Annotated in this window: 35 protein-coding genes (2 of these 35 cut by a window edge); 13 read left to right on the forward strand and 22 right to left on the reverse strand. The window is 66.5% G+C overall.

Annotated features, from left to right (window positions below; genetic code table 11):
• The 5 genes from VT03_RS23105 to VT03_RS23125 all read right to left on the reverse strand — a co-directional run.
• Window positions 1-16, reverse strand: partial view of a Gfo/Idh/MocA family protein gene (locus VT03_RS23105; protein ID WP_075095188.1) — the 5' portion only. It extends 1,013 nt beyond the left edge of the window; only the first 16 of its 1,029 coding nucleotides appear in the window; its start codon is at window positions 14-16; its stop codon lies off the left edge, out of view.
• Window positions 13-837: an HpcH/HpaI aldolase family protein gene (locus VT03_RS23110; RefSeq protein WP_075095189.1), complete on the reverse strand. Its 825-nt coding sequence runs from the start codon at window positions 835-837 to the stop codon at window positions 13-15. The genes VT03_RS23105 and VT03_RS23110 overlap by 4 nt, the downstream gene beginning before the upstream one ends.
• Window positions 838-936: 99 nt before the next feature.
• Window positions 937-3,243 (reverse strand): exo-alpha-sialidase, encoded by a 2,307-nt coding sequence (locus VT03_RS34355; protein WP_197489057.1) that lies wholly within the window; start codon window positions 3,241-3,243, stop codon window positions 937-939.
• A gap of 150 nt (window positions 3,244-3,393) precedes the next feature.
• Window positions 3,394-4,344, reverse strand: a complete 951-nt coding sequence (locus VT03_RS23120; protein ID WP_075095190.1) for a 3-hydroxyacyl-CoA dehydrogenase family protein — start codon at window positions 4,342-4,344, stop codon at window positions 3,394-3,396.
• Window positions 4,341-5,912 (reverse strand): sodium:solute symporter family transporter, encoded by a 1,572-nt coding sequence (locus tag VT03_RS23125; RefSeq protein ID WP_075095191.1) that lies wholly within the window; start codon window positions 5,910-5,912, stop codon window positions 4,341-4,343. Before VT03_RS23125 ends, VT03_RS23120 begins: the two co-directional genes overlap by 4 nt.
• A 118-nt stretch (window positions 5,913-6,030) precedes the next feature.
• Between VT03_RS23125 and VT03_RS23130 the strand changes: the two genes are divergently transcribed.
• Window positions 6,031-6,750 (forward strand): FadR/GntR family transcriptional regulator, encoded by a 720-nt coding sequence (locus VT03_RS23130; protein WP_075095192.1) that lies wholly within the window; start codon window positions 6,031-6,033, stop codon window positions 6,748-6,750.
• 548 nt (window positions 6,751-7,298) lie between these two features.
• Entirely contained in the window at window positions 7,299-8,876 is a 1,578-nt protein-coding gene (locus VT03_RS23135; protein ID WP_082846457.1) for a PQQ-binding-like beta-propeller repeat protein, read from the forward strand.
• 484 nt (window positions 8,877-9,360) lie between these two features.
• On the opposite strand, the gene VT03_RS23140 is transcribed toward VT03_RS23135, so the two are convergent.
• Window positions 9,361-10,596, reverse strand: a complete 1,236-nt coding sequence (locus tag VT03_RS23140) for a mandelate racemase/muconate lactonizing enzyme family protein (RefSeq protein ID WP_075095193.1) — start codon at window positions 10,594-10,596, stop codon at window positions 9,361-9,363.
• A gap of 360 nt (window positions 10,597-10,956) precedes the next feature.
• Here VT03_RS23140 and VT03_RS23145 point away from each other — a divergent pair, with 360 nt between their 5' ends.
• The 3 genes from VT03_RS23145 (at window position 10,957) to VT03_RS23155 (ending at window position 13,778) form a co-directional block, all read left to right on the forward strand.
• A complete protein-coding gene (locus VT03_RS23145; protein WP_075095194.1) occupies window positions 10,957-12,096 on the forward strand; it encodes a GntR family transcriptional regulator in 1,140 nt (379 codons plus the stop codon).
• Window positions 12,097-12,253: 157 nt separating this feature from the next.
• Complete coding sequence (locus VT03_RS23150) at window positions 12,254-13,210, forward strand: DUF1559 domain-containing protein (RefSeq protein WP_075095195.1); 957 nt, start codon at window positions 12,254-12,256, stop codon at window positions 13,208-13,210.
• Window positions 13,211-13,349: 139 nt separating this feature from the next.
• Window positions 13,350-13,778, forward strand: coding sequence for a hypothetical protein (locus VT03_RS23155; RefSeq protein WP_156514707.1), 429 nt, complete (start codon window positions 13,350-13,352; stop codon window positions 13,776-13,778).
• Window positions 13,779-14,115: 337 nt separating this feature from the next.
• On the opposite strand, the gene VT03_RS23160 is transcribed toward VT03_RS23155, so the two are convergent.
• From VT03_RS23160 to VT03_RS23180, 5 genes are all read right to left on the reverse strand, one after another.
• Entirely contained in the window at window positions 14,116-15,468 is a 1,353-nt protein-coding gene (locus VT03_RS23160; RefSeq protein WP_075095197.1) for a DUF1501 domain-containing protein, read from the reverse strand.
• A 119-nt stretch (window positions 15,469-15,587) separates the two neighbouring features.
• The gene (locus tag VT03_RS23165) at window positions 15,588-17,189 is read right to left on the reverse strand and encodes a DUF1549 domain-containing protein (RefSeq protein WP_075095198.1); all 1,602 of its coding nucleotides are present in this window, start codon (window positions 17,187-17,189) and stop codon (window positions 15,588-15,590) included.
• Entirely contained in the window at window positions 17,186-18,766 is a 1,581-nt protein-coding gene (locus VT03_RS23170) for a hypothetical protein (protein ID WP_075095199.1), read from the reverse strand. The genes VT03_RS23165 and VT03_RS23170 overlap by 4 nt, the downstream gene beginning before the upstream one ends.
• Window positions 18,767-19,039: 273 nt before the next feature.
• The gene (locus tag VT03_RS23175; protein WP_075095200.1) at window positions 19,040-21,322 is read right to left on the reverse strand and encodes a M56 family metallopeptidase; all 2,283 of its coding nucleotides are present in this window, start codon (window positions 21,320-21,322) and stop codon (window positions 19,040-19,042) included.
• Window positions 21,323-21,327: 5 nt separating this feature from the next.
• Complete coding sequence (locus VT03_RS23180) at window positions 21,328-21,726, reverse strand: BlaI/MecI/CopY family transcriptional regulator (protein WP_075095201.1); 399 nt, start codon at window positions 21,724-21,726, stop codon at window positions 21,328-21,330.
• A 135-nt stretch (window positions 21,727-21,861) separates the two neighbouring features.
• On the opposite strand from VT03_RS23180, the gene VT03_RS23185 reads away from it, so the two are divergent.
• Complete coding sequence (locus VT03_RS23185) at window positions 21,862-23,409, forward strand: sulfatase-like hydrolase/transferase (RefSeq protein ID WP_075095202.1); 1,548 nt, start codon at window positions 21,862-21,864, stop codon at window positions 23,407-23,409.
• Between the two features lie 473 nt (window positions 23,410-23,882).
• On the opposite strand, the gene VT03_RS23190 is transcribed toward VT03_RS23185, so the two are convergent.
• The 4 genes from VT03_RS23190 to VT03_RS23205 all read right to left on the reverse strand — a co-directional run bounded on the left by VT03_RS23190 (window position 23,883) and on the right by VT03_RS23205 (window position 28,644).
• Window positions 23,883-25,043: a prenyltransferase/squalene oxidase repeat-containing protein gene (locus tag VT03_RS23190; protein ID WP_231870496.1), complete on the reverse strand. Its 1,161-nt coding sequence runs from the start codon at window positions 25,041-25,043 to the stop codon at window positions 23,883-23,885.
• 356 nt (window positions 25,044-25,399) lie between these two features.
• The gene (locus VT03_RS23195) at window positions 25,400-26,593 is read right to left on the reverse strand and encodes a hypothetical protein (protein WP_075095203.1); all 1,194 of its coding nucleotides are present in this window, start codon (window positions 26,591-26,593) and stop codon (window positions 25,400-25,402) included.
• Window positions 26,594-26,621: 28 nt separating this feature from the next.
• Window positions 26,622-27,803 carry a hypothetical protein gene (locus VT03_RS23200; protein ID WP_075095204.1) on the reverse strand — a complete coding sequence of 394 codons (1,182 nt, stop codon included), beginning with the start codon at window positions 27,801-27,803 and terminating at the stop codon, window positions 26,622-26,624.
• 115 nt (window positions 27,804-27,918) lie between these two features.
• The gene (locus VT03_RS23205; protein ID WP_075095205.1) at window positions 27,919-28,644 is read right to left on the reverse strand and encodes a hypothetical protein; all 726 of its coding nucleotides are present in this window, start codon (window positions 28,642-28,644) and stop codon (window positions 27,919-27,921) included.
• A gap of 636 nt (window positions 28,645-29,280) precedes the next feature.
• Here VT03_RS23205 and VT03_RS23210 point away from each other — a divergent pair.
• From VT03_RS23210 to VT03_RS23220, 3 genes are all read left to right on the forward strand, one after another.
• Window positions 29,281-30,807, forward strand: a complete 1,527-nt coding sequence (locus tag VT03_RS23210) for a hypothetical protein (RefSeq protein WP_075095206.1) — start codon at window positions 29,281-29,283, stop codon at window positions 30,805-30,807.
• A gap of 168 nt (window positions 30,808-30,975) precedes the next feature.
• Complete coding sequence (locus VT03_RS23215) at window positions 30,976-31,386, forward strand: hypothetical protein (RefSeq protein WP_075095207.1); 411 nt, start codon at window positions 30,976-30,978, stop codon at window positions 31,384-31,386.
• Between the two features lie 62 nt (window positions 31,387-31,448).
• Entirely contained in the window at window positions 31,449-32,306 is an 858-nt protein-coding gene (locus VT03_RS23220) for a HEAT repeat domain-containing protein (RefSeq protein WP_075095208.1), read from the forward strand.
• Window positions 32,307-32,428: 122 nt separating this feature from the next.
• On the opposite strand, the gene VT03_RS23225 is transcribed toward VT03_RS23220, so the two are convergent.
• Window positions 32,429-33,706 (reverse strand): Gfo/Idh/MocA family protein, encoded by a 1,278-nt coding sequence (locus VT03_RS23225; RefSeq protein WP_075095209.1) that lies wholly within the window; start codon window positions 33,704-33,706, stop codon window positions 32,429-32,431.
• A 1,475-nt stretch (window positions 33,707-35,181) separates the two neighbouring features.
• On the opposite strand from VT03_RS23225, the gene VT03_RS23230 reads away from it, so the two are divergent.
• Complete coding sequence (locus VT03_RS23230; RefSeq protein WP_075095210.1) at window positions 35,182-44,139, forward strand: GH36-type glycosyl hydrolase domain-containing protein; 8,958 nt, start codon at window positions 35,182-35,184, stop codon at window positions 44,137-44,139.
• A 359-nt stretch (window positions 44,140-44,498) separates the two neighbouring features.
• On the opposite strand, the gene VT03_RS23235 is transcribed toward VT03_RS23230, so the two are convergent.
• Together VT03_RS23235 and VT03_RS23240 are read right to left on the reverse strand one after the other, a co-directional pair.
• Window positions 44,499-44,933: a hypothetical protein gene (locus VT03_RS23235; protein ID WP_075095211.1), complete on the reverse strand. Its 435-nt coding sequence runs from the start codon at window positions 44,931-44,933 to the stop codon at window positions 44,499-44,501.
• A 359-nt stretch (window positions 44,934-45,292) separates the two neighbouring features.
• On the reverse strand, window positions 45,293-46,069 hold the full coding sequence (locus VT03_RS23240) for a SirB1 family protein (RefSeq protein WP_197489058.1): 777 nt from the start codon (window positions 46,067-46,069) through the stop codon (window positions 45,293-45,295).
• A gap of 610 nt (window positions 46,070-46,679) precedes the next feature.
• Between VT03_RS23240 and VT03_RS23245 the strand changes: the two genes are divergently transcribed.
• On the forward strand, window positions 46,680-50,294 hold the full coding sequence (locus VT03_RS23245; RefSeq protein ID WP_075095213.1) for a protein kinase domain-containing protein: 3,615 nt from the start codon (window positions 46,680-46,682) through the stop codon (window positions 50,292-50,294).
• Between the two features lie 338 nt (window positions 50,295-50,632).
• On the opposite strand, the gene VT03_RS23250 is transcribed toward VT03_RS23245, so the two are convergent.
• Window positions 50,633-51,784, reverse strand: a complete 1,152-nt coding sequence (locus VT03_RS23250; RefSeq protein ID WP_075095214.1) for a glycosyltransferase family 4 protein — start codon at window positions 51,782-51,784, stop codon at window positions 50,633-50,635.
• Between the two features lie 245 nt (window positions 51,785-52,029).
• On the opposite strand from VT03_RS23250, the gene VT03_RS23255 reads away from it, so the two are divergent.
• Window positions 52,030-52,776, forward strand: a complete 747-nt coding sequence (locus VT03_RS23255) for a Spy/CpxP family protein refolding chaperone (RefSeq protein ID WP_156514708.1) — start codon at window positions 52,030-52,032, stop codon at window positions 52,774-52,776.
• 123 nt (window positions 52,777-52,899) lie between these two features.
• On the opposite strand, the gene VT03_RS23260 is transcribed toward VT03_RS23255, so the two are convergent.
• The 3 genes from VT03_RS23260 to VT03_RS23270 all read right to left on the reverse strand — a co-directional run bounded on the left by VT03_RS23260 (window position 52,900) and on the right by VT03_RS23270 (window position 56,720).
• Window positions 52,900-53,457, reverse strand: coding sequence for a hypothetical protein (locus VT03_RS23260; RefSeq protein WP_075095216.1), 558 nt, complete (start codon window positions 53,455-53,457; stop codon window positions 52,900-52,902).
• Between the two features lie 821 nt (window positions 53,458-54,278).
• Complete coding sequence (locus VT03_RS23265; RefSeq protein WP_231870497.1) at window positions 54,279-55,679, reverse strand: sigma-54-dependent transcriptional regulator; 1,401 nt, start codon at window positions 55,677-55,679, stop codon at window positions 54,279-54,281.
• A gap of 423 nt (window positions 55,680-56,102) precedes the next feature.
• On the reverse strand, window positions 56,103-56,720 hold the full coding sequence (locus tag VT03_RS23270; protein ID WP_075095218.1) for a Uma2 family endonuclease: 618 nt from the start codon (window positions 56,718-56,720) through the stop codon (window positions 56,103-56,105).
• 549 nt (window positions 56,721-57,269) lie between these two features.
• Between VT03_RS23270 and VT03_RS23275 the strand changes: the two genes are divergently transcribed.
• A protein-coding gene (locus tag VT03_RS23275) for a PQQ-binding-like beta-propeller repeat protein (protein ID WP_075095219.1) crosses the window boundary here: on the forward strand, window positions 57,270-57,671 show its start. The gene runs 852 nt beyond the window's last position; the window shows 402 of its 1,254 coding nt (coding positions 1-402); its start codon is at window positions 57,270-57,272; the stop codon falls past the right edge of the window.

The following is a 57,671-nucleotide window of genomic DNA, read 5'->3' on the forward strand; positions in this document are numbered from 1 at the left end:
ACGGGCTCGCGATCACTGCATCTTCTCCAGATAGGACGCTTCAGCCGCCAGCCGGTTGTCGAACGTGAACCCGAGCGGGGCGTACTGCTGCTGGATCTTCTCCATCCCCAGCTTGACCATGATCAGGTCCGCCCCGTGGCAGATGAACGTGGCCCCCAGGTCCATCAGCTTTCGCGTGTGCTCCGGCGTGCCGCTGACGGTGCCCCACGCCTTGCCGGCATTCTTCGCCGCGCGGGCCAGGGCTGCGAAGGCGTCGGTGATGATCGGGTGGTCGAACTGGTACGGGATCCCGGCGATGACGCTGAGGTCTCCCGGGCCGAGCATCAGGACGTCGACCCCCGGGACCTTGGCGATGGCGTCGACCGACTCCAGGGCCCGCGGCGATTCAATCTGCGTGATGACGAGCGTGTGCTCGTTCGCCGCCCGGAGGTACTGCTTCATCGGCATCGCGCAGTACGGGTTGTCGCCGTTCGCGCCGTCGACCCCTCGCTCACCCAGGGGCGCGAACTTGGCCCACTTCACGAGTTCGGCCGCCTCCTCGGCGGACTCGCACCGGGGGTACATGATCCCCTGCGCTCCCGCTTCGAGGATCCGCCCCATCCGCATGAACTCCCCCTTGGCGGGGCGGGCGATGATGTCCGACGTCCCGACGCGGGCGGCCCGCATGAGCGTGGCGGCGGTCTCGTCGCTTGTGGCGTGGTGTTCGAGGTCGAGCCAGATCCCGTCGAAGCCCATCAGGCTCGTCAGCTCATAGACGCTGGGGTCGATGAAGTGACAGCAGGTGATGAGGGCGGGCTCGCCTTTGATCAGCTTGGCTTTGACGCGACTGAAACGCATTGCGGAGACTTTCGGGCTGAATTCCGGGAACAGCAGGAACGAGCGGCGCGCGATTCTCGTTCCTGGCGGGCCAACGTGCACGCCTCGCGGGAGGCCGTCCTAGGGAACGAACTGGAAGGAGTAGAGGTCCACGTTCTCCAGCGCGAACCGCAGCCGGACCGGCTGGTTCGTCGCGGCCGACACGTCGCTCTTTCCCTTCCACTGGACCACGGCATCGATCGCGTCGCCCGTCAGCGGCGTGCAGTCTTCGAGGGCGAAGCCCGGCAGCGGCTTTCCTTCGGCGTCCTGAAGCTCGACCCGCAGGCGGCCCCCCTCGCTTCCCTTGAGGTTGAGCGACAGCTCCCGGCCCACGACGGTCAGCGGATGCGTGACGACTTCGCCCGCTTGCGCCCCTGCGTGGAGCGACACGAAGCCGTCCGCGCGGAACGTGAACCGGCGGAGGCGGCTCCCCGGGCCGGCGTAGTAGGCCTCGGTCCCGTAGACCGTGAGCTCCTTGTCGCCTGGAAGCTGCAGGAGGCCGTAGGTCATGTAGTTGCTGCGGTTGCCGTCCCGGTCCTGCGGGGCGGTAATCGGAATCAGCGGCTCGGACCACTTGTGGAAGTGCATTCCGTCGCGGCTCGTCATCAGGATCGGCTCGACCTGCTGGTTCTTCGGCTGGAAGCGGGTCGGGAAGCCGACATAGAGCTGCGGAGCGCGGGCGTACGGCTGGATGGCGTTCGTGTAGAGGTGCTCGGCCGGGCCGTCGATCTCGAGCGGAACCGGGTCGGTCCAGTGGATGAAGTCATCGGAGGTCGCGGTCAGAACGTCCCGGACCTTGTTGCGGAAGAAGCGGTGGTAGCTGACGTACTTGCCGCGGTTGGGATCCCAGAAGGCGAGGTTCTGCGAATCGAAGGCCCCCTTGGTGATGACCGCCTCGGGCTGCATCTGCGTCCAGTGGATGCCGTCCGGCGAGTGAAAGGCCCGCAGCCCCGGCCGTTCCCCGGCCAGGGCCTTGTACTGCGACTCCGGCGGGCACTTCGGGTTCTGGTCGCGGAAGACCGTGAAGTTGTGCGTCGTATCGTCCTTCGCGGCCCAGACGATGTTGTTCTCCTTCGATCCACCAAACTCGAACAGGCCGAGCTTGGGCTTCGTCCAGGTCAGGCCGTCGCGGCTTTCCGCGTAGCAGGTCACCTCGGGGTGCGTCGACTTTTTGGTCGCCTCATCGAAGTGCGCCCCGCGGTAGTACATCCGGTACAGGTCGCCGTCCTGGAAGATCGTGTAGTAGGCGGAGATGTTCCCTTCCCACGGCGCGTCGCAGACCAGGGCCACGTCCCGCGGGACCGGCTGGTGCATCTGAAGCGAGACGTTCGACTTCGAGGCGATCAGCTCTTCGTCGACGAACAGTTCCCGCTGTGAACCGACCTTCTTCGCTTCGCCCAGGCTCGGCTCGATGACCGCCGCCTTCGCCAGGTAGATGTTCGTCTTCCCCTCGTGCGACGAGTAGTAGCTGACCCACACGACGCCGTCGTGAAGGACCAGCCCCGCGTAGCTCGTGTCGCCGCCGGAGGGGAGGGGAAGGGCCTCCTTGATGGTTCCCTTCTCGACGTCGACCCAGCAGAGCGACGTCCGGGCCTTGACGTCATAGAGCCGCACGCACGCCAGGAACTTTCCGCTGGGGAGCTGGATCATGTGCGGGCCGCCGATCTTGACCCCCAGATCCTTCCACTCCCAGTCCTTATAAGGAGGCTTCGCGATCCCCAGCAGGCCGCTGCTTTTCGCCGCGCCGTCACGGCGGAGGAGGCAGTAGGCGGTGTCGCCGGCGAAGACGATCGAGGACTCGTTCGGATAGTTCCCGTCCACGAGCCGCGAGACAGCGGTCGTGAACGTCTTGCCGTCGGTGCTCTCGTAGAGCCGGGCGAACTGGTCGGTCTTCACGACGCTGTAGCCCAGGCCGTACGCCTTGTCTTTGTGCCACGTCGTCCGCCACAGCCACAGGTTCTGGTCGCCGATGTCGTGCTGCGGCGTCCAGGTCCGGCCGTCCTTCGAGAACCAGGCGAGGGACTGGTGGGTGAACTTGGACTTGTCGTGCATCGCCTCGGCCCCGGTCAGCATGAGCTGGCCGTCGGGCGTCACGACGATCTTGGCGTCGCGGAGGTCGGAGTCGGGCGAGCTCAGGAGCGCCGCCGATTCCCAGGTCTGGCCGTCCTTGGAGGCCAGGACCCGCAGGGAGCCGTCGGGCGAGACGTGCCCTTTCCCTTCGCGGAAGACGCAGAACCATTCGTCCTTGAAGCGGACGAGGTCGGTGAAGGCGTTGTGCGGGGCCTTGTCCCAGATCTTGCGGACCTCAAGCAGCTTGAGGCTGTCGTCGGCGGTCGCGGCGCTCGCCACGGCGAAAGCCGCTAAGAGCGTAAGCAGGAAGCGCTTCATCGGTTCTCCTGAAGAGGCGAGCCATTCGGGTTAAACACCAAGACACTAAGGAGGCACCAAGATCACCAAGGCGATCCTGCGTGCTGGCCCCTTCTTTGTGTCCTTGGTGCGGTCTTGGTGCCTTGGTGTTTAATCCGAACCGGCTGAAGGTCAGCCGATCGGGAATTCCTGGTCGAGCCACGCCTTGACCTGCCAGACGTGACGCCGCTGGCGGTCCTCCCAGGCGTGGGCATCCTGTTCGGTGTAGTCGTAGAAGCCGCGGCCGTTCGCGATCCCCCGGGCCCCTTCGGCGGCGAGGTCGGCAATCGGGCGAGGGACAGCTCCGTCCGCGGCGAGGGTTGGCAGGACCCGCTCCATGGCGCGGGCATAGAGCTCGGGGCCGCCGGTCAGGTCGATCCAGCGGAACGGGCCACAGGAGGCCGCCCACAGGCCGAGCGTGTTCCGCAGGCTGCGGTCGATCGTCTCGAAGTCCGCCACGCCGTCCGCGACGAGCTGCAGCGCCTCGCGGTACATCGCGTAGCCGACGCGGTTCACGATGAACCCCGGGATGTCCTTCCGGCAGACCGTCGGGTCTTTCCCGACCTGCCGGGCGAGCTGTTCGGTCTGGGCGATCGTGGCGTCGGTCGTCGCTTCGCCGCGGATGATTTCCAGGAACCGCGTCGCGTGTGCCGGCTCCGCCCAGTGCATGCCGATGAACCGCCCGGGGTGCTGCCGCGTCTGCTGCAGGACGCTGATCGGGATGGCGGAGGTGTTGCTGGCGATCACGGTCTCGGCGGTGACGGTCTTCTCGAGGGCGTCGAACACCGCCTGCTTCGTCGCCAGGTCTTCGGTGACGCTCTCGATAATGAACCGGCAGCCGGCGAGATCGCCGATCCGGGTCGTCTGCGTCAGTCGTTGTTTCCAGGACGCGTGGGCCTCGGCCGAGAGCTCGCGCTGGGCCGCGAGTTCATCGAGCATCCCGCCGATCAGCGGGAGCGCGGCGGCGTGTTCGTCGTCGCTGAGGGCGACGGCGATAACCGGGAACTCCTGCGCGAGCAGGCAGGCCACGATCCCCCGTCCCAGCAGTCCGACACCGATGACTCCGATGGGGGCTTCGCTCATGACACGGTCTCCGCGACGGGTGTCGGCGCGGGGGCCGGTTGGGCGGAGGTCGTCAGGGCGTCAGGAGACGGTTTCACCGGAGCCGGTGTCGCCCCTCCGCGGCGTCCGCCGAAGAGGGCGCTCGCCAGACAGCCGACCGAGATCCCGGCCACGAGGGCCGCGGGCATCATCCAGATGAAGCTGATGCCGAGGTTGAGGCCCAGATCCTCCGAGTACGCGATCGACACCGCCGTGGCGATGCTGGCGGTGAGTCCCAGCCAGGCGCCGATCGGGTTGGCCCACGGGACAAACAGGGCCAGGAAGAACAGGACGAAGATCGGGGCGGTCAACAGGTTGACCACCTTGAAGCACCGCTCGATCAGGTTCCCGGCAATGACGGTGCTGAGCAGGCTGAGGAGGACCGAGACCACTCCGACCCCCCAGGAGAGCCGCTTCATCCGCCGGACCGAGGCGCCGTCCGCCTGCGACATGCCGGCCATCCCGGAAAGGAAGTCCCGCTCCAGCACGGCACACGTCGAGTTGATCCCGGAGGACAGGCTCGACATCGCCGCCGAGAGGATCGCCGCCAGAACCAGTCCGGCCAGTCCGGCCGGCATCTGGGTCATGATGAACTTGGGGAACAGCTGGTCGCCGGCGGTCAGGACGGTCTTGCCCGCGGGCAGGTCGGCGGGGTGGGCCTGATAGAAGCCGAGGAGGGCGATCCCCGCCATCGCCAGGAGCGAGACGACGATCGCGTCGGTGGTCAGCGAGGTCGCCAGCGTCCGCCGGGCCGCCTTGGCATCGCGGGTCGAGAGGTACCGCTGGATCGCCATCTGGTCGGAGCCGTTTGTGCAGACATGCCACAGGAACGTCGAGAAGACAATGATCCCGAACGACAGCCGTGAGCTCGGATCAAAGCCCCAGTTCGGAGTCTGCCAGTTGGCGGGCCACGTCTTCGGCCACCACCCCTCGACCCCGCCCATCCGGTTTGAGACGACGAGGAGCGTCGCGACCGCGCCGGCCAGCATGGTGATCGACTGGACGGCGTCGGTGACGATGACCGCCCGGATCCCCCCTTCGGAGGAATAGATCACCGTGACGATCCCCAGGATGACGCACAGGACCGGCGTCCAGTTCGGCGAAAGACCGAGCAGGGGGATCAGCACGATATGGCTTGTGGCGTACAGGATCGTCGCCATCCAGCCCAGCCGCAGGAGCAGGAACGCTGCCGCCCCCGCCTTGCGGATCCCGTTCCCCAGCCGGGACTCCAGGATCTCGTACGCGCTCGTCACCGGCTGCCGCATCAGGAGCGGGATCAGGCCGTAGCCGACCGCCAGGTAGGTCAACGGGTGGGCCACGATCTGCGTCAGAAACATCGGCCCGTTGGCGATGACCTCGCCCGGCCAGGCGAGGTACGAGAGGGTGCTGACGAGGGTCGAAAAGAGCGACAACCCGACGACGATGGGGGACATCCGCCGCCCGCCGACGAGGTAGTCCTCCGCGGTCGTGTTCTGCCGGGCGTAGTACCAGCCGATCCCGAGCATCAGGAGGGCATAGGCCCCCAGAACTCCCCAATCCAGCCAGGACATGGTCGATCCCCCTCAGGGATGTGCGGTCGCCGATGGGTGTGAATAAATACTATTTATTTGTGTCTGTCGAGTCTGTGTCGGTCGAATTTTCGGAACAATCTCGATATTGTGGGCTTTTATGAGCTCTCTTCGAACGGTCTCGCAGGCCAACGAACTCGCGGACGCGATCCGGCAGCGGATCCAGGCGGAGCAGTTGGCCGAAGGGGCGCTGTTCATGACCGAGGGGCAGCTCGCTGAGGAATACGGCGCCTCCCGGACCGTCGTCCGCGAGGCGGTGAGCCGGCTGCAGGCGCTGGGGCTGCTGGAAGGGCGAAAGCGGAAGGGGCTGATCGTCCGGCACCCCGATCCGCTGCGTCTGCTCTCGAACAGCCTGCCATCGCTTGTCGGGTCGCAGGAGGACTGGCGGGAGCTGGCGATGCTCCGTTATGCCCTCGAGGTGGGGGCGATCGATCTCGCGATCCGGGCCGCCACCGACGAGCAGCTCGCGCGGCTGTCGCAGATCACCGATGACATGGAAGCGGCCCTGCGGGACGACACGGAGTCGGAGCGGACGGTGGCGCTGGACCTTGAGTTCCACGCTCTGATCCTGCAGATGACCGGCTCGCGGATGATCGCCGGGATGCAGCAGCTCCTGGTGCAGTTCTTCCAGATCGCCCCGCACGCCGAGAACACGCCGGCCTCGGCGGAGCGGATCATCTGGGAGCACCGCGAGTTGTGCAGTGCGATCCGCGACCGGGACGTTGAGCGGGCGCGGTCGATGATCCGGTTGCAGTTCCGTTCGACGTTGGGGGCGGTTGAAAGTCTGTCGCCGGAGTCGGGGGGAGCCGATCGAAACTAGTGGACCGAAGGCGGAGTCTGCGCGAACCATAGACGGGCAAAGAGTACGCCGTAGAGTCGGGTCCAGGGGCCACCCTGGTGGCGTGCAGGGGCCACCCCCTGCCCGCCGGAGGCTTTGGCCGTCGAAAGATGTCTGAAGGAGTTTGTGTCCAAACGCGGAAAACGTACCGGATGCCCCCTCACCTCACCCCGCCGGGATTGCAAAGCCAGCGAGGTGGTGTGGGGGAGTCCTCAACGCGGGCGACACAAAGGGGATGTCCGTTGTGTCCCACGGTTCCTCATGGAAAAGGCCTCCGGCGGCAAGGGGGTGAGACCCCCTTGACCCCAGTGGCCGAAGAACATTGGGTTTGAGCAATGAGAGCCCAGCCGGCAAGGACGCTTTCATCCACTAGCCCGAAGCGCCAGCGAGGGACGATGAGGGAAAATCCCTCGCTGGCACTGCTGGCTGGTGTGGGGGGAGTGGCCTGAAGAAGAGTGATGAGGACGGAGGGCCGCGCCGGCCGCCGTCCGGACATGGTCGCGAGTTGCCGTACCATTCGGAGACCGAAGATGTCTCAGTCTGTCCTGCTGGATCCCGCGGCGCGACGTCGCGTCGCCCCCGGCGTTCTTCGTGCGGCGGCCCGCCTGCTGGCGCTGGCCTCGCTCCTGTGGACCGCCGACCTGCGGGCCGGGTCCCCTCCTGCGGCCGCCGACTGGCCGCAGTTCCGAGGGCCGAACTGCTCCGGGATCTCGACCGATGCCCACGATCTGCCGGTCGAATTCTCGCTGGCGGAGAACGTCCGCTGGTCGGCGCCGGTCGGCGACGGGATCGGCGGGGCGGTCGTGGCTGCCGGCCGGCTGTTCGTCGCCGGGATGACCGGCAAGGAGCAGGTGAGCCTGTTCGCCTTCGAGGCCCGGACGGGAAAGCCGCTCTGGAAACGGGACTGGCCGACCGGCGAGCTCCCCGAGGTTCACGCCACGAACAGCCACGCCAGCTCGACCCCCGCGGCCGATGCCGAGCGGGTCTACTTCTACTTCACGACGCTCGGCCTGATCACGGTCGATGCCCGGACCGGCGCGGATGTCTGGAAGCAGCCGCTCCCCGAGCCGTTCTTCGTCTTCAAGTGGGGGGCCGGGATGTCCCCCATCCTCCACGGCGAGAAGGTGATCTTCTGCCAGGACGACGACCTCAGCCCATCGCTGCGGGCCTTCGATCGCCGCACCGGAAAGCCGCTCTGGACCGACGACCGGCTCGATCAGGCGGTGAACTACTCGCACCCGGTCATCAACACGGTCGACGGGAAGGACGAACTCGTCGTCGCCGGGACCGGGATGCTGTTGGGCTACGACCCCGAGACCGGCGAGCGGACCTGGAAGGCCCGGACGCTTCTGCGGAACATCAAGACGACTCCTGTGGCGCAGGACGGAGTCGTCTATGTCTCCGTCCAGAGCAGCGGGATCGCGAACCAGTGGATCGTCGCCATCGATCAGGCGACGACCGGCAACCGGGACGGCCAGGTCGACCGGGCGGAGATCCAGGCGTACGTCGGCGACAAGCCGATCCCGCCGGCGTTCCTCGACCGGGCCTTCGCGCGGGGGGATCTCAACAAGGACGGGTTCCTCAAGGGGGAGGAGCTTGACGTCGCCTTCATGGACCCGGAGAACTTCGCCGGCAAACGCCACACGGAACTCGGCGAGAGCGCCGCCGAGCAGTTCATCGTGGCGGTCCGCGGCGGCGGCCACGGGGATGTCACCGACTCGCAGGTCCTGTGGCGGCACGCCACGAAGCACACGGACCACGTCGTCTCACCGCTGTTCAGTCAGGGGCGGCTGATGCTCATGAAGTCGGGCGGGATCATGACGACGTTCCAGTGCACCGATGGAAAACCGCTCGGCGGACCGAAGCGGAAAGGGGGGGCGACGAACTACTTCGCCTCCCCGGTCGTCGGCGACGGGAAGATCTACATGGCGGGCGAGAACGGCAAGGTGACGGTCCTCAGCGATACCCCGGACTATGAGCAGCTCGCCGTGAACGACCTCGAAGAGGGAATCGTCGCCACACCGGCGATCCACGAGGACGCGCTGCTGTTCCGGACGCGGACGAAACTGATCTGCATCGGGAAGGGTTCAACCGGCCCCGCGAACTAAATGATTCAGAATCATTCGTGCTGAAGGCATCGCACCGCAGGCGAATCGCATCGGCGGGCGATCACCTGCGAGCTTCGATGTACCCCGAAGGGGTTTCGTCATAGAGCCCAGGGTTGCCCGCAACGCGGGCTACCCTGGGTTACGAGGTGCACGCTGCACCAACCCCATCGGGGTTGCGCCAAAACAGCGATGTTCTGGCGGAACCCCGTTGGGGTTCGACCATCTCATTCTCAAGACCCAGGGTAGCCGCTCCGCGGCAACCCTGGGCTATTGGGCGCAACCCCTTCGGGGTAGGCGTTTCTCGCCTCGTTGTGCCTGTTTGCTGCGCTTGGCTTTAGCGTTGGTCCGATTCAGCTTCGCTCGCCTTGTCTCCGCTCATCTGTGTTCATCCGTGTTGATCTGTGGCTCAATTCCTTCCGGGAAAGCGATGAAGGGCCACGGATGAACACAGATCAACACAGATGAGAGAGGAGGGCCGGCCGCCTCAGATTGCGTACTTCCGCACGACCTCTTCGCGGATAGTGAGCCCCAGGCCGGGGGCGTCGGAGACCTGGATGAAGCCCTCTTTGACCGTGATCGGCTCTTCGACGATCTCCGTCCGCCAGGGGTTCTCCGACTGGTCGTACTCGACCATCGGGGTGTCGGTCGGAAAGCCCCAGTGCGGGTCGGGGAGGAGGGAGACGAGGTGCGTTGTCGCGGCGATCAGGATGGCGCTTCCCCAGCAGTGGGGGATGCACGGGACGCCGGAGAGGGCGGCCATTTCGAAGATGAACAGGACTTCGCCGAAGCCGCCGCAGAGGCTGATGTCCGGCTGGATGATGTGGAATGCGCGGCGGTCGAGGAGTTCCTTCGCCGAGGCTCGTGAGTCGAGCCCTTCGCCTCCCGCGAGCGGCAACGGGAGCTTGGCCCGCAGCTCTTCGTAGCCGGCGTAGTGCGGCGCGACCTGCGGGAGCGGTTCCTCGAAGAATTCGAATTGGAGGTCGTGGAGGACTTCCCCCATCTGGAGCGCGGAGCCGAGCGTGTAGGCGGCGTTGCCGTCGACCATCAGCCGGACCTCGGGCCCGACGGCGTCGCGGACGGCGCGGGCCACCTTGGCCTCGCGGGCGACGGGGTAGCGGCCGAGCCTCATCTTGAGGGCCCGGTAGCCGGACTTGACCAGCGCCTCCGCCTCGCGGGGGTAGAGCGCTTCCGGTTCTTCCCCTTCGACATAATTCATCGCCGAGGCGTAGGCCGGAACGCGGTCCCGCAGCCGGCCGCCGTAGAGCATGTGAACTGGCAGGCCGAGGAGCTTGCCGCGGAGGTCCTGGAGGGCGATGTCGAGGCCGCCGACCGCCAGCGGGTTGCCGAAGTTCGCGCCCCAGAGCGTCCGCCACAGGAGGCGGTGCTCCAGGGGATTCTTGCCGATGAGCCGAGCGCCGAGCTGCTCGACCGCCTGCTTCGTGCCGCTGAGTCCCGCGGTCTCCCCCCAGCCGACGACGCCGGTGTCGGTCTCGATCCGGACCAGGAGGGTCGTCCGGGTCTTGTCGAGCGGGACCGAGACCGAGACGCCGAAGGGCCGCTTGAGGTCGGTCTTGAGGAGCAGGGCCTCCACTTTGGCGATCTTGACCGCGGGGGCCGGCGTGGCCTTGGTTTCCTGGGCGGCCGCGCGGCTGGTGGCGGCGAGCCCGGCGGCCAGCAGGGATGAGCCGAGAAAGGCCCGGCGGGTCGACGACTCCGGCATGGCAGGAACCTCCGAGAGAAGCAGCGGGACGTGGGCCGAGCGCGGTCTCCGGCGGCGTCGGTCCGCGCGGGGCGCCGACATCGGTGAGACGCCGCAGTCTATCAGATCGAGATCCTGACAGGTACGTAAGGATCGGACCTCTCGTCGTACGGAACCGGACCACCGCGACTCCCGTCAACTGCCGCCGCTTCATGGTCCCTTCAGTGCCGTCAACGGAATTCCAGTAAAACCCGGTCGATTCGGCTGATTCGCTGTTGTGAATTCGTCGCGAAGAGGTACTGTGTGGTTCGTACCTGTGTCGGACCACTTTCCCGTGCAGGCTGCGTTCGTCTGTCGCGGTTCGGGTTCACCGTGATGTCCATGGCTCTGCCAGATCTGAGCGTCGAAGGGGGGGAGGCGGCTCGTCCGAAGTACGAGCGGCTGAAGGCCCACCTCCTGACCGAGATGCGCGAAGGGCGTCTCCAGCCCGGTGTCGCCCTTCCGTCCGAGAAGCGGCTTGCCGAATCGCTGAACGTCGCCCGCAGCACCGTCCGGCAGGCGATGGCGGCCCTTGAGCAGGACGGTGTCGTCTCCCGCATCCACGGCAAGGGGACCTTCGTCCACGACCAGGCGTGGCAGCGGCTCAAGAGCGGGACCGGGCTCTACGCGCTCGTTGTTCCCGAGACCCAGTTCGGCTTCTATCCCGCGCTCCTCAAGAGCTTCGGCGGGTCGGCCGAGGCGGCCCACCACCAGGTCGTGGTGTGCAACACCGACAACGACATCGACAAGCAGGGGAACGCGATCCTCCAGCTCATCGACCATGAGGTCGACGGGGTGGCGATCGTTCCGACCACCGTCCCCACCACCCCCGCCTTCCAGATCCGCCAGCTCCAGAAGCACGGCATCCCGGTCGTCTTCTGCTCGCGGCGGGTCGACGGCATCCGGGCTCCGCTGCTCGCCATCCCGTTCGAGCAGGTCGGCCGGCTCGCGGGCGAGGCGGCCCGCGCGGCGGGACATCGGCGGGCGGCCTTCTTCGGCACGCACCGGGCCCGGTCGACCGTCGCCTACGAGGCGGGGTTCCGGCAGGCCCTGGCCGCGGACAATCCCGGGACGCGGCTTGAATCCTTCTGCGGCGAAGGGTCTTCGCCGGCGGTCGCCGACCACGAGGAGGAGTTCGCGGCGGGGCTCAAGCGGCTCATCATCGACCGCGACGACCCGCCGACGGTGATCTTCGCCGGCTTCGATTCCCTGGCGGAGCTCCTGTACCTGCAGCTCACGCAGGCGGGTTACCGCGTACCGGAAGACATCTCGATCATCAGCTTCGGCGGGACCCAGCGGGCTCACGCCGTCGCGCGGCGGCTGACGGCCGTCACCGTGGACGAAGTCGGCATGGGGCGGATGGCGGTCGACTACCTCGACCGGATGCGGCGGGGGACGCTCGCCGTCGAGTCCGAGGAGACGGTCGATCTCCCGCTCAGTCTCCACGCCGGCGCGACGCTCGGTCCGCCTCGCGGCGGCTGACGAAATCGGCGGGCGGTTCCCTGCGGTGCCGTCCCGTCTGCAACAGGTTCGCGGCGCGCTCCTCGCACAAGTCCGTTTCGGGTTTCCCGACAGGCCGTCTCAGGCCTCGTTTCGATTGTTCCCATCCATCCCGTTGTTGTCTCTGGGGTCTGTTCCCATGTCCCGGCTTTCCCGTTCGCGCGGCTTCACGCTCATTGAGCTCCTCGTGGTGATCGCGATCATCGCGGTCCTGGTGGCGATCCTGCTCCCCGCCGTTCAGCAGGCCCGGGAGGCGGCCCGCCGCAGCCAGTGCCAGAACAACATGAAGCAGATCGGCCTGGCGCTCCACAACTACCTGGAGACGCACTCCTGCTTCCCCCGCAGCGTCTGCTTCTCGAACGGACCGTCCGGCGGCTCGTGCACGACCGCCTTCAACGGCATGAGCTGGATGGTCCTGATCCTTCCCTACATGGACCAGAAGGCCCTCTACGACCAGGTCGATTTCAACAAGCCGATCAGCGACAACGCGGGCTCCCCTTCGAACCTCTCGATCGCCCGCAAGTCGATCCCGGCCTATACCTGTCCGAGCGATTCTTACGGCCCGATGAGCCGGACAACCGATCCGTACCTGTGGTCCAACTGGTGCTTCCCGCAGGCGACCTGTCCCCGCGACCAGCCGCTGGGAGTGGCGCACTACAAGGGGATCAACGGCTACGCCTTCGACATCCCGCTGACGACTTCCGCTTATCCGCACGGGATGTGGGACCGCCGCACCGGTCCGCCGCTCATGCCGCGGGACCTGGTGGATGGCATGAGCAACGTGATGGCGGTGGCCGAGGTCAGCCCCGAGTTCCATGCCTGGCCTTCGTGGGCGTCTTGGCACGTCGCGATGAGCACCGAGCGGGGGCCGAACTACACGGTCCGCGTCTACGGCGGCAAGCTCGGTGCGCGGACGGCGACGGAGCACGGCTACTCGGCGAACATCACGGCGAACAGCTTTCACGGCGGCGGCGTGAACGTCCTGATGGCGGACGGGAGCATCCAGTTCGTGAGCGAGAGCATCGACCTGCCGACCTATCAGCAGCTGGGGCATCCCCGCGACGCGCGGCCGCTGGGCGGGTTCGTTCCTTACTAGACCGCTTGACCTTTTCGATTCAGCCGTCCGCGGTCGGACGTGGGCCAGGTTCGACCCGGGCGGCGTTTCCTCTCCTGGATCCCGTTCAATCGGGATCCATCCTCCATCCCTTCGCCCCGCCATGCTTTCGTTCTGCCGGATGCCCGTTGCCGTCGCGCTCCTGACTGTCCCGTTCCTGGTGAGCGGATGTGGAAAGAAGCGGGATCCCCGTTTGCCGCAGACGGTGGGGGTGACGGGGAACGTGATCTATCGGGATGTTCCCCTGGAGAAGGGGACGATCACGTTTCATCCGCAGGGGGGGAAGGGGAACCCGGCGGATGGCCGGTTGGTGGAGGGAGGGTCTTTCTCACTGTCGACTTACTCGACGGGGGATGGAGCGGTGCTGGGTCAGCACAAGGTGACGATTCAGTTGCCGCCGCGTCTGGATGGGGAGCCGGCGGGTCCGATGGATACGGTGCCGGTGGAGTATACGTCGGTGGAGGAGACGCCGTTGTCGGCGGAGGTGACGGAGGGGGGGAAGAACCACTTTGAGTTCAAGGTGGTGGTGGAGAAGAAAAAGAAGAAGTGAGTGAGAGTCGCCCAGGGCACCGTGAGATCCGGGGTCCAGGGGGTCACCCCTGGTGGGGAGTGCAGAGGGGCAACGCCCCTTTGCCCGCCGGAGGCCCTCTCGTCGAGAGATGTCTGAAGGAGCGCGTGTCCAAGCGCGGACAGCGTGTCGGATGCCCCTTTACCAACCCGCGGGGATTCCGAGGCGAGCGGGGAGTCCTCAACGCGGGTGACACAAAGCGGACGTCCGTTGTGTCCCACGGTTCCTCATGGAAGTGCCTCCGGCGGCAAGGGGGCGAGGCCCCCTTGACCCCAGGCTGCCGTGGCACGTTGGGTTTGAGCTGTCAGCGCTGTGCTGGCTAGGACGCGGGGGGAGTTCGCACGACCTCCGCAATCGGCTTCCCCTCCGCAATCTTGAACGGACGACCGATATCGGAAACGTTCTGCCGCTTGGGGTCGATCCCCAACGCCCCGCACAACGTCGCCAGCAGATCCCCCACGCCAATCTTCCCCTCCTCCACCGTCATCCCGTCGGCACTCGTCCGCCCATAAGCCTGCCCGCCCCGGATCCCACCTCCCGCCAGAACCGCCGTCCACGCCCCGGGATAATGATCCCGCCCCCCGCCCCCATTGATCTGCGGCGTCCGGCCAAACTCTCCCATCCAAAGAATCGTCGTCGACTCCAGCAGCCCCCGGTCCGCCAGCTCCTCCATCAGCGAACCCCACCCGGCATCAAGCTCTGTGGAAAGCTGCTGGACCGCACTGAAGTTGTCATTGTGCGTGTCCCACCGCCCCGAGTCCCCGAGCGACACCTCCACGAACGACGCCCCCCGCTCGATCAACCGCCGCGCCAGAAGACACCCCTGGCCGAACGTCCCCGGCCCATACTTCTCCCGGACCGCCGCCGGCTCGTCCGACAGATCGAACACCTTCCCCGCATCGCTGCTCATCAGCCGGATCGCCCGCTCGAGCGTCGCATGGTGCGAGAGCAGCGGCCCCGTCGGCTTGACCCCCACCTGCTCCTCCTGCAGTGAACCGAGAAGATCAAGACGCTCCCGCGCGTTCTTCTTCGAAACCCCGCCGGGGAGACGAAGGTGATCCACTCCCAGCTCCGCAAACGGACCACTGTCGGCCGTCTGCAGCCGGGGCCGAACAGTCAGCGGGGCATAGCGGGGACCAAGGAACCCCGACTCGTATGCGGAGGAGTCGAACTCGAGGAACGGATTCACGCTGACATAGTCGGGCAGCGGAGAGCGGGCGGCTTCCTCGGCGGCGAGTTCCTTGGAGAGAAGCGAGCCGAGCGTGGGATAACGGATCTCCGCCTCAGGGCGGCGACCGGTCCGCATCAGGAACGTCCCGCGGCCGTGGTCCCCCTCGGCGGTGCTGAGACCGCGAAGGACGGCGAGATGCTCCGCCTGCTTCGCGAGCCGCGGCAGGTGCTCGCTGAACCGCAGACCGGGGGCGGAGGTCGCGATCTCCTTGAAGGTCCCGCCATTGGCGTGGCCGGGTTTCATGTCGAAGGTGTCGGTCTGCGATGGTCCGCCGGTCATCCACAGGAGGATGCACCGCCGCGGCTTCCCGGCTTCGGCCGCGGCTTTGGCAAGAGACGGAAGCCACGGAGCCATCCCGACGCCGGCGAACGTCGCCGCCAGCCCGGACAGAAACCGCCGCCGCCCGGCGGGAACACGCATCAGATCGGAGAAGGGATTCATGGCAGGACTCCCAACGGAATCGGGACTGGTTCCCTGGGCGTTGCCCCAGGCTGATTTGTTTGACGCCTCAGGCGTCCCTCAGTGACTGAAAACTGAGAACTTGACGACTGACAACTTCCCTACCTGTTCAGCACAAACTCGCTCGAATTGACGAGCCCCCACAAGAGGTCCGAGAGGGGCTGCGTTGCGTCGCCGTTCTGGGCGTGGGACTCGACCCACTCGCCGATCCTGGCCCGCTGCCGCGAGTCCGGGAGGCGGGTCAGGGTGGCGAGGTAGAGCGTGTCGATCCGGTCGTCGCGCGAGAGGAACGGACTGTCTTCGAGGGCCGCCACGAGGTCGCTGGACCAGGAACTCGTGAGCTCCGTCACGAGGGGGCCGTTCAGCATCGTCAGGGTCTGCGGGATCCCCCCCTGGAAGTCGGTCGGCTCGCGGGTCGGGGCTTCGATCTGCTTCAGGAACTCCAGCCGCTGTTCCAGCACGCGGCCATTGTCCGCGGCGGCAGGCTGGCGGCGGCCGGTCGCCTGGACGAGGCAGTCGTAGACCTGCTTGGCGGAAAGGCTCCGGACCGGCATCACGGCGTAATCGGCGAGCCGCTCCGGTTCTGCGTGAGGGGAACTGGCGAGCTGATAGACCTTCGTCCCCGCGAGGATCCGGAACATCCGCTGCAGGTCGAAATGGGACCGCGCGAAGTCCGCGGCCAGTAGATTCAGGACTTCGGGGTGCGAGGGGGGATTGTTCTCGTCAAGATTGTCGACCGGATGCACGAGGCCGCGGCCGAAGAGCAGGCTCCAGACCCGGTTCGCGGCGGCCCGCGCGAAGTAGGGATTTCCGTCGGCCGTCATCCAGTCGACGATCTGCTTGCGCCGCGGCTCCAGCTTCGCCGACCCCTTCTCTGTCTTGGACTCGGCCTCCATCTTGGCAGCGGCGACGCCGAGGAACCGCGGCGGAACCGTCTTCTTGGTGGTCGGGTTCCGGACCTCGCCGCTCGACGCGTCGGTCACGTCGGCCGCGCCCCCCATCTCGGAGGGGCCGCGGACCCGGGCGAAGAACGCCGCGTAGCCCCAGAAGTCGTCCTGCTTCCACTCCGTGAAGGGATGGTCGTGACACTCGGCGCAGCGGATCTGGACGCCGAGGAAGACCCGCGACGAACTGGCGGCGAGCTCCGACGGCTTGGAGTTGAGGGCCGCGAAGTAGAGCCCCTGCGGAGCATTGGCGAGCGGTCCCGACGTGAGCAGGATCTCGCGGACGAACTGGTCGTACGCGACCCCCTCGCGGAAGCGGGTCTGCATCCAGTTCTGGAACGCCAGCGACGTCGATTCGGGGATACTCCGGGGGAGCAGAATCTCCCGCCACTGGTTCGCCAGGTGTGTGGCGTGCCGGGGACGGGCGAGGAGTTCGTCAACCTTCCGGGCCCGCTTGTCGGGCCGCGGGTCGGCCAGGAAGGCGCGGACTTCGCCCACCTCGGGGATGATCCCGGTCAGGTCGAGCGAGAGCCGGCGGAGGAACGAGGCGTCGTCGGTCGGCGAGGCGGGCTCAACCCCCTGCTTCTGCCACGCCGCTTCGAAGATCCGGTCGATCTCCCGGCTCACCTCTTCGGGGGGCGGAACTGCCTCCTCGGCCGCGCGGCAAGGCGGCGCCGCGAGAGCCACGAGACCGAGGCCGAAGAGGAGCGTACGGAGGACCGGCGACGTCGGCCGATGGGCGAGCACGGCAAGTCTCATCGCATTTCTCCTTCCGCCGGCGCCAGGGCAGGGGGGGCGACGGGAGCGAGGGGATCGGCCGCAATGGCCTGGAACTTCTGGTCGGCCGCGATCGCTTCCACGAGGTCGAGCCAGCCGTTCCCGTCGAGGTCGAGCTGGCGGAACAGGTCGGCGTCGCCGAGGAACTCACCCGCGTCGAGGTCGCCGTCGTGGTTCCGGTCCGCCCGGACGAACCACGGCGGGCCCCCTTCGGGAAGGGACGTCCCTTCAGTGGCGAACGGCCCGCGCTGAAGGACGATCCGCGTCAGGGAGGGGAGGGCCTTGCGATCGATCGGGGCCGGGGAGGCAGGCTGCGATCCGAACAGCAGCGGGACGAGACGGGCCAGTTCGCGGGGGCTGAGGCGGTCGTCCAGGTTGGCGTCGCACAGGCCGGTCAGGTCGTTGCGGGGAGCGAAGAGGGTCAGCTTCAGTTGCGATGACTCAGCCGTCATCCACCGCGTGACATAGTCGGCGACGCAGGTGGTCAGCTCGTTTCGCGTCAGCGTGCCGTCGCCATCGTGGTCGGCGACGGGAAAGAGGTTCCGCAGCGGTTGCGGGAGGCTGGCGGCATCGCGGATCCCGCCGAGGTCTTCCTCGGCCGCGGCGTCGAACTGGCGGACGATCGCCTCCGCGAGATGCTCCTGCCGGCGAAACATCGACGGCACGAGGCGGAACTCGACGAGGTGCCCGCCGATCCGCAGATCGAGAGCGTCCGGCCCGGTCTCGACCTGCACGCGTCCCTCGCCTTCCGTCGGGAGCCGGTTGGCGACGATACGGACCGGCGAGGATCCGTTCACTGACTGTTCCGTGAGTTCGAACCGGAGGACGAGGTCTGCCGGAGGCGCGGCCGATGTTGTGGTGGCTGAGTCGGTCGAGGCGAGTGCGACCGTGAGGCCTTCCTGAGGTGCGGCGCGGCGGAGCGGTTCGGCCACGAACTCCTGTCCCGTAAAGCTTGCGCTCGGCTTGGTGAGCTCGTCTCCAGCCAGCACGCGGTCGCCGTCGCGGTCGAGCCCCCACAGGGCGGTGACGGCCACCGCCTCCTCCGCGGTCAGCCGGCTGTCGCGATCGGCATCGAGCCGGGAGAAGAGATCGTCGCGGCTTCCGCCGCTCTTGCGGCCGGCCGGAACGGTGGTCGAGACGAGCGGCCGGCCGAGGAACCGGAGGAGGTATCGGGACATCTCTTCCGGGGAGACCTTGCCATCCCGGTCGGCGTCCAGGACGAGGTAGTTGAAGGCGACGTGCTGCTCCGTGTCCCCCAGCCGCGGGATCAGTCCCCCCGGCGACGGGAACCGTTTGGCCTCGGCCCGCGAGAGGAACCCGTCGCCGTCTCCGTCGAGCTGCTGGAACAGGGCCGCGACCTGACCCTGTCGGGTCTGGCGGACGTGTTCCCGCCACGGGACTCCGTTCAGGACCGCTTCGACACGGACATGGATCGTGTCATTGCCGTCACGAATCGTGAGATCCGTGAGGTGAGCGTCGTCCTCTCCCGCCCCCGCCTTCCCGGTAGGAAGAGCGAACAGCGCGGCGACGATCGCGAGCAGAGAGAGCCGGGTGTTCATGGGAGGAGTTGTCAGTGGGTCGCTGAGTTGATGGTCGGCCGTTTTCTCCACACCCTGAAGGGGTGATACATTCCAGCCTGGGGCAACGCCCCAGGTTGGCGGCTGTCGTCCGTGAGCCCTGAAGGGGCGACACAATGTCGGGGTTGTTGCGCCCCTTCAGGGCTTGGGATCGGTCGCGCCGATCGTTCCTGGGGCGTTGCCCCAGGCTAGGTTGTTTGACGCCTTCGGCGTCCTTCCAAGGCAACTGAAAACTGACGACTGATCACTGAGAACTCACTGCATCTTTTTCAGCAGCTCCTTGATTTCCTGGATCTCATCCCGCAGTCCCTTGAGTTCCTGGACCGCCTGCTTCAGTTCCTGGATCTCCATTTCCATCTTCTGGTAGTCGACCGCCGGGACGTTGATAAACGTCGTCGTGGGGACCCCGCCTCCGACCAGGGTGGCGTAGGTGGAGCTCGCTTCGACCTCGGCGGCCCAGGCGGTCTGACCTTCGGCGTTTCGCAGGCCGACGGCGTCGATCTCGTTCCAGCCCGGCACGGAGACGGAGTCGATGTAGACCTTGATCCGCTTCGTCGGGAAGGCGAGCTTCACCGGGAAGACCGAGACGCCGCGGGGCTGGTCGCGGGGGGTGGGGTCTTCCCCTTCCCACGCGATATGCTCCGTTCCGTCCTCGTCGAAGGCGGTGATCTTGGTGACCGCTCCGGGGTTGTAGGTTTCGTGGATGACGATTTCCGTCGGTTGCTGCAAGGCAGCGTAGTTGCAGATCAACCACTCTTCCTGCCCGTCGACGGAGGCCGAGGCCCAGGCGGTGATGGCGTCCCCCGCCTGCGGCGTGTTCGGCTCGCCGGCGGCTTGGGCCGGGCCCCAGGAGGCGAGGTCCGGCGTTGTGGATGAGCCGGCCGGTTCGGCGAAGGTCGTGCTGGCGGTCGCGGCGACGGTCCAGTTGATCGTCCCGTCGGCGTCGGCGAGTCCGACGGCGTCGATCTCGTTCCAGCCGGGGAAGGCGACGGAGTCGAAGTAGAGCTTGATCCGCTTGACCGGCTTCTCGGGGTTTACCGGGATGATCGAGATCCCCTTCGGCTGGTCGCGGGGGGTGGGGTCTTCCCCTTCCCAGGCCAGGGTCTCTTCGTTCTTCTCGTCGAGGAACGTGATCTTGATCAGCGAGCCGGGGTTATAAGTCTCATGGACCCGGACCGTGGCGGCGGCGACCTCCTTGCCGAAGTCGCAGATCAGCCATTCCTCCTGGCCGTCCTGCGAGAGCGAGGCCCAGGCGGTGATCTGATCTCCGGCGATCGCGGTATCAGGGGCGCCGATCACCTGCTCGGGGCCCCAGTTCCGTTTGACGATCCGAGCGAGTTCCGTGAGCCGCTTGTCGATCTCGGTCGTGACCGCGGTGCGGTTGTTGAGGGCGGTCGCCTCCTGGGCGATCTGGCCGAGAGTCTTGTTCCCCGCGAGGTAGGCTTCGAACTCCCGGGGGGTCGGCTGCCGGCCGGTCAGGTCGATGAGGACCCGCCGGAGCATCGAGGCCTGGACCGACTCGATCGTCGTCGTGTCGGGAAGGGTCTGGGGCGTTGGCTGGGCGACGACCGCTGTGGGTTGTTCCGCGCCGGCGCCGTCGGGGAGGAGGAGCAGGCACCAGAGGGCGCCGCAGGGGAGGGCGGCGGCAATCTCGCGAGCGCGGGGACGGAACATCATCGACTCCTCACGGAAAAGGATCCGCCGGATGCGGAGCTGAAGGGGTTTTTGATTGAGCGAGATCCCGGCCAGGAGTGCCGGCTGGGGCGCGGACGCCAGGGCCAGGAGCGTAGCGGCGTAGTCGTGCGGGTCGTGGGTGACGGCCAGGACGAACTCGTCGCAGCAGTGCTCGCGGTCTTCGTCGAGCCAACGTGAGACGGTCCAGACGACGGGGTGGAACCAGAAGGCGGTCTCGAGCAGCCGCTGACAGAAGATGACGAGGAGATCCTGCCGGCGGATGTGTCCGAGTTCGTGGATCAGGACGTGGTCGATCTGCCGCGGGGACCATTCGGCGGCGGAGCGGGGGAGGAGGATCACGGGATGCAGCACGCCGATGGCGCAGGGGACGCGGACGCGGTCACTGAGAGTAACCCGGATCGTGTGCGAGAGCCGGAGAACGTCCTGCCAGTGCCGCGAGGCTTCGAGGATCGGGGCGGGTGTCTCGCCGGAATCACGGCGGCCCAGTCGGACCGTCCCCCACAGACCGCACAGAAGGGTGCCGGTCGACAGGAGAACGCCCCCCAGCCAGAGGAGGGAGATCGCGCTGAAGAACGCGGTTCGTCCGGGGGACATGACAGCGGACGGAGACGTCGTGGCTGCCAGCGTGACCGCGACCGCCGCGGCGCCGATCAGGCTGCCGAACGTCATGAGCGCGATCAGGTATCGCAGCTCCGGTCCGGCGGAGCGCATGGCGACCCGCAGCAGGGCTCCGGCCACGCCGACGAGCGTGCTGAGCCAGAGCATGTGCCACAACAGCAGGACAAGCAGCGGTCCTCCGGTGAGGGAAAACCCACCCGGCAAGACCCACGGAAAGAGCGACATCACTCTCACCTGCGCGGTTTGGGGGAGGATGAGCGACCCGAATGCTCATCCAGCAACTTCCTCAACTCTTCCACTTCCGCCGTGCTCAGCGGATGCGATTCCACCAGATGGGCCACCAGACGTTGGGCCGACCCGTCAAAGACTGTGTTCAGCAATCGGTCGAGCAATCCCTCGCCCGTGCTTCGCCGCGACAGGATCGCTTTCCAGCGACGGTCCGCGGTCCGCTCCACCTGACCCTTATCCGACATGATCTTCAGCATCGACGCGACGGTCGTGGCGGCCACCGGCCGGTCCTGCGACAGCGTTTCGCGAATTTCACTCAGTGAGGCATCCGTCCGGTCCCACAGGATCTGCAGGATCTCCATTTCCCGGTCGGTCGGATGTTGCCCACGGACGCGCGCCATCGGTCACCTCGACGGGCATTCTAATACTATAGAATTCGAACGCAAGAGCATTCAGTCCCGATTGTAGAGCGTCGAGTGTTGGGCGCGGAGCGTTTAGAGTAGGGCGCGAGAGGCCGATGACGTCGGGAGAGAGACATGAGGCGGATGCTGGCGCTGCTGGTGGTGCTGTCGCTCGGGAGTGGTTGGGGGCGGACGTTGTCAGCGGCCGAGGCTCCGGCGAAGCGGCCGAACATCCTGTTCATCCTCGTCGACGATCAGTCGCCGTTTGACCTGCGGCTCTACAACCCCCGCTCGACGCTGCGGACGCCGAACATCGACCGCTTGGCCGCCCGCGGCGTGGTGGTCGACGGGGCGTATCACATGGGCTCGTTCAGCGGGGCGGTCTGCATGCCGTCGCGGCACATGATCATGAGCGGACGGACCGTATGGCATCTGCCTCCCGCGCCGTTCGGGGCGAAGACTTCGCCGTCGCACCTGGAGCTCCAGACGATCCCGGCCGTCTTCAACCGCGCGGGCTATGCCACGATGCGGACCTGCAAGCAGGGGAACAGCTACGAGGCGGCCAACCGGCAGTTCACGGTCCGCCACGATGAGACGAAGCGGGAAGGGACCGTCGATGGGGGGAGCGCCTGGCACGCGGACCGCGTCCTCGACTACCTCCGCGACCGGCAGGCGGCGAAGGACGAGCGGCCGTTCCTGATCGACTTCGGCTTCTCCCACCCGCACGACACCCGTGACGGGACGCCTGAGCTCCTGGCCCGCTACGGCGCCGTGAACCACACCGATGAAAACGCACCTCCGCCGCTGCACCCGCACCAGCCATCGCTGCCGGTGAATTACCTGCCGCGCCATCCCTTCAACACGACCGACTCCGAAGTCCGGGACGAGATCGCGGTGAGCGGCGTCTGGCGGCGGCGGGACGAGGCGAGCGTCCGCAACGAGATCGGACGTCAGTACGCCTGCAGCGAGAACATCGACATTCAGATCGGTCGCGTTCTCGAGCGGCTCCAGGAGATGGGCGAACTCGACAACACCTACATCGTCTACACCGCCGACCACGGGATGTCGATCGGCCGGCATGGGCTGATGGGGAAGCAGAACCTCTACGAGCACACGTGGCGGGTTCCGTTCGTCGTCGCCGGGCCGGGGATTCCCGCCGGGCGGCGCGTGCAGGGGAATGTCTATCTGCTCGACGTTCTGGCGACGCTCTGCGACTTCGCGGGAATTGAGCCGCCGGAGACGAATGAAGGGCTGAGTATGCGGCCGGCCCTCGAAGGGCGTCAGCCGACGATCCGCGACGTTCTCTACGGGGCCTACAGCGGCGGGGCGAAGCCGGGGATTCGCTCCCTGAAGCACGGCGATTGGAAGCTCATTGAGTATGAAGCCGCCGATCGGGGCGTTCGGGAGACACAACTCTTTCAGCTTGAGTCGAATCCCGAAGAACTGCTCCCGCAGCACCGGGAGGCGGAGACCGTTCGGCTGGTCGGCTCGAGCCCGGAACCGCAGCAGACGAACTTGGCCGGCGATCCGCAGCATGCGGCGAAGCTGGAAGAAATGCGGGGATTGCTGCTGGCCGAGATGCGGCGGCTCAACGACCCGTATCGGTTTTCGAATCAGCCGGGGGATGATCTGCCGCCGGTCCCCGGGCCGCCGATGAGACGCGCGGCGGGCAAAGCGCGATGAGAAAGTCCCGGTAGGGACGACAGAAAATAGCCCCCCGTTTCAACGGGGGGGACAGGGAAGCGCCGTTGTCGAGTCCCGTCAGGGACGAAAGAGGCCCGGTCAACAACCAATCTTCGCGTCTTGCCGATCGGATTCTTTCGTCCCTGACGGGACTGCGCGATCGAGATGCGGGCCGCCAACCCACCCTTGAAAGGGTGGGCTATTTTCGGCCGTCCCTCCGGGACTTCCTGGTGTGAGAGCTCCTCTACACCGCACCGCTGGCTTTGCAATCGCCACGGGTTGGTGAGGGGGCATCCGGCACGGTGTCCGCGCTTGGACACTCTCTCCTTCAGACATCTCCCGACGGCCAGGCCTCCGGCGGGCAAAGAGGCGTTGCCCCTCTGCACTCCCCACCAGGGGTTACCCCCTGGACCCCGGTGAGGTGGAACGGCGGTGAGGTCGTGGGCTGGGGGCGGTGAAGTGGGTTGACGTTCTTACTCGGCTTTCGCTTCGCAGTTCGTCAGCACCACGAGCACATACGCCGTCACCAGATTCGGATCCCCCTCAAACCAACGGTCCGTCTGACTGTTCACCCAGCTCCCGTTCTCCTTCTGCGTCGACAACAGGTGCTCCGCCAGCTCCTTCCGCCAGTCGTGCTTCTTCCCCTCCGCATCCTCCAGCATGTCGATCTTCGAAGCCGTGAGCGCCTTCGAGAACAGGTAGTAGTAATAGTAGAGCCCGCTGTTCTCCATCCCCGGGTTCTCTTTCACCGTGTAGTTCTTGCGGATCCACTCCAGCGCCGCCTTCACCCGCTTATCGTCCTTATCGACCCCCGCATACAGCAGGCTCTTGAAGCCCGCATAGGTCATGCTCCCATACGACCGCAGCCCCCCTTCGCTGCCGCGACCGGCCGCGGAATTCCCCTGCCCGCCGCTCGAAATCGAGTAGAAGAACCCGCCGTCATTGATCTTCGCTGCGTCCGGCGACGTGTTGTGCTCGCTCTCCAGATTCTGGCACCGCGACACGAACACCACCGCCCGCTGCACGGCCGGATCGTCCGACTTGGCTCCCGCCGCCTGCAGCGCCTCCAGGAAGAAGGTCGTGTTCGACAGGTCCGGCCGCCCCCCATTGGGACCGTATCCCGCACCGCCGTACCGCGGATCGGATTTCTCGACCTGCTTCGACTCGTCGAACTGAATCCCGCGGAGGAACTTGTCCCCCTTGGTGATGATGTCGGTGTACTGTCCCGACTTGTTCGCCGCCGAAAGAGCCATCATGGCGATCGCCGTCTCATAGGCCGGGATGCGGCCGTTCGGCGGAGAGATCCGGCCGTCCGCCTGGGCGGAATCGGCGAGTTTCTTCAGCGCCTTGGCGACGACCGGATCATCGGCCGGGACGCCGGCGGTCAGGAGGCCATAGGTCACGAGGCCCGAGATGCCGAGCGCCTGCGGAGAGGTCCAGGTGCCGTCCTCGGCCTGCGTCTTCTTCAGGAACGCGATACCGTCGCTCTTGGCCTTGGCGACCTTCGCCGCGTCGGGACCGAGATCGGCCGCTGCCGCGGGAGACGGAGCGAGGAGGCACACGGCGTTGAGGGACACGGAGCTCACAAGAACCGGGGCACTCAGCAGACAGAGAGCGCGGGGAAGCCACTTCATCGTTCGCCTTCGAATCCAGCAGGAGGAGAGGGAAGAGCAACAGAGACGCGGGACAGCGCGAGGCCGCGACGACGGCGAGCACCGGCCGGAGGCGAGGCACCCTGGGGAGGTGTTTGCCTCGCGACGGACGTTGCCACCATGGTCGCGCCCCGCGAAAAACTCAAGCGGCAAAGGATGTGCCGCCCGCCGGATCACCGGGATTCCCCGGCAATCCCTCGCGACGGCTCCGCCGCTCCCCGCCAGGGGGCGAACGATTGGCCGGGGGTGGCGATTCTTCGGTCGCTCGACCGACCGAGCCGGAGCGGTAGCGATTCCGGCGAACGTGTAGGGGGCATGAAGACGGACGGCATCGCCTCTCAGCTCTTCCCCCGGACGGCGAAGATCCAGAGGACGATCAGACCGCCGCCGCCGCACAGGACGAGGGCCCAGGTGGGGAGAGGGGGCGGATGCGGATCGTCCGGCGGCGCGGGAGGAGCGGCCTGCTGTTCGGCCAGCCTCTTCGCCCGCCGCTCCGCCATCATCACCTGGAAGTTGTCGTGCAGCTTGTCGTAGAGTCGTCGCCCTTCTTCGCCTCCGGCGATGAAGTCGGGACGCGTTTCCGCCGTCACCGCAGTCCCGGACGGAAACGCCGGTTGGAACTGTTCGATGTCGACCGAGTCGGGCAGCCGCGCGTCATCGACCTGGATCGGCCAGGTCTCGTGGTTCGACTCCCGGACGGCGGAGCGGGGGAGCCAGACCGGAGCCTCCCCTTCGGCCGCCAGGTTCTGAAACTCGCGGACCGTGAGCTGCCACTCCCAGCCCGACGTGGCGGAGCCGGAGAGGGGAGACCAGTTCAGGTCGATGAACTCGATCCGCGACGGCAGCCCGCCCTGCGCCAGGTCGAGCCACGCCGCGATCTGGTAGCGGGGACCGCTCCCCTGCTCCCCCCGGATCGCTCCCGAGCGGATCCGCGCGGCGGGGGACCCTCCGTACATCCCGGCCTCCTCCAGCTCCGTCATCGGATCGGCGAGGACCGACGAAAGAGACGTCTTCTCCCAGATTCGTAGCCCCAGGAGATCGCGGATTGTCAGGAGGTGCCGGTCCCGAGGCTGGAAGCTGATGGAGCCGGTCGGCGGCTGGAGCCAGTTCAGGCTGTGTCGCGTCGTGTGCCACCATTCTCCGTGATGCTTGCCGTCGAAGCCGATCCAGTGGTCCCATTCGGTCCGGCCGGTGTCGCTTCTCCCGTGTTCCGCATGGGCGAAGCGGTCTCCATCGAGGAGCGAGCGGACATCGAACCGCGTGCCGAGCTCCAACCCCGGCTCCATGAAGTTCGGAGGAAGTGGTTCGCGACGCGCCTTTTCATAATGAACGACGCACTCCAGCCGGCTCAACCGGACGAGGCTGGCCTCGTAGGCCTCCCGCACCTGGGCGAGCGTGGTTCCGGTTGGCTCGGCCGCCGGGGCGACGGAGGGGAAGAGGAGACAGAGCAGAAGGAACGTCGCGAGCCGTCCGGTCGATGCGGCGGTGCGAGGACCCGAAGGGCAATCCGGTGCGGCGACGGTCGAGAGCATAGACGCGGGATCCTCTTCGACGGGCCACTCAGTTCGCCGACCGGGTCGCGAACTTCCACAGGACCAGCACACCGAGCCCTCCGCACAGGACGAGAGTCCAGGGAGGGAACGACGGCGCGTCGGGAGCCTTTCCGGATGCCGAACCGGGCCGCTCGCTCCTGGCGCGGTTGCGGGCCTGCACTTCCTTCAGGACCGCCTGATAGCGTTCTCGCTGTTCGGCGTGGAGACGCTCCCCCTCGGGGCCGCCGACGATGGAGTGGCCGCCGAGATCGTCCTGCACCCGGGTCCCCGGCTGGAACGCCGGACGAAAGCGTTCGATCGGAAGGATCTCGGGGAGCCGAGCCTCCTCGACGCGGATCGACCAGTTCTCATAGCGAAGCCGTTTCGCCCCCCGTCGCGGAAGCCACGTGGCGTGGTCCGAGTCCTCCGTCAGGTTCTGGAACTCCGAAACGGTGAGCCGCCACTCGTTCACGGAGGTGGGTGAGTTGGCCGCGGGGATCCATTCCGGGTCGACGTAGTCCAGCCGGCGGGGAAGTCCGCCGTGCGACAGATCGAGCCAGGCGACGATCTGGAACTGGTGACGGCTCCCCTCGGGGAGTCTCATCGTCCCCGAGCGAATCCTCGCGCACGGCGCGCCCTCCACCTCCTCGACCTGTTCGAGAACGGTCTCCGGATCCTGGAGGATGGTCGAGAGCGTGATGGTCTGGAGGATCGGCGATCCCAGCAGATTGCGGATCGTCAGGACGGGCGGATCGCGCGACTCCACGCCGGCGTAGCCGTTCAGCGGCGGAATGAGATCCTGACTGTGTCCGAGGGTGTGCCACCACTCTCCGTAGTGGGAGCCGTCGAAGCCGGTCCAGTGGCGGATCTCGGTCCGCCCGGAGTCGCTCTTGGTGATCTCGTCGTGGGCAAACCGATCGCCGTCGAGGAGCGTGTAGACGGTATGGAGCGGGACCTGTTCTGTCTCCGCCTCCGTCGCGTTCTGCGGGTGAGGCTCGCGCGGCCTCTGCTCGAAGCGGATGGTGCATTCGAGCCGGCTCAGCCGGGCGAGGCTGGCTTCGTACTGATCGCGGACGGACGCGAGCGTGACATCGGGGGCGTCGGCTCGTGTCGCGGAGGTCCAGGCGATCGACAGCAGAAGGACGAAGAACCGCCAGCCCGGGGGAGCGGTTCCGGTCTCACGACGACCATCGAGCGCGACGGCGGACATGGCGGCTCTGCAACGGTTTTTGAAGTCGCCGTGACTCCTGTCGGCGGACGCATCCCACTCGATCGTTCGGCAGCGGCGGCCTCGCCGGCTCGCGGCGAGGCTCTGCGCGGTCGCCTCAATAGGTCGGCAACCGGTTTCCGGACGCCGGCTCGGACGGGAAAGGGACCGCAGTGGTCGGCGGGATACCGCGGCTGTTCGATGGGACGTACGGCGAGGACGGGAATGTTGCGGGCATGCCGGGGGCAGCGGCGATTGGCTGGTCCGTCTCGGGGATGATCTGAACCGCCCCGATGGCGCTCCGGGCGGCCATCGTTTCCGGGTACTCCGTCATCAAGTCCTTGAGTTGTTTCCGAAGGGCCTGGAGCTTCGTCCAGCTCTCCTGTTCCCGCTGATGGGCTCGTTCCGCGTCGAGTTCCTTCACCAGATCCTCGGGAGAGAGGGCGTCGATCCGCTGTTCACGGAGGGCTTTGAGCTCGCCCCGCAACTTCTCAAGCTCTTCGGGGTTGGTCGGAAGCGGCAGGTTCTTGTCTTCATAGGCGACCCGGATGACGGCGACCTTCTGTGTCTTCATCCCCGCAACGGGGCGATCCTCATAGACGACGTGGGGGATCGCCTTGCGGATGACGACGCGAGGATTCGGCTGGTCCTCGGGGCGGTTGGTTGTCTCTTTCGCCGGCGCGGAGCGATTTGCAGGAATACCGTCCGGCTCGCCCGGGGCGGAGCTGCGCGCTTCGTCCTTTGGATTGTCTGCCATCAGGGGGGATGTCCTGAAGCCCAGCAGGCCGCCGCCCGCCGCGATCGCCGCGCCGCACACCATCGACGTCAGAAGCATCCGTCGCATTTGCCCACCTCCGTTTTGGGACCCGATTGAGGGGGCATGGTCGCATGCCGGATGTGTTCGGAGCAAGAGCGGGTGTGGAGGAGGACGAAGCCTAGCCGGGGTCCAGGGGGTACCCCTGGTGGGGAGTGCAGAGGGGCAACGCCCCTTTGCCCGCCGGAGGCCTGGCCGTCGGACACTGTCTGAAGGAGAGAGTATCCAAGCGCGGACACCGTGCCGTATGCCCCTCACCAACCCGCGGGGATTCCAGGGCGAGCGGTGAGTCCTCAACGCCGGTACCACAAAGGGGACGTCCGTTGTGTACCACGGTTCCTCACAGGAGTGCCTCCGGCGGCAAGGGTCTGTGTTGTTTTTCTGGCCCTTGACCCCGGCTGCCGTCGCACGTTGGGTTTGAGCTATGGAGGTCGCGCCGGCAAGAACACGGTTCCAGTCCCTCCTCCTCTTCCCTCAATTCCTCCCATCAGAGGTCACTTCCCGGTCGGCCCCGGCTACAATGACCCCGCAAGCAGTCCACGATGGTGTGTGCGGCGATCTCCCTCGCGGCATCCCCCTTTCGTCCCCGAAGGGTCTTCGATACCCGCAGGGACGGCGGCGCGGGTGCAGGAGCCGGGCGGAGCGCTCGAAACCTGGAGGAGATCTATGACCGATTCGAACAGTCGTCGTCAGTTCCTGAAGTCCACCGCGCTCGGTGGCATGGCGTGGTCCGCCGCAGACTGGGGATTCCTCGGCCGCCTGCCGGTCGCCTCCGCCGATGAGCTCAAGGCGAGCGGCGGACGCGTGACCTTCCAGCCCGACATCGAACCGCTCGTCCGCCTCCTCGAAGAGACCCCCCGCGAACGGGTCCTCGAACAGGTCTCGCAACAGATCCGCGGCGGCGCCACCTACGCCCAGGTCCTGGCCGCCCTCCAGCTCGCCGGCATCCGCAACGTTCAGCCCCGGCCATCGGTCGGGTTCAAGTTCCACAGCGTCCTCGTCGTCAACTCCTGCCACCTCGCCGCGATGGCCGGACCGGAGAACGAACGCTGGCTCCCGATCTTCTGGGCCATCGACTACTTCAAGTCCGCCCAGGCCGAAGAGAAGTCCAAGACCGGCTGGCAGATGCCGGCCGTCAACGAATCCCGCGTGCCGAAGGGACCGGCCGCCGTCGCCCAGTTCACCGAGGCGATGGACCAGTGGGACGTCGAGAAGGCGGACGCCGCGACCGCCGGCCTCGTCCGGTCGCTGAAGCCGCAGGAGATCTTCCACCAGTTCGCCCGCTACGCCGCCCGCGACTTCCGGTCGATCGGCCACAAGGCGATCTTCCTCGCCAACGCCTGGCGGACGCTCGAAGTCATCGGCTGGGACCACGCCGAGCCGATCCTCCGCTCGCTCGCCTTTGCGATGCTCTCGCACGGCAACGAGCCGAACCCCGGCCAGAGCGACCTGGAGGCGGACCGCCCCTGGCGGCAGAACGCCGGCCTGGCGGTCGGGACGTGGGAGCCGGGTCGAGTCGACGCCGCCGCAAGCCGCGACCTGATCTGGACGATGCGGACCGCGTCGCCGGTTGAAGCCTCGAAGGCGGCGGTCGACGTCTTGAAGTCGGGAGCCGATCTCGCCAGCGTGTGGGACGGGATCTTCCTGGGAGCGGGCGAGCTCCTGATGCGGCAGCCGGGGATCGTCGGCCTGCACGGGCTGACGACCGCCAACGCCGTCCACTACATCTGGCGGAACGTGAAGGACGATGAAGTCCTCCGCCAGCGGCTCGTCCTCCAGGCCTGCTCGTTCAACGCCATGTTCCGCGACGCGGCGTCCGGCCGCGGCAAGCTGGCCGAACTGCGGATCGAAGACGTCGCCCCGCAGGGGGGCGTCTCCGGCGGACCGTTCACCGTCGAAGAGATCCTGAGCGACATCTCGTCCGACCGCCTGCGGGCCGGACGCAAGCTGCACGACTACCTGGCGCAGGGGGGCGATGCGAAGTCGGTCATCGACGCCGCCCGCCGCCTGATCTTCCAGAAGGGCCGCGACGCCCACGACTACAAGTTCAGCTCCGCGGTCCTGGAAGACTTCCATCATGTCAGCCCGGCACTGCGGAACCAGTTCCTGGCGCTGGCCGTCTTCAACCTCAAGGGGACCGGCGACCGCGACAGCAACCTGATCGATCGGACCCGGTCGGCGCTGACTTCGTAGTCAAGGTTCCCGCGACGATGTGGCAAGGGCGTTCAACGTGTGTGGACGCCCTTTGCCATTGGATGCGCGGAAACTGCCAAGATCTCGCCCGAGACGATATGGAGTGTCGCGGTGGATGATTTGTCATCGGCCCGAACTGACGTAGCTCGGGGGCTTCGTGCCTACGGATTGCTGGCAGTCATCGGAGTGTTTCTTGGGCCTGTGGTCTCGGTCATCACCGGAATCATCGTCTTCCGTCAGACCGTCCCGGATGCTGTTCTGTTGTCCAATCGACTGTGGTGGCGGTCAATGATCTTGGTGGCCATCAGCAGCTCATCCGTTCTGTCGGCGAGCGGATGGGCGACGTATGCAGTGAGATCCCAGGTTCCATTTGCCGCCAACACTGTGATCGTGTTTGCGGGGTCAGTCGTGGCGTGGTTCAGTCTCCGCGAGTTGTCGCCGTATGCACATCGCTACTGGTTGTCGCAGGATCCGCTTGTCGCCCATCAGGAACTCGTGGTTTTGTGGTTGCCCTCGTTCGTCATTGGGATCTTGATTTCAGCGATGTATGCAGCCGGCTCAAAGGGGACATTGAAGTAGGGAAGTCGAATCATCGGCCCGCTGGCGGGGCCGGAGGATTCGATCTCCAGGAGATCGTGATCATGATCCCGCAGCAGATCGCGGAGTTTCTGGAGGCCCGGCGCGGGGCGTACCAGGATCCGGAAGCCTACCGGCGGATTCGCCAGGCGCTCCGGGCGCTCGATCGGGCCGACGTCCTGCCCCACTTCGAAGCCCGGATGCGGGATCCCGACCTAGAAGTCCGCGCCCAGGCGATCGAAGGCCTGACGTTGCTGTATGGAAACGACGCCACTCCGACCATCCTGCCGCGGCTGGACGACGAGTCCGAGACCGTCCGGTGGGTCGTGTGCGGATGCCTGCATGACTATGGCGATGGCCGCGCGCTGGCGGGTTTGCTGGAACGGCTGCGGCGCGATCCCGACGCTTCCGTGCGCGGTGCGGCGGCCAGCGCGCTGGGGCAGATCGGCGATCCCGCGGTGCTTCCACAGCTCTTCACGGCGTGGCAGTCCGACCATGAGGTGGACCCCCTGGGGTATACGCCGTCGGGTCAGGCGGGCGGGGCCATTTCGGACCTGTTGCGACGCTGGGTGATCCGGCATGTTCAGGGGGCGTCTCCCAGGCTCTTCGACGAGACGACGCCGACGGGACGTCTCGAGGGGCGCGTCACCGCCGAGGCGATTCCGTTCGACGAGCAGGGCCGCCTCTTCCACACCGCACGGTATCGGCACCTGACCCCTTCCGAGTGCGGATACGGTTTGAGCACGAAAATGGACCTGGTGACGCCGCTGGTCGCTCCCTTTGAAGTCGAGGTCGTGTCCGACGATCCCCATTGCCGTCTCGGTCGAACCTTCGTCTTTCAGGAACTCCCCGACGACGACGAGACCAACTGGGCGGTCCACACGATTCTCTCCGCGCCCATGCGGACTCCGGACGGGAATTGACCGGAGAGCCGGGCGGCATGGGACAAGTTCGCATCCCAAACGGAACGAGGGCGTCCGCAACCGCGAACGCCCTCGTCTTCGTTGATCCCTAGTCTCTAGACCCGAGTCCCTCGAACTTCTCTTCAGGCCTTCGGTTCCCAGCCCTTCTCGTAGCTGCGGGTCCAGTACTTCATGGCTTCGGGATCGTCCTGGATGCGGCCGGTCGCCGGGTCGCAGTGGAGCGTGCGGCCGGTGCGGTGGGCGATGTTGCCGAGGTGGCAGAGCATCGTTGTCCGGTGGCCTTCCAGGATCTCGGAGTTGAGGGCCAGCGGCTTGTCGTTGCGGATCGCCTCGACGAGGTTCAGGGCGTGCTCCGTGTCGTTCCGCTTGTGGGTCTTCTCTTCGATGACCTTGTCGTTCTTGTCGTAGATCCGGTACGTCCCGGACTCGTCGATCTCCATCGAGCCCGCTTCACCGTAGACGTGGACGAAGCCTTTGGCGTGCTTGTTACAGCTCAGGCCTTCCCAGGTGATCGAGCCGGCGTCGCCGAACTCGTAGGTCACGGTCTGGGTGTCCGGGGTCTGCTGGTCGTCCTTGAAGCGGTAGCGGCCGCCGGCGGAGAGGACCTTGGTCGGGAGGTCGACGCCGAGGGCCCAGCGGGAGATGTCGATCGAGTGGACGCCGTTGTTGCCGAGCTCGCCGTTGCCCCAGTCCCAGAACCAGTGCCAGTTGTAGTGGATCCGTCCTTCGACGTACGGGGCGCGGGGAGCGGGGCCCTGCCAGAGTTCGTAGTCGAGGGTCTTGGGGGGCGTGGTCTCGGCGCCGAGGACGGTGGTCGGGCGGAGGTTGCTGTACCAGGAACGGGAGTGGTACGGGCGGCCGATCGCTCCGTCCTTGATCTTGGCGATCGCTTCGATGAAGCCGGGGGCGCTGCGGCGCTGGTTCCCCATCTGGACCGCCCGCTTGTGCTTGCGGGAGGCTTCGACGAGGACTTCCCCTTCGTGCGGGTTGTGGCTGCAGGGCTTCTCGACGTAGACGTGCTTGCCGGCGGAGCAGCCGAGGATGGCGGCGGGGGCGTGCCAGTGGTTGGGGGCGGCGACGACGAGGATGTCGACGGACTTGTCGTCGAGCATCTTGCGGAAGTCGCTGACCGGTGTGGCGGTTTGTCCGGTGTTCTTTTCGATCTCCTTATGTCCGGCGGCGAGGCGTTCGCTGTCGGTGTCGCAGACGTAGGCGACGACGACGCCGGGGATCTTGGCGAAGCTCTGGGCGACGGAGCGTCCGCGGCCCATGCCCATGACGCCGATGCGGATTTCGTTGGAGGGGGCCTGGGCGTGGAGGAAGCCGGGGGTGGTGGCGGCCATGGCTCCGAAGGCGAGGGAGCGGGTGAGGAATTCGCGGCGCGGGAGGGGTTGGGACATGGGGAGATCTCCGGGATCGGTGTCGGCGCGGGGCGCGACGGAGGATGGCAGGGAGCGCGAAGGGGCGGGACGAGGCGTTCTGGTCGAAGGAGGCGTTCGCGGCAGGCGCTCTTGGTTCACACCTTACGCAACAGTGCTGGCTGATGCCACCGGCGGGGCGTGATTTCGGGGGGCTCGAACCGCGTCCCTGCCGGCACGGCTCTGCCACGTCAAACCCATCGTGCGACGGCAGTCTGGGGTCAAGGGGGCCACGCCCCCTTGCCGCCGGAGGCGCTTCCATGAGGAACCGTGGTAAGTAACGGACGTCCCCTTTGGAATCCCCGCGGGTTGGTGAGGGGCATCCGGCACGGTATCCGCGCTTGGCTACTCACTCCTTCAGACATCTCTCGACGAGAGGGCCTCCGGCGGGCAAGGGGCATTCTGCCCCCTGCACCCCCTGACCAGGGTGCCCCTGGACCCGGATAACGTGGTGAGACCAGAGGGCCCGGTATCAGGAGGGATCGTAAGTCGCTGATGTCAGACCAACAACGCGGGGTCCGCTTTGGGATGAGGTGGCAGCCTTGACTCGCTCCGTAGTCCTTCTTCGCTGGCGACCGATCGGCGTTTTCTCATCCGAAGGACGGCGCGACGGCATCCATCACCGCTGATGAATGGGGTGCGCCCGAAGCGATCATTTTGGGGGCTACTGCACCAACAGTTGGCGACCCATCCGACGAACGCCGATGCGTCCACTCCCCCCATTTTGCACGCAACGACCGGTTGATTCGACACTTTGGGAATCCGTCCCCGCGCGACATCTTCAAGCATTGAAACCCAGGCACGCTTGTTGCAACATCCCGCTCCCGTGGTCGGTTCTAGACTCTACGACGAATCGACGTTGGCTGATGAATTGCAGGGGTTCGTGAGAATTCCTCCGCATGTTCATCGGGGCCACACGAAGGACGGATGGAATGTCCGCCTCGTCACACTGGTCTTCGAGGAATCAGGGATGGTTCAACAGAAGTAGTGGAAAAAGGCGCGCGGACCGCGCCCTGTGTCAGGAGAATTGCGGATGCCATCACTTACCGATCTTCGCCGTCGTATCGCTGTCCCTCGTGCTGCTCTTGAACAACCCGCCGGGACCGAAGAGTCCCTGGTGACTGACACCCGCTGCCGCATCTCGCCGATCCAGGCCGTCGAGTCGAAGCTCTCCTCGATCCTTCGCCGCGCTGAAGAACGTCTCTCGCAGAGCGTCCGGTAACGCCGGGCCGCTCTCCAATTCGAATGTCTCAAGAGCCACGTGTTCGCGCGTGGCTCTTGTTTTAGGGGCTGACCGGATATGCGGGTGTTGTCGCCACATTGCGTGGGGATGGCACGGCTTGCGCATGAGCGGGAGGCGTGTCCTCCCCCCATTCGGACGACCGATCCGGTCGCCCCGCCCGACCTGCCGGCGAAGTGCCTCGGCCCGGCGGGTCCCGCCCCTCTGATGGATCGACATGACCAGCGCCCCCACCGTCTCCGGTCCCCAGGCAGACGACACGCTCTACATTCACCCCAGCGACTTTGCTTATCGCGGCGAGCTCTACAGCTTTGAGCACCTGATGGCCCACGCCGTCGACCTGGCGGGGTCGCTCAAGACCGACGCTTCGGTCCAGGATGCTCCCGAGTTCCGCTCCCGCTTCTCCGAGAATGCCGAGTTCCTCAAGGAAGCGAACCGGACTCTCGCCCGCGGCGCGCGCGATGGCGACCCGGTCACCCCCGACACCCAGTGGCTGCTCGACAACTTCTACGTCGTCGAAGAGCAGCTCCGGCAGATCCAGGAGGACCTTCCCGCCTCCTACTTCCGCGAACTCCCCAAGCTCTCCAGCGGCGAGCCGCGGATCCATCGCCTGGCCCTCGAACTGGTGACGCACACCGACAGCGTTCTCGACCAGGGGACGATCGTCGAGTTCATCCGCCGCTTCCAGGCGGTCGCCCCGCTCTCGATCGGCGAGGTGTGGGCCATTCCGATCATGTTCCGGCTGGTGCTCGTCGAGAACCTGCGGCGGCTCTCCGCCCAGATGCTGAAGATGAAACGCTGCCGCGAGCTGGCGCACCGGCTGGCGGACGAGTGGCAGGGGGGAGACCGCCTGCCGCCGGCGCTCGACACCGACCGCCGCAACCCGCAGCTCATCCTGCAGGTCCTGGGGGTGGTCCGCGAGTGCGCGCCCGACCAGATCGTCCGGCTGGCGACGCTCGAACAGCTCGTCCATCACCGCTTCCCCGGGACGCACGACCTCCTCCGCGAAGAGCATCAGCGGCAGGCGGTCAATCAGGTCTCGGTCGGCAACGTCATCACCAGCATGCGGCTGTTGTCCGCGACCGACTGGGAGACGTTCTTCGAGGAGACGAGCCTCGCCGAGCAGATCCTGCGGCGCGATCCGGCGGGGGTTTATCCCCGGATGGATTTCGAAAGCCGCGACCGCTACCGGCACATCGTCGAGCGGCTGGCGAAGCGGTCCGGACGGACCGATGCCGAAGTCGCCGAGATGGTCGTCCGGCGGTCCGCCTCGATCGTCGGAGCGGCGTCGTCGGTCGGCGTCACGCCGGTCGGAGCGTCGCCCGCTGTTGTCCATGACGATCCCCGCTCGCACGTCGGCTACTGGCTGGTCGGCGAAGGACAGGATGCGTTCGTGGAGCAGGTCGGCTACGCGCGGAAGTTCGGCGAACGGATCCTCCGGACCTTCGCCCGGAAGCCGTCGGCCACCTTCTTTACCTCCGTCATCGGGATCACGGTCCTCGGCACGCTGCTGACCGGGATCGTCGCCGCCAAACTCCTCGGCGGACCGTGGATCGCGCTGCTGCTGGCGATCGTCTCGATCCTCCCGTGGTCGGAAGTCGCGGTGCTGGCGACGAACCTGTTCGTCACGCACGTCATGCCGCCGCGGGTCCTGCCGAAGCTCGAGCTCAAGGACGGGGTCCCGTCCGAGTACCGGACGATCGTCGTCATCCCCTCGATGCTGAGCGGAGCGGGGGAGATCGACTCGCTCGTCAGCCGGCTCGAGATGCACGCCATCGCCAACCCCGAGCCCAACGTCACCTATGCGCTGCTGACCGACTTCACGGACGCCGATGCCGAAAGCCTCCCCCGCGATGCCGACCTGGTCCGCCGGGCGGTCGAGGGGATCCGGACGCTCAATGAGCGGTACGGCCAGGACGGACGGGGACCGTTCTACCTGTTCCACCGCAGCCGCCGCTGGAACCCCGTCGCCAAGGTCTGGATGGGCTGGGAGCGGAAGCGCGGCAAGCTGATGGAGTTCAACGCCCTCCTCCGCGGCGCGAAGGAGACCACGTACACGACGATCGAAGGGGATCTCCCCGCGCTTCTCGGTCCGAACGGCGTCTCCGACATCCAGTTCGTGATTACGCTGGACGCCGATACGCAGCTGCCGTTCGGCACCGCGCGGAAGATGATCGGGACGCTGGCCCACATCCTGAACCGCCCGCAGGTCAGCCCGGACGGGAGCTGCCTCAAGCACGGCTACACGATCCTTCAGCCCCGCGTCAGCGTTCATCTCGCGGACGGCAACCGCTCGTGGTACTCGCGGATCTTCGCCCACGGCAAGGGGCTCGACCCCTATGCCTCGGCCGCCTCGGACGTCTATCAAGATCTCTTCGGCGAAGGGAGTTTCACGGGGAAGGGGATCTACGACCTCAACGCCTTTGAGACCGTCCTCCACGGGGCGTTCCCCGAGAACACGATTCTCAGCCACGACCTGATCGAAGGCTGTCACGTCCGGGTCGGGCTCGTCTCGGACATTGAGCTGATCGACGGCTTCCCGATGCGGTACGACGCCGACCTGCGGCGGCAGCACCGCTGGGTCCGCGGCGACTGGCAGATCGCGCCGTGGCTCTTCGGCCGCGTGCCGTCGCTCACCGGCGACCGCGCGAACCGGCTGTCGCTCCTCTCGAAGTGGAAGATCTTCGACAACCTCCGTCGCAGCGTCGTGGCGCCGCTCGTGATGGCGCTGCTGATCCTCGGCTGGTTCCTCGCTCCGCAGGGGGCGTGGTGGTGGACCGGGATCGGGGTGCTGACGATCGGGTTCCCGCTCTTCGGCGGTCTTGCGACGTCGCTCTGGGGACTGTTCCGCACGAGCGAGCCGCTCTCCCATCTCCGGTCCTCGGGGCTCGACCTGGGACGGTCGTTCGTCCGGACCTATATCCACATGAGCCTGCTGCCGCACCGCGCGCTGCTCATGGTCGACGCCATCGCCCGCACGATCCACCGCGTGACGCGGTCCCGCGCCCGGATGCTCGAATGGGAGACCGCGGCGGCGGTCGACCAGCGGCTCGGACAGAGCCGCAAGCCGATCTACGTGAAGCTCTGGCCGCTCCCGGCCCTGGCGATCGCGCTCGCCTTCCTGCTGCCGACCGCGGCGCTCGTCCCCGCGGCGATCTGGCTCGTGGCGTGGCTGACCGGGCCGCTCGTGGCGCATGTCATCAGCCAGCCGCTCCACCGGAAGGCTCCCGAGTTCACCGCGGAGCAGAAGCTCTGGCTGCGGCACATCGCCCGCAAGACCTGGTTCTGGTTCGAGTGCATGGTCGGACCGCGGACGAACTGGCTCCCGCCCGACAACTTCCAGGAGTACCCGCAGGCGAAGCTCGCCGAGCGGATCTCGCCGACGAACGAAGGCCTGTACCTCACGTCGGGGCTCGTCGCCCGGGACTTCGGCTTCCTCGGCCTGCACGGGCTCGTCGAAGGGTGGGAGAAGAACCTCGCCACGTGGTCGAACCTCGAGAAGTTCCACGGCCACTTCTACAACTGGTACGAGACCAGCAACGTCCAGCCGCTCCGGCCGCGATACATCTCGACGGTCGACAGCGGGAACCTGGCCGCCTGCTTCCTCGTCATCAAGACCGGGACCGCCGACCTCCTCCAGGCTCCGGTCTTCAGCCCGGCCCAGTGGGACGGGCTGAAGGACACGGCGTTCCTGGTGGCGGACAGCATCCGGCACCTGCGGCGGTCGCTCGGGAAGGCGCATCCGCCGGCGTTCGACCGGATGGCGAACGCCTTCGAAGAGTTCCAGGGGACCTTCCAGACCTGCCCCGTCTCGCTCGTCGAGTGGAATACGACGGTCAAGGGGTGGAAGACGCACCGGGCGGCCCTCAACGTCGCCAACCTGGCGCTGCTGAGCGACGAGTCATTCCCGGCCGACGACCTGCGGACCGCGGTCGACATCCTGATCCAGCATCTCGACGGCCTCGAAGAGGACCGCCTGACGCTGCTGGCCTGGGCCGATGCGCTCCCCGCCGCCCTGCCGCTGCACGACGGTCCCGAAGTGGAGGCGGCGGCCGATGCCGTCACCCGCTGCTGGCTGCGGCTGCGGAAGGAACTGAGCCAGGCGAACTCGCCGCAGCGGCTCGCCGCGATCGCCGGCGTCACGGCGCCGCTCGTCTCGGAGCTGGAGAGCCTCACGTCGGCCCAGCCGCAGGAAACCCGGGCCGCGCTCCACACGCAGTTTGAGACCCTGAAGACCGCTCTCGAGCGGACCTCGCAGGGGGCGGCCGCGCTCGTCGCCCGCTATGACGCCGTCGCGGCGCACTGCGAGTCGCTCGCGCTCGGGATGCAGTTCGAGTTCCTCTACAACCCGCAGCGGCGGCTGTTCGCCATCGGCTACAACCTCGAGGACGACCGCCTCGACCGCTCGCACTACGACATGCTCTGCTCGGAGGCCCGCCTCACCAGCTTCGTCGCCATCGCCAAGGGGGACGTTCCGGCCCGGCACTGGTTCCAGCTCGGACGCTCCGCCACCTACTCCGCCGGACAGCTCGGGCTGCTCTCGTGGGGGGGGACGATGTTCGAGTTCCTCATGCCGGTCCTGTTCCAGAAGTGGTACCCCGGCTCCCTCATCGCCCAGGCGTGCCAGACCGCGGTCGCCCGGCAGCGGCAGTACGGGAACAGCCTCGGCATTCCGTGGGGAGTGTCGGAGTCCGCCTTCGCGTCGCTCGCCACGAACCTCGACTACCAGTACCAGTCGTTCGGCGTCCCGGGGCTCGGCCTCAAGCGGGGGCTCAGCGACGACCGGGTCGTCGCGCCCTACGCCACGCTGCTCGCGCTGCCGATCGCGCCGCAGGAGGCGTACGCCAACCTGCACCGCCTGGAGGCCGAAGGGGGCCTGGGGGTGTGGGGCTTCTATGACGCTATCGAGTTCACGCCGGAGCGGGTTCCGGTCAACCGCCGCTCCGTCCCGGTCCGCTGCTACATGGCGCACCACCAGGGGATGGGACTGAACGCCCTGGCGAACGTCCTGATGGACAGCTCGCTCCCGCGGCGGTTCCACGCCCATCCGCTGATCCGCGCCAGCGAGCTGCTGCTCCAGGAGAAGGTTCCGGACGGTCCGCCGATCATCATGCCGCACGAGGACGAGACCGAAGTGGTCCACGTCGCTCCGGCGAGCGTCGAGATCGTGGCCCGCCGGATGGGGGGCTGGGACTCGGCCCGGCCGCGGACGCACCTGCTCTCGAACGGCCGGTACTCCGTCATGGTGACCGACACCGGCGGCGGATCGAGCACGATGGGGGACGTGGCGGTGACCCGCTTCCGCCCCGACAACACCCGCGACCAGTGGGGACAGTTCCTCTATCTGCGGGACCTCGCGACGAACCGCGTCTGGTCCCCGACGTACCAGCCGACCTGCGCGACGCCGGACGCGTACGAGATCACCTACGCCATCGACAAGGCGGAGTTCCGCCGCCTCGACGGCGAGCTGGAGACGCTCTACGAAGTCACGGTCTGCCCGGAGAACCAGGTCGAGGTCCGGCAGCTGCGGCTCGTGAACCACGGCTCCGAGGAGCGGGTGATCGAGATCACGAGCTACGCCGAGATCGCGCTCTGCCCCCAGGCGGCGGACCTGGCGCATCCCGCCTTCCAGAAGCTGTTCGTCGAGACCGAATACGTTCCCGGCGAGACCGCGCTCATCGCCCGCCGCCGTCCCCGCGACTTGAAGCAGCAGCCGCTGTGGGGGGTGCATGTCCTGTCGTGTGCGGACGCTCACGGCCAGGACATCCAGTTCGAGACGAGCCGGGCGAACTTCCTCGGCCGGGGCTGCACGCCCCGCGCGCCGCAGGCGCTCGACCCCGGAACGCGGCTCAGCGGGACGGTCGGGATCGTTCTCGATCCGATCTTCTCGTTGCGGTGCAAGGTCCGGGTTCCGGCCGAGAGCAGCGTCGTCGTCGCCTTCACGACCGGCGTGGCCCAGACGCGGGATGAGGCGCTCCGCGTCGCCGACCAGTACCACGACCTCCGCGGCGTGCAGCGGGCCTTTGAGCTCGCGTGGGCGTACAACCAGGTCAACCTGCACCACCTCCAGATGACGGCGGCCCGCGCCCAGCGGTTCCAGCGGCTGGCGTCGTCGCTGATCTTCCCCGATCCGATCCTCCGCGGACCGCAGCAGTCGATCCGCCTGAACCGGCAGGGGCAGAACGGCCTGTGGCGGTTCGGGATCTCCGGCGACCGGACGATCCTCCTCGTTCGCGTGAGCGAGCAGGACCAGGTCGAGTTCGTGCAGGAGCTGGCCCAGGGGCGGCGGTACTGGGAGTCGCTCGGACTCCATATCGACCTCGTGGTCCTCAACGAGCTGCCCGGCAGCTACTTCGACGAGCTTCAGGAACAGCTGCAGCGGCTGGCGGGGGACTCGCATCGTCCCGGCGGCGGAACGGCGGTCTTTACGATCCGCGCTGCGCAGATCACGGCGGAGGACCGCTACCTCCTCGAATCGGCGGCGGCGATCGTGGTCGATGCCCGCCGCGGGTGGGCCAACTTCACCCCCGCTCCCGCTCCCGCGGCCGCGCCGAAGCCGGCCGAGAAGACCGAGGGAGCGAAGCCGGCCGTCAAGGGACCGCATCGCAACCTTGCGATCGGCTCGCAGTCGCCGATCAAGGAGTTCGCTCCGCACGAGCGGGCCGCCACCACGGGCCGCGGATCGGAATCCGGTTCTCGCTCGGAAGCCCGCGAGTCCCTCCAGTTCTGGAACGGGACGGGGGGCTTCACGGGGGATGGCCGGGAGTACCGGATGTTCCTGGAAAGCCGGGCGGTCCCGCCGATGCCGTGGTCGAACGTCATCGCCAACCCGCGGTTCGGCTGCCTCGTGACCGAGTCCGGCGGCGGCTACACGTGGGCGGAGAACAGCCGCGAGAACAAGCTCACGGCGTGGTCGAACGACCCGGTCATCGATCCGCCGGCCGAGCAGATCTTCATCCGCGACGAGAAGTCGGGCGACCTGTGGACCGCCGTTCCCGGCCCGCGCTCCGCGCACCGGTCGGTCGAGGTCCATCACGGACAGGGGTATTCGCGGTTCCTGCACTCAGCGCAGGGGCTGGAGCATGAGCTGCGGATCTCGATCGCGCCCGACGCGCCGGTGAAGTTCAGCTGCCTCAAGCTCCGGAACCGGTCCGATCTTCCCCGCGAGCTGTCGGTCACCTGTTACGCCGAGTTCGTCCTCGGGGTGACGCGGGACCAGTCGCGGATGTTCCTCGTGACGGACGTCGATCCCGAGACCCGGGCGCTCCTCGTCCGCAACTCGTACCATCCGGACTACCCGGATCAGGTGGCGTTCCTGCAGGTCCTCTCGCTCAACCGCTCGGTGACCGGCGACCGCGAGGAGTTCTGGGGCCGCAATGCGCATCCGCAGCGTCCGGCGGCGCTCCTCCATCCGGGCGAACTGGCAAGGAAGATCGGACCTGGCTTCGATCCCTGCGGGGCGATCCAGACGACCGTTTCGATCCCGGCCGGGGAAGAGGTGGAGGTCGTGTTCCTGCTCGGCAGCGGTCAGGACCGGGCGGAAGCGCAGTCGCTGCTGCACCGGTTCAACACGCCGCACGCCGTTCACTCCGCGATGCAGCAGACCCGCGAGGTGTGGACCGACGTGACCGAGACGGTGCAGGTCAAGACGCCGAGCCCGGCGCTCGATCTCCTGGTCAATCACTGGCTGGTCTATCAGGTCCTGAGCTGCCGGGTCTGGGGGCGGTCCGCCTTCTACCAGTCCGGCGGGGCGTACGGGTTCCGCGATCAGCTCCAGGACGTAATGGCGGCGGTCTACAGCCGGCCGGGCGTGGCGCGGGAGCAGATCCTGCGGGCGGCCGCGCGGCAGTTCGTCGAAGGGGACGTGCAGCACTGGTGGCATCCGCCGGGGGGACGGGGGACGCGGACGCGGTTCTCCGACGACCTGTTGTGGCTGCCGCTCGTCGTCGCGCACTACGTCGGTGTCACGGGGGACCGGACGGTTCTCGACGAGATCGTTCCGTTCATCCGTTCGCCGCTCCTCCGGCCGGACGAGCACGAGCGGTATGAGCAGCCTTCGCCCGCGGGGGAAGAGTCCTCGGTCTACGACCACTGCCTGCGGACGCTCGACCGCGGCTTCACGAGCGGCCCGCACGGCCTACCGCTCATGGGGTGCGGCGACTGGAACGACGGGATGAACAAGGTGGGCGAAGGGGGGCAGGGGGAGAGTGTGTGGGTGGGGTGGTTCCTGCTCGTGCTGCTCGACCGCTTCCTTCCGGTGATGGAGGAGCGTGGCGATCACGAGCTGGCGCAGCAGTACCGGCAGAAGACGGTGGCGCTGCGGCAGTCTCTGGAGAGCCAGGCGTGGGATGGCGAGTGGTATCGCCGGGCGTTCTTCGACGACGGGACGCCGCTGGGCTCTCGGGAGAACGACGAGTGCCAGATCGATTCGCTGGCCCAGACGTGGGCGGTGTTCGCCGAGGCCGATCCGGAGCGGACGGACCAGGCGCTGTCGGCGGTGCTGGAACGTCTTGTCGATGAGCGGCTGAAGCTGGTGAAGCTGTTTGATCCGCCGTTCGACAAGACGGAGCTCGATCCTGGCTATATCAAGGGGTATCTGCCGGGGGTGCGGGAGAACGGCGGCCAGTACACGCACGCGGTGCTGTGGCTGATCCAGGCGCTCGTCCAGAAGGGGCGGGGGGCGGAGGCGATGCGGATCTTTGATCTCATCAATCCCGTTCGCCACGCGGCGAGTCCCGAGGGGGTCCGGACGTATCAGGTGGAGCCTTACGTAGTGGCGGCGGATGTGTATTCCGTCGATCCGCATGGCGGGCGCGGGGGGTGGACGTGGTACACGGGGTCCGCGGCGTGGACGTATCGGGCGGCGCTGGAGTCGATTCTGGGGCTGCGGGTGCGGGAGGGGACGGTTTCGTTCGAGCCTTGTGTTCCGCCGGAGTGGGGTGAGTTTGAGGTTCGGATGCGGCGGGGGACGACGACCTGGGTGTTCAAGGTGGTCCCTGGTCATGATGAGGAGTCGGCGGAGGCGTTTGATCCGGCGAGCAATCGGTTCACGTTGGTGGAGGATGGTCAGGAGCACCGGATTACGGTGCATGTGCCGAATGGGCGTGGGGGGGATGTGCGTCGGGACGGGGAGGAGTCCGCGGATGCGGTGAGAGCGGAGGAGCGCGGAAGTTAGAGGGGGTCAAAGAGCCGGGGTCCAGGGGGTCACCCCTGGCGGGGAGTGCAGAGGGGCAACGCCCCTTTGCCCGCCGGAGGGCTGGCCGTCGAGAGATGTCTGAAGGAGCGCGTGTCCAAACGCGGACGTAGTGCCGGATGCCCCCTCACCAACCCGCGGCGATTGTGGAGTGAGCGGTGAAGGGTGAGGGACTCCCTGTTGGAATTCAGCCTTCAGGCTGTCCGCTGCGTGGTCTTCGAACAGATTGCGTCCAGCGGGGTACGCTGAAGCGTGAACTTCAACGGCGGTTGCAGCCCGTTTGGTCACTCCGGAGATTGGACCTTCTCCGTCGGGGCTCAGACGCCGGGTAATGCTTTCGCTCACGAGGAAGTCTGGACATTGAGTCTGGTCAATTCGCCTCTATACCGACTCACCAACTCCACCAAGCATTCTTCCATCGACCGAAAGTCGATCTTTTTCGCCAACTTGGGCTTCACGGACCGGATGTACTCCATGCTGAACAGGAGCCCTTCACAAATGACGTCCGCAACTCGCCCGCGATCGTCCCTTTCAATCCCGATGTCGACCGACAAATACCTTCCACGTCGATCGACATCCAGATAACCGATCCCCGAGAGTTCGTACTGATTGACCTCACCGTCCACCCTGAGGATGAAGGCCAACTCGGGATAAGGAAATCCCTCGAATCGCAGTCCTTGGCTGGCGACCTGCAAGGCTTTGAAATGAGGTAGCACAGCCGTTGCCGCATCCTGTCCACCGAACTGCGCAGAGAATCCGATTTCCGATGAAGTCATGATCGTTACCCTTGCAGAGCCCTTCGCGCCTGCCTGCTCACGTCCGACCGGCTTCGTCGCCTTGCCATTCCCTCTCGATGGCGCTTCGAGCTAGGGAGTTTAGAGATTGAGGGGGGCGTTTCCTCAGGAGATTGGCATCTTCGGATTCTCTGCAAACCGGTCAGGGAAGGCCACGATGTCCAGACGCCACACTCTCACCGACGCGCCGTGGAACCAGATTGCCGGTGTTGTCTGGCTCGCCGCCCTCATCATGGACATCTTGTGATTGTCCACACCGCCTCGCTCGAAACGCGAACGAGGGAATCCACACTTCATACCCTCGCTGGCGCGTCGGGCTGGTGTGCGGGGCCACTGAGAACTCAGTTCCAGCGGGCGACCATGCGGTGCGCTTCGTCGATCATCAGATTGACCGTCGAACGCTCTCCTTCCGGAGCATTCGTAAGGCACTCTTCGAGCATGTCGATCGCCGCACCCGGACGGCCGGACTTCATCGTCGCGTAAGCCAGATCGCGACGGGCGGCGTACGAGCAGGGGTTCAGAAGCACGAGCCGGTGCTGCACCGTCCGCAGCCCGCGCCAGTCCTTCCGGCAGAGGAACAGGTTCCGGAGATTGTTGAGCATCCGCTCAATGATCGTCCGGGCGGAGGCGACCCGCAGCGTCGGCTTAATCCGGGCTACGGAAAGACCGGTCAATTCTTTGAGCCACGAGACGCATTCGATCTGCGTCATCGTCCGGCCGGCATGGAACGGATCGACGAAGATCGGCCCCGCCGGAGAATCGTCGCAACGACAGAGGAAATGCTGCGGGCTCGAGACCCCCTGCAGACTGATCCCGACCTTCTCCGCCAAGGCGATGTAGAGGATCGACAGGGAGATCGGCAGGCCGAAACGGTTGGCGATCACCGAGTCGAGAAAGCTTCCCTCGGCGGTGCAGGTGGCCATGGCCGAACCGCGGAAGCCGAGTGTCTCGGTCATGAAGACGCAGAACGCCTGCAGGCCTTCATCGGCGTCGGCCGTGCGGAGGATCTGGGGACGCAACGTCTGGGCCTGCTGGTCCAGCCATGCGTCGACCCCCTCGAAGTCGATGTCGTTGTGGAAATCGCGGGCGACCTCAAGGGCCGCCTCGGTCAGATCCACGTTGGCATCATGCCGAAGGAGACGTTGGAACTGCACATCGCGATCGAAGGATGAGCTGTCGAGCGGATCCATAATTCCAGGACGAAGGACGCAGGACGGACATCCGGAGTGATACCGCCAATTGTAGACCTCCGCCACGGCGATCTCGACTGGAAAAGTCCGGGAGGGCAGAACTTGCCGTAGTGTTAAGAAACTCGCGGCTGTGGCAGTTCGTGCCGATGGTTGCTCGGGCTTGTTCGGAGGTCCGGGTTTGTCCGGAGTTTTTGGGGGGGCGGTGACATCGCGACGCTCGCCCTGAAATCGTCGCGGGTTGGTGTGGGGGCATACGGCACGGGGGCCGCGCTTGGGCACGATCTCCTTCAGACATCTCTCGACGAGAGGGCCTCCGGCGGGCAAAGGGGCGTTGCCCCTCTGCACTCCCCACCAGGGTGCCCCCTGGACCCGGTGAGGGCCAGCGAGGCTGCGGTGCGCGTATGCTGCGCTTCTCCGTTGCCTTCACATTGGAAGGCGCGCGCACAGCCATCCGACACACAGGAGAGGCATCCACCCGCCATCCACGGTAGACTATCCAGACTGCAAAACGCGGCCGTGCGGGAATTGATCGGGAGACATGACGACCAGAGCGGGCCAGCGCCCCCGCTCCGCCGGTGACCATCTCATGCCGATGACGTTCGACGAGTTCTGTACCGAACTGATCGAAAGCGGACTGCTTTCGAAGGAAGACGTCGCGCGCACCTGGGAGTCCTCCGGAGCCGCCGACGCCGAGACGATGGCCCGCGTGCTCGTGAAGGCCAAACTTCTCACCGCCTACCAGGCCCAGCAGGCCTACGCCCGCCGCGGCAAGTCCCTGATCCTGGGGAACTACCTCATCCTGGACAAGATCGGCCAAGGAGGGATGGGGATGGTCCTCAAGGCCCGCCACCGCCGCATGGACCGAATCGTCGCCCTCAAGGTCCTCTCCCCCAACCTGGTGAAGCTCCCCGAACTCCTCTCACGCTTCCACCGCGAGGTTAAAGCGGCGGCCCGGCTCGAACACCCCAACATCGTCACCGCCTACGACGCCGACGAGTCCCGCGGGACGCACTTCTTCGTCATGCAGTTTGTCGACGGCAGCGACCTGCAGTCCCTCATCAAGAGGAAGGGGGCCGTCTCCGTTGAAGAGGGAATGAACTGCATCCTCCAGGCGGCCCGAGGCCTGGAGTTCGCGCACAAACAGGGAGTCATCCACCGCGACATCAAGCCCGCCAACCTGCTCCTCGACCACAACGGGACCGTCAAGATCCTCGACATGGGGCTGGCCCGCATCGAAGGGGACGTCGGGACGCAGGCGGAACTCACGAGCACCGGCGCCGTGATGGGGACCGTGGACTACATGGCCCCCGAACAGGCCCTCAGCACCAAGAACGCCGACGCCCGCAGCGACATCTACTCCCTGGGTGTGACGCTCTGGTTCCTGCTGACCGCCCGGCCGCTCTTCGGCGGGGACTCGGTCATGGCCCGGCTGCTGGCCCACCGCGAGTCCCCCATCCCCTCGCTCCGCGGTTCCCGCGGAGACGTCCCGCCGGCGCTCGACGCGGTCTTCCAGCGGATGGTTGCCAAGAAGGCGACGGACCGCTTCCAGACGATGACCGAAGTCATGACGGCGCTCGAACGGGCCCGCGAGAAGCCGAATGAGGTGGCCAGCGGGAATCCGTCCGACATCGTCCCGATCCTGACGGTCCCGCCATCGGAGAGCGAGAAGTTCAACGACTTCCTGGGGATCTTCGACGGCGGGACCGACTCGCCGCCGACCGCTCAGGGGACCGCCGGTGCGACGAAGGCGGCCGCGGGGCGGGGAACCGGTAAGAAACGGGCGGCGGCATTCGACGTCACCTCGATGGCGGGGCAGGCGACCGACACCGACCCGACGACGCTCACCCGGATGGCACCGGCCGGAGCCACGGGACGGTCGAGCACCGCCCTCGATCCGTGGCGGCAGAACCGGGCGATCCAGGCGGTCTCCGCCGTGGCCGCGCTCGGACTCATCGTCGGTTTTGTCCTGTGGGTCCGCGGTCTCAGTTCGCGGGGACCAGCGGCGCCTGGCAACGGCGCGAACGTCGCCTCGGCTGGGGCGACGCCGAGCGGCGCAGTGACCGTTCCCGCCGGCGCGGGAGCGAACGATGGCTCATTGGCGGCCGGTACGCCCTCGACCGCCCCCTCCGCGGGAAGCGGCACGCCGGGGGCTGACTTCTCCCTGGCGTTCGACGGCCGCAGCCACGTGGCCCTGCCGGACTTCGACGTGACGAGCACCGGCTCCCTCACGATCGAGCTGACGGTGCAGGTCGACGCTCCGCGAAACGCCGACTCGCAGGGGAACCGGATGGGGTCGATCCTCTCGAACAAGCAGGGGCCCGGCCTGGGGTTCGTCGCCAAAGAGCAGGGGCTGATGTTCGAGTGCGGCAACCCGATGGGGCAGATCGTCGCCACCGACATCCTGACCTACCCGGGGCTCCCCTGGCAGCGCGGGACGCTGCGCGTCGCGGCGGTCGTCGACGGCGCGGCAAAGGTCATCCGGCTGTTCGTCGACGGCAAGCTCGTGGAGTCGAAGCCGCTCGCCGCTCCGCTGGCCAAAGCCAGGTTCCCGTTCATGATCGGGGCCGATCCCAACGACAGCGGCAACGCCGGCCTCCAGCTCGTGGGGCGGGTCGACGAGATCCGGATCTCCAACACGGCCCGCTATCGCGAGGACTATCCGGTCGTGAATCGGTTCGAGCCGGACTTTGCGACGCTGGCGCTCTATCACTGCGACGACGGGACTGGGACCCAGCTTCAGGACTCGTCCGGGCGGGGGAGGCATGGCCGTCTCTTCGGCGCGATGTGGAACACGGGGATGTCGACCGCGGCCGCCTCGCCCTCGCCGCCGCCCTCCTCCGCGGTCGTTGCGACGCCGGCTCCAGCCACCCAGACGCCGCCTCTCGGCGCCGGCTGGAAGGAGCTGTTCGATGGCCGGTCGGTGTCCGGCTGGCGGGGAGACACCTCGCTCCTCAAGGTCGAGAACGGCGTGCTGGTCAACGAGAACCGCCGCGGGGTCGTCATGGTTCCCGGGCAGTTCGACGACTTCGAGGTGTCGATCGACTTCCGGCTGTCGTCGGGGGGGAACAGCGGCCTGGGGATCCGTTATGGCGGGACGGGCGACCCGGCCTTCACCGGGCTCGAGGTCCAGATGCTGGACGACGAGTCGTACAAGGCGATCACGCCCGATCAGCGGTGCGGCTCGATCTTCCGTCTCGCCGCGGCGCGGACGGGGTTCTATCGCCGCTGGCCGGAGTGGAACACGATGGCGGTGTCGGCCATCCGCGACGATCTCACGGTGCGGATGAACGGGACGGTCGTCGTCCAGACGACCCGTACGGCGCTGCAGGGGACGAATCCCCGTCATGCCGGGCTGGCGGCGGTGTCGGGGGCGATCTGTCTGTGTCCGATCGCGGGGCGAAGCGAGTACCGGAACTTCCGCGTGCGGCCGGCCGATTCTCAGGCCGCTGCTCCCGGGGGCTCGCTGCCGCGGCTGGCGGCGGGGGACTATGCCCTCGAGTTTGACGGGGCGACGTCGAGCGTGTGGATCCCGGCGCTTCGCTATCAGGGCGCGACGCCGCTCACCCTGGAAGCTCGGGTGCGGCCTCTTCCCTTTGCTCCCCTTCCGGGCGAGCCCAAGTACACGGTGGTCGGCGACATCCAGAAGGGCGGGGTCGGCCTGCAGACCTGGCGGGGAACGGGTTGGACCTTCATGGTGAACGACGGCAACCCGGGCAGTTCGCTCGGGTACCGCCATGTCCACTCGGACGTGAAGCCGGAGGATCACCGGACGGTCCATCTTGCCGGGACGCTGGAGGGGGGACAGTTCCGGCTGTATGTCGACGGGAAGCTGCAGGCGCAGCGCGGGTCGCTGGGAGGTCGACTTATCCCCTCTCCCTTTCCGATGGTCATCGGTGCCGATCCGTTCGATGACCGTTCCGCTCAACACTTCTTTTGCGGGCTGATCGACGAGGTCCGGTTTTCGAAGGTGGTTCGTTACCGGGGGGACTTTGAGCCGCTTCCTCCTGACGGGCGGTTTGCTGCGGATTCGGACACGCTGGCGCTTTATCACTTTGATGAGGGGACGGGGGCGGTGGCGATGGATTCGTCGGGGAATGGTCTGCACGGGCAGGTCCGTTCCGCGACATGGAGGAATGCGGCGGTCATGCGCTGACCGCGTCCTTGCCGGCACGGCTCTGTTAGCTCAAGCCCATCGTGCCACGGCAGCCTGGGGTCAAGGGGCCAAAAAACAACACAGGACCCCTTGCCGCCGGAGGCGCTTCCATGAGGAACCGTGGTAAGCAACGGACGTTCCCTTTGTGGGAGCGGCGTTGAGGACTCCCCGCTCGCTCTGGAATCTCCGCGGGTTGGTGAGGGGGCATCCGGCACTGTGTCCGCGTTTGGACACGATCTCCTTCAGACATCTCTCGACGAGAGGGCCTCCGGCGGGCAAAGAGGCGTTGCCCCTCTGCACTCCCCACCAGGGGTTCCCCCTGGACCCCGGTATGGATGTCAGCGCATTGCTGCCGCATAAACTTCGCGAATCCGTCGCGTCATCGACTCATGACGGAATTGATCCGTGAATCTCGCCCGCCCCGCCTCACCCATCCGCTTCCGCATCTCCGGATCGCGAACCAGCGTCACCAACGCCTCCACCAACGGATCAACCGAATCCCTTGGCAACAGAAAACCGGTCTCCCCCGGAATCACCACCTCCCGCGCCCCACCCACGTCATAAGTCACCACCGGCTTCCCGGCGATCAACCCCTGCGGCAACACCCGCGCCAACCCCTCCCACTGGCTCGTGTGAACCACAATGTCCATCGCCCCCACCAGCTCAGGAATCCGCGTCGGCGGAACCAGGCCTGAAAACGCGAAGTGCCGGCTCAGCCCCATCGCGGCAATCTCGTCTTCATACTTCCCCCGCAAGAGCCCATCCCCGACAAACAGGAACCGCACCTCCGGACACGCATCGACAACCCGCCGCGCGGCGGCGAGAACGAACTCGTGCCCCTTGAGGTGAAACAGCCGCGCGATCTTGCCGATCACGATCTCCCCCGGCCCGATCCCCAGCTCCCCCCGAACCTCGTCCCGCCCGCGCGGCGGATGCAGGAACGGCTCGACATCGAACCCGCTGTAGACCGTCGTGAACTTGTCCCGGGGGGCGACCCCCTCCCGTACGTACTCGTCGGTCATCGCATCCGCCACGGAGATAAACCGCGCCGTCCGCCGCGCCGCCCACCGCTCCGCCGCCACGTAGGCCCGGTATGCCGCCCATCGCTGCCCGTAGTGGAACGCCGCTCCATGAACCGTGTGGACGCACGGAATCCCCGCCGCCTCCGCCGCCGCCCGGCCCACGATCCCCGCCTTCGAGCTGTGGGTGTGGACGACATCGGGCCGGATCTCCCGCAGGAGGGCGGTGAGCCGCCGGTACGCCCGCCAGTCGGTCCACGGCCGGATGCTGCGGACGAGCTCGGGAACGATCCGCAGGTCGTACCCCCCGCCGCGGGCCCGTTCTTCGAGGGATCCCTCCGGACCGAGCCCCGGCCCGGTGATGAGTGTCACCTCGTCGCCGAACAGGCGGTGCTGGTCCTCGACGTTGTGGAGCGTGTTCTCCTGCGCACCGCCGATGATGAGCCTGGTAATGATGTGGGCGACGCGCATGAACACTCGCAAAACTGGACGTCGGAAACCGCTCCCGGGGACCGGCGGCAGTGTCCCGCGGGGGCCCCTCAAGAGGGACCTGATTTCCCTGACCGTCAGAGTTTCCGGAAATGCGTCCGGTGATACCACAAACCGGCGGAACCTTCACGGGGGTTAAAGGTTAAAGAGCTAGCATGGTGGGCCCGCGCCGCTGCGGCCGGGGATCCGTCCACCTCTTCAACCGTCCCGCTTCGGGGAGAACGTCCGTGAAACTCCATCGTCTTGTCCTGTGTGCCGCGTTGTTGTTTGCATCCCCGGTCCTGGCCCAGCCCGGCGGCGGTGGAGGAGGAGGCCGTGGCGGCTTCCGTGGAATGGGTGGGGGCGGCGGTGGAGTCGCCGGTCTCGTGGGTATGGAAGCGGTTCAGAAGGAGCTCTCGATCACCGATGAGCAGAAGGCCGCTCTCGGGAAGATCCAGGAAGAGATGCGGGCTTCGTTCCAGGGGTTCGACTTCCAGGCTCTCCGCGACCTGAGCGAAGAAGAGCGGAACAAGAAGATGGAAGAGTTCCGCAAGAAGGGGCAGGAGTCCGCCAAGAAGGTCGAAGGGCAGGTCAAGGAGCTCCTCAATGAAGAGCAGTGGGCTCGCCTGGGCGAACTGCGGATCCAGCGGGAAGGTGTTTCCGCTCTGTCCCGCGAAGAGGTCGCCAAGGACCTGGCTCTGACCGATGAGCAGAAGGAAAAGATCGCCAAGCTGAGCGAATCGCTCCGTCCGCAGTTCGGCCGCGGCGGCCCGGGCGGCGGTGGGGGCGGGGGTGAGCGGCCCAACTTCGAAGAGATGCGGGCTCAGCGCGAGAAGACCGAAGGCGAAGTCATGGCGGTCCTGACGGACGACCAGAAGGCCAAGCTCGAGAAGATGAAGGGCGAGAAGTTCGAATTCCCGCGTCCGATGTTCGGCGGCGGCCAGGGTGGCGGACAGGGCGGCCGCGGCCGTCGTCCGGCTGGCGACAGCAACTGAGTCGGCTCTCCCCGTCGGGGAGACTCGGAAGATCAACCGCTCGCGGGTTCGGGACTTTCTCCCGGACCCGCGAGTTTTGTTTTGCGCGGACCTGGAGAGCGCTGCTGGCGACTTCCGCGCTGTTCAGACCGTCATGAGCCAGACGTCTTTGCCCGACTTCATGATCCGCCGCATCCAGGGTTCGGCGTCGCGGAAGCCGACGTTGGCGCCGAACGCCGGAGTCTTGAGGAGCAGTTCGAAGAGGGCCGTCGCCTCGGCGCTGGTGAGGTAGCTGTAGAGGATCCCTTCGGGATCGAGCGACTTGCCGAAGAGTGGGCGTCCGCGGACGAGGTGATCGAGCGTTGTCCGGAACTCGGGCGGGTATCGGAGCCGGCCGGCCCGCAGGCTGAGGATGAAGGTTTCCCAGAAGACGCTGCCGGAGACGTCGTGGATCTGTTCGAACTCGGAGAGGCAGCCGACGACGTATTGCAGCAGTTCGTCTTCGACTTCCGGGTGGACCGCTTCGCGCCCCTCCATGATGATCTGGCGGGCGAGCACGCTTCCCGCGTCCAGATCCGGGCCGGGGTCGAACCGGCGGGTGAACATCTCCAGGCAGCGGTCGACGGACGCCTCGTCGCGGCATCCGATGAGGGACGTCAGGCTGGGGAGATGAAATCCGGAAATACGCTGTCGAATCGCCATGACACCACGAATCTGACGGCCCGGCAGTCGGTTGGGGAGCCGGGATTCTCCACGGCGATGCGAGGGTTCGCAACTGACCGGCTGCGGGATTGTGGTGGCAGGACGGCGAAGGAGATGCGTCGTTAAGAGATCACGAAGCCAGGATTTGTGATCGGAAAAGCATCGGGCGAAACAGAACCGCCCGCTCGACCCGCATCCTCGCCGGCACAGCGATGCTCGCTCAAACCCAACGTGCGACGGCAGCTGGGGTCAAGGGGGTCTCACCCCCTTGCCGCCGGAGGCACTTCCATGAGGAACCGTGGCACACAACGGACGTCCCCCTTGAAAGTTGGGCTATTTGGGGCCGTCCCTTGGCCGGGTCTCTTCGCCTTGGACGCTGGTGTGCGTGGAGATGTCGGCCCGAAGGGCTATCCGTTCCTCCAGCCAGGGCCAGCGGCCCTGGTGACACCGACGAACAACAACAACGACGGCCCAACGGGCCAACCGTTCGCCTTGAGAGGACGACAACCGACGATCAGCACGTCGGAACCGAATGGCCGGCCCTTCAGGCCTGTTTCCCTGTTCGATGCCCAATCCAGGGCCGGTGGCCCTGGCTGGGGGAATCGCTGGCCCGTTGGGCCGAACAGCCGAGTGCGGCCCGGTGAGCAACGACGAGGTGAGGGGGGCATCCGGCACGGTGTCCGCGCTTGGATACTCACTCCTTCAGACATCTCTCGACGGCCAGGCCTCCGGCGGGCAAGGGGGCGTCGCCCCCTTGCATCCCCTGACCAGGGTGCCCCTGGACCCGGTATGGCGAAGCACGGTCGGGCGGCCAAGCGATCTCAGCCTGCTTCAGCCGACTCACCCGTCGCGTACTGATTGAGCTTGTTGTACAGCGTCTTGAGAGCGATCCCCAGCTCCTTGGCAGCCGACGGCTTGTCGCCATCGTACTTCTCCATGGTCTGGACAATCACCTCTTCCTCAATCTCACGCAGCGTCAGCGGCCGCGGGAACTGCGTCACCAGGAACGGCTTCCCACTCGCATTCGACGTCTTACCGCCCACGCTCGACGGCAGATGCTCAGGAAGAATCGGCTCGCCATCGGAGAGAATCACCGCGTGCTCAATGGCGTTCGCCATCTCGCGAACGTTCCCCGACCACTCATGAGCCTTAAGCAGCGCCACCGCCTCCGGCGTGATGATGTCCGGCGAAACTTCCCGCCGCTTCAGGTGCCGGGCAATCAGGAACCGGGCCAGCTGCGGAATATCGTCCTTCCGCTCCCGCAGGGGAGGGAGGCGGATCTCAAAGGTGTTGACGCGGAAGAAGAGGTCCTCGCGGAACGTCCCCTCTTCGACCATCTCCTGCAGGTTGCGGTTCGTCGCGCACACGATCCGGACGTCGACGAAGATCGGGTCGTTCTCGCCGACCCGCCGGACTTCGCCCGACTCCAGAACGCGGAGCAGCTTCACCTGCATCGACTTGTCGAGCTCGCCGAGTTCGTCCAGGAACAGGGTCCCGCCGTTGGCGACTTCCAGGAGTCCCTTGCGGGGAGCGTCGGCCCCCGTGAAGGCACCCTTCTTGTGTCCGAACAGCTCGCTCTCGACGAGGTTCTCCGGGAGAGCCCCGCAGTTGACCGCCACGAAGGGCATCTGGGCCCGCAGGCTGGCGTCGTGGATGCGCCGGGCGACGAGTTCCTTCCCGGTCCCGGTTTCGCCGAGGACGAGGACGCTGGAGTCGGTCGGGCCGATCTTCTCGATCAGCTTCTTGACGCGGAGCATCGACGGGGATTCGCCGATGATGTCGACGGTCCCGCGGACGGCGACGAGCTGCGTCTCAAGGGCGATCGCCTTGTTCTTGAGAGTCTTCTTCTCGGCGATCCGGTTGAGGGCGGTCGCGAGGTCCGGGAGGGTGTAGGGCTTTTTGACGAAGTCGTACGCCCCTTGGCGGAGCGCCTTGATGGCGTCGTCGAGGTGGCCGTGCCCGGTGGCGATGATGAAGTCGGTGTCGGGCGCGGACTTCTTGAGCTGTTCGATGACGCCCCAACCGTCGAGGTTGGGCATCTTGAGGTCGATGATCGCGGCGTCGAAGGAGTGTTCTTCCAGGGCCTTGACCGCCTTGGCTCCGTCCTCGCAGACCACGACATCGTGGCCGAGCTTGGGGAGTTCCCGCTGGGCGATCAGACGGAGACCGAGTTCGTCTTCGGCGAAGAGGACCCGCAATCCGCTGGCTGGCTTCTGATTCACGCCGTCACTCCTTGACACCATTCGACATCCCTGTCGGACGACTGAAACTGGTCGCAGACGCTCCCGTCGCGGGAACCCTCAGGGTTCCGCTCCAGTCCTCGGTCGGACCGGGGTGATAACACAAAAGTTCGGAACGGGGCAATCGGCGTTTTCTGCGAGTTTTCGCGTTCCGGCGGGCATTGTGGGCGTTTTTTTTGTGGAATGGATTGAGCCACGGATGAACACAGATGGACACAGATAACGACCGATCGGTGGTTCCGTCCGCCGCCTCCTATCAGTGTTGATCCGTGTTCATCTGTGGCTCAAATTCAACTCCGCAGGTGAACCCAGGTTTACGCGCACGGGCGGCGACAGATCGGCCGCCTTTGAGCAGTCCGCGCGAGAAGCCTCTTCCCGTTTCGGGCGGGCCTCGGCGGGGTGCGGTCACCGCGGCCGGCGCTGATCCTGATCAGAGAGGGCCTGTACGTCTTCAGGAGCGAAGGTGACGTTGGCGTAGATCTCGCGGGTCGGAATCCGGATGTCGAGCACGGAGACTTCCAGGAAGCCCTCCAACCCTTCCACGCGGGTGAACGTCCACTGGTTGTCCTCCCCGAGGACGAAACGCTCGACCGAAGGGACATCCTGGGAGATCAGGATGTATTCCTTCAGCGACGGGATCGTTCCGTAGTGCCGGAACTTGGCACCGCGGTCGTAGGCTTCGGTCGACGGCGACAGGACCTCTACGACGACCATGGGATTGAGGAGGATGTCTTCGGCCTTCCCCTCGAAGCGGGGCTCGCCGCACAGTGCCGACAGATCCGGGTAGGTGTAGAGTCCGGAGGGAGCTTTGACCCGCATGTCGCTGTTGAGCGTCAGGCACGGACGACCTTTGAGAGCGAGGCTGAACTCGCGTCCGAGGTTGACCGAGATCGTGCTGTGAAAACGCGACCCTCCGGACATGGCGAACATCTCGCCGTCGTAGAACTCGCTCTTCTGGTCGGCCGCGCGCTCGATCTCCAGATATTGCTCGACGGTCAGACGTTTGTACGCGGCGGAGTTCATGGGCCCCCCAATGTCCAAAAATTGTGGCCACAGTTTACCCCGAGTCGGATGCGTCCGGTAGAACGGCCCCTCGGCGTCCGCTGCCCGCAGGCATCGCCGGATCGCGTCCTTGCCGGCGCAGCTCTGTTAGCTCAAGCCCAACGTACTACGGCCGCTGGGGTCAAGGGGGTCTCACCCCCTTGCCGCCGGAGGCGCTTCTATGAGGAACCGCGGTACACAACGGATGTCCCCTTTGTGGAACCGGCGTTGAGGACTCGCCCACATCACACAGCTTGCATTGCAATCCCCGGGGGTTGGTGAGGGGGCATACGGCACGGTGTCCGCGCTTGGACACTCACTCCTTCAGAGATCTGTCGACGGCCAGGCCTCCGGCGGGCAAAGGGGCGTTGCCCCTCTGCACTCCCCACCAGGGTACCCCCTGGATCCGGTTGGAGTGCGCCGTTGGCGCTGGATCAACGCATCACTTGTCGCGAATGCGTCTCCCGTGGAGAATTTCATGGTCCGATCCGCTGCCTTCGCCGCGGACACACTGACAATGAGATCTGAACGATGGCGAGAGTGTCTCTCTGGTTCCTGCCTCTGGCCGTCGCGGTTCTGGTCGCTCTCTCCTCGCCGCCCCTTCACGCCGAGAACTGGCCCTGCTGGCGCGGACCCCGCGGCGACGGCACCAGCCTCGAAACAAACCTCCCCGTCACCTGGAGCGCCGGCAAGACGACCCAGAACATCCGCTGGTCCGTCCCCGTCCCGGCCGAAGGACACGCCTCCCCCGTCGTCTGGGAAGACCGCATCTTCTGCGTCGGCGCCCGCCCCGCCGACCAAGCCCGCATGCTCCTCGCCTACGACCGCCGCACCGGCGACCTCCTGTGGGAGAAGGCGGTCCTTCAGTCCCCTCTCGAAAAGATCCACAAGCTCAACAGCCACGCCTCAAGCACCCCGGCGACCGACGGCGAG

This window comes from Planctomyces sp. SH-PL14 (assembly GCF_001610835.1).
In the GTDB taxonomy this organism is placed as follows: domain Bacteria; phylum Planctomycetota; class Planctomycetia; order Planctomycetales; family Planctomycetaceae; genus Planctomyces_A.

Bases quoted from the DNA above. Each gene is read 5' to 3' on its own strand.
- VT03_RS23110 (WP_075095189.1), bottom strand. From the start codon at position 837: ATGCGTTTCAGTCGCGTCAAAGCCAAGCTGATCAAAGGCGAGCCCGCC.
- VT03_RS34355 (WP_197489057.1), bottom strand. From the start codon at position 3,243: ATGAAGCGCTTCCTGCTTACGCTCTTAGCGGCTTTCGCCGTGGCGAGC.
- VT03_RS23120 (WP_075095190.1), bottom strand. From the start codon at position 4,344: ATGAGCGAAGCCCCCATCGGAGTCATCGGTGTCGGACTGCTGGGACGG.
- VT03_RS23125 (WP_075095191.1), bottom strand. From the start codon at position 5,912: ATGTCCTGGCTGGATTGGGGAGTTCTGGGGGCCTATGCCCTCCTGATG.
- VT03_RS23130 (WP_075095192.1), top strand. From the start codon at position 6,031: ATGAGCTCTCTTCGAACGGTCTCGCAGGCCAACGAACTCGCGGACGCG.
- VT03_RS23135 (WP_082846457.1), top strand. From the start codon at position 7,299: ATGTCTCAGTCTGTCCTGCTGGATCCCGCGGCGCGACGTCGCGTCGCC.
- VT03_RS23140 (WP_075095193.1), bottom strand. From the start codon at position 10,596: ATGCCGGAGTCGTCGACCCGCCGGGCCTTTCTCGGCTCATCCCTGCTG.
- VT03_RS23145 (WP_075095194.1), top strand. From the start codon at position 10,957: ATGGCTCTGCCAGATCTGAGCGTCGAAGGGGGGGAGGCGGCTCGTCCG.
- VT03_RS23150 (WP_075095195.1), top strand. From the start codon at position 12,254: ATGTCCCGGCTTTCCCGTTCGCGCGGCTTCACGCTCATTGAGCTCCTC.
- VT03_RS23155 (WP_156514707.1), top strand. From the start codon at position 13,350: ATGCCCGTTGCCGTCGCGCTCCTGACTGTCCCGTTCCTGGTGAGCGGA.
- VT03_RS23160 (WP_075095197.1), bottom strand. From the start codon at position 15,468: ATGAATCCCTTCTCCGATCTGATGCGTGTTCCCGCCGGGCGGCGGCGG.
- VT03_RS23165 (WP_075095198.1), bottom strand. From the start codon at position 17,189: ATGAGACTTGCCGTGCTCGCCCATCGGCCGACGTCGCCGGTCCTCCGT.
- VT03_RS23170 (WP_075095199.1), bottom strand. From the start codon at position 18,766: ATGAACACCCGGCTCTCTCTGCTCGCGATCGTCGCCGCGCTGTTCGCT.
- VT03_RS23175 (WP_075095200.1), bottom strand. From the start codon at position 21,322: ATGTCGCTCTTTCCGTGGGTCTTGCCGGGTGGGTTTTCCCTCACCGGA.
- VT03_RS23180 (WP_075095201.1), bottom strand. From the start codon at position 21,726: ATGGCGCGCGTCCGTGGGCAACATCCGACCGACCGGGAAATGGAGATC.
- VT03_RS23185 (WP_075095202.1), top strand. From the start codon at position 21,862: ATGAGGCGGATGCTGGCGCTGCTGGTGGTGCTGTCGCTCGGGAGTGGT.
- VT03_RS23190 (WP_231870496.1), bottom strand. From the start codon at position 25,043: ATGAAGTGGCTTCCCCGCGCTCTCTGTCTGCTGAGTGCCCCGGTTCTT.
- VT03_RS23195 (WP_075095203.1), bottom strand. From the start codon at position 26,593: ATGCTCTCGACCGTCGCCGCACCGGATTGCCCTTCGGGTCCTCGCACC.
- VT03_RS23200 (WP_075095204.1), bottom strand. From the start codon at position 27,803: ATGTCCGCCGTCGCGCTCGATGGTCGTCGTGAGACCGGAACCGCTCCC.
- VT03_RS23205 (WP_075095205.1), bottom strand. From the start codon at position 28,644: ATGCGACGGATGCTTCTGACGTCGATGGTGTGCGGCGCGGCGATCGCG.
- VT03_RS23210 (WP_075095206.1), top strand. From the start codon at position 29,281: ATGACCGATTCGAACAGTCGTCGTCAGTTCCTGAAGTCCACCGCGCTC.
- VT03_RS23220 (WP_075095208.1), top strand. From the start codon at position 31,449: ATGATCCCGCAGCAGATCGCGGAGTTTCTGGAGGCCCGGCGCGGGGCG.
- VT03_RS23225 (WP_075095209.1), bottom strand. From the start codon at position 33,706: ATGTCCCAACCCCTCCCGCGCCGCGAATTCCTCACCCGCTCCCTCGCC.
- VT03_RS23230 (WP_075095210.1), top strand. From the start codon at position 35,182: ATGACCAGCGCCCCCACCGTCTCCGGTCCCCAGGCAGACGACACGCTC.
- VT03_RS23235 (WP_075095211.1), bottom strand. From the start codon at position 44,933: ATGACTTCATCGGAAATCGGATTCTCTGCGCAGTTCGGTGGACAGGAT.
- VT03_RS23245 (WP_075095213.1), top strand. From the start codon at position 46,680: ATGACGACCAGAGCGGGCCAGCGCCCCCGCTCCGCCGGTGACCATCTC.
- VT03_RS23250 (WP_075095214.1), bottom strand. From the start codon at position 51,784: ATGCGCGTCGCCCACATCATTACCAGGCTCATCATCGGCGGTGCGCAG.
- VT03_RS23260 (WP_075095216.1), bottom strand. From the start codon at position 53,457: ATGGCGATTCGACAGCGTATTTCCGGATTTCATCTCCCCAGCCTGACG.
- VT03_RS23270 (WP_075095218.1), bottom strand. From the start codon at position 56,720: ATGAACTCCGCCGCGTACAAACGTCTGACCGTCGAGCAATATCTGGAG.